Source organism: Pseudoroseomonas ludipueritiae, from assembly GCF_014490445.1.
Taxonomy (GTDB): domain Bacteria; phylum Pseudomonadota; class Alphaproteobacteria; order Acetobacterales; family Acetobacteraceae; genus Pseudoroseomonas; species Pseudoroseomonas ludipueritiae.
The window spans coordinates 1-44,461 of sequence record NZ_JACTUZ010000021.1; the positions used below are offsets into that span (position 1 = coordinate 1).

The 44,461-nt window shown below is 69.0% G+C and carries 43 protein-coding genes; 21 read left to right on the forward strand and 22 right to left on the reverse strand.

Translation table 11 applies throughout. The features are described 5' to 3' along the window. The 6 genes from IBL25_RS07725 to IBL25_RS07750 all read left to right on the forward strand — a co-directional run. Window positions 1-1,460, forward strand: a 1,460-nt coding sequence (locus IBL25_RS07725) for an ABC transporter substrate-binding protein (RefSeq protein ID WP_187777974.1), incomplete at its 5' end; no start/stop codon positions are given. A 5-nt stretch (window positions 1,461-1,465) separates the two neighbouring features. Continuing rightward, a complete protein-coding gene (locus tag IBL25_RS07730) occupies window positions 1,466-2,533 on the forward strand; it encodes an ABC transporter permease (RefSeq protein WP_187777975.1) in 1,068 nt (355 codons plus the stop codon). Window positions 2,534-2,535: 2 nt separating this feature from the next. Next, on the forward strand, window positions 2,536-3,441 hold the full coding sequence (nikC, locus tag IBL25_RS07735) for a nickel transporter permease (protein WP_187777976.1): 906 nt from the start codon (window positions 2,536-2,538) through the stop codon (window positions 3,439-3,441). Then, entirely contained in the window at window positions 3,434-4,303 is an 870-nt protein-coding gene (locus tag IBL25_RS07740; protein ID WP_187777977.1) for an ABC transporter ATP-binding protein, read from the forward strand. Before nikC ends, IBL25_RS07740 begins: the two co-directional genes overlap by 8 nt. Beyond that, entirely contained in the window at window positions 4,300-5,067 is a 768-nt protein-coding gene (locus IBL25_RS07745) for an ABC transporter ATP-binding protein (RefSeq protein ID WP_187777978.1), read from the forward strand. Before IBL25_RS07740 ends, IBL25_RS07745 begins: the two co-directional genes overlap by 4 nt. A 23-nt stretch (window positions 5,068-5,090) precedes the next feature. Further along, window positions 5,091-6,890: a S9 family peptidase gene (locus IBL25_RS07750; RefSeq protein WP_187777979.1), complete on the forward strand. Its 1,800-nt coding sequence runs from the start codon at window positions 5,091-5,093 to the stop codon at window positions 6,888-6,890. Window positions 6,891-6,936: 46 nt separating this feature from the next. On the opposite strand, the gene IBL25_RS07755 is transcribed toward IBL25_RS07750, so the two are convergent. The 6 genes from IBL25_RS07755 to IBL25_RS07780 form a co-directional block, all read right to left on the reverse strand. Continuing rightward, window positions 6,937-7,971: a LacI family DNA-binding transcriptional regulator gene (locus IBL25_RS07755; protein WP_187777980.1), complete on the reverse strand. Its 1,035-nt coding sequence runs from the start codon at window positions 7,969-7,971 to the stop codon at window positions 6,937-6,939. Between the two features lie 107 nt (window positions 7,972-8,078). After that, window positions 8,079-8,708, reverse strand: coding sequence for a Rossmann-fold NAD(P)-binding domain-containing protein (locus tag IBL25_RS07760; RefSeq protein ID WP_187777981.1), 630 nt, complete (start codon window positions 8,706-8,708; stop codon window positions 8,079-8,081). A 123-nt stretch (window positions 8,709-8,831) separates the two neighbouring features. Beyond that, on the reverse strand, window positions 8,832-9,365 hold the full coding sequence (locus IBL25_RS26860; protein ID WP_238940272.1) for a DUF2934 domain-containing protein: 534 nt from the start codon (window positions 9,363-9,365) through the stop codon (window positions 8,832-8,834). A 171-nt stretch (window positions 9,366-9,536) separates the two neighbouring features. Next, window positions 9,537-11,015 (reverse strand): M81 family metallopeptidase, encoded by a 1,479-nt coding sequence (locus IBL25_RS07770; protein ID WP_187777982.1) that lies wholly within the window; start codon window positions 11,013-11,015, stop codon window positions 9,537-9,539. Next, the gene (locus tag IBL25_RS07775) at window positions 11,012-12,361 is read right to left on the reverse strand and encodes an aspartate aminotransferase family protein (protein WP_187777983.1); all 1,350 of its coding nucleotides are present in this window, start codon (window positions 12,359-12,361) and stop codon (window positions 11,012-11,014) included. Before IBL25_RS07775 ends, IBL25_RS07770 begins: the two co-directional genes overlap by 4 nt. Next, window positions 12,358-13,233 carry a MurR/RpiR family transcriptional regulator gene (locus IBL25_RS07780; RefSeq protein ID WP_187777984.1) on the reverse strand — a complete coding sequence of 292 codons (876 nt, stop codon included), beginning with the start codon at window positions 13,231-13,233 and terminating at the stop codon, window positions 12,358-12,360. Before IBL25_RS07780 ends, IBL25_RS07775 begins: the two co-directional genes overlap by 4 nt. Before the next feature lie 76 nt (window positions 13,234-13,309). Between IBL25_RS07780 and IBL25_RS07785 the strand changes: the two genes are divergently transcribed. Both IBL25_RS07785 and IBL25_RS07790 read left to right on the forward strand, forming a co-directional pair. After that, window positions 13,310-14,311 (forward strand): Bug family tripartite tricarboxylate transporter substrate binding protein, encoded by a 1,002-nt coding sequence (locus IBL25_RS07785; protein ID WP_187777985.1) that lies wholly within the window; start codon window positions 13,310-13,312, stop codon window positions 14,309-14,311. Between the two features lie 141 nt (window positions 14,312-14,452). After that, window positions 14,453-15,520 (forward strand): phytanoyl-CoA dioxygenase family protein, encoded by a 1,068-nt coding sequence (locus IBL25_RS07790; RefSeq protein ID WP_187777986.1) that lies wholly within the window; start codon window positions 14,453-14,455, stop codon window positions 15,518-15,520. On the opposite strand, the gene IBL25_RS07795 is transcribed toward IBL25_RS07790, so the two are convergent. The 6 genes from IBL25_RS07795 to IBL25_RS07820 form a co-directional block, all read right to left on the reverse strand. After that, a complete protein-coding gene (locus tag IBL25_RS07795) occupies window positions 15,517-15,777 on the reverse strand; it encodes a hypothetical protein (RefSeq protein ID WP_187777987.1) in 261 nt (86 codons plus the stop codon). The genes IBL25_RS07790 and IBL25_RS07795 overlap by 4 nt on opposite strands. Window positions 15,778-15,840: 63 nt before the next feature. Next, window positions 15,841-16,626: a segregation and condensation protein A gene (locus IBL25_RS07800; protein ID WP_187777988.1), complete on the reverse strand. Its 786-nt coding sequence runs from the start codon at window positions 16,624-16,626 to the stop codon at window positions 15,841-15,843. Further along, window positions 16,619-17,290, reverse strand: coding sequence for a hypothetical protein (locus tag IBL25_RS07805; RefSeq protein WP_187777989.1), 672 nt, complete (start codon window positions 17,288-17,290; stop codon window positions 16,619-16,621). The genes IBL25_RS07800 and IBL25_RS07805 overlap by 8 nt, the downstream gene beginning before the upstream one ends. An 11-nt stretch (window positions 17,291-17,301) precedes the next feature. Further along, entirely contained in the window at window positions 17,302-18,336 is a 1,035-nt protein-coding gene (locus tag IBL25_RS07810; protein ID WP_187777990.1) for a site-specific integrase, read from the reverse strand. Window positions 18,337-18,425: 89 nt separating this feature from the next. Next, a complete protein-coding gene (locus IBL25_RS07815) occupies window positions 18,426-19,193 on the reverse strand; it encodes an SDR family oxidoreductase (RefSeq protein ID WP_187777991.1) in 768 nt (255 codons plus the stop codon). Window positions 19,194-19,217: 24 nt separating this feature from the next. After that, entirely contained in the window at window positions 19,218-19,937 is a 720-nt protein-coding gene (locus tag IBL25_RS07820) for a GntR family transcriptional regulator (RefSeq protein WP_238940273.1), read from the reverse strand. Between the two features lie 147 nt (window positions 19,938-20,084). Between IBL25_RS07820 and IBL25_RS07825 the strand changes: the two genes are divergently transcribed. The 5 genes from IBL25_RS07825 to IBL25_RS07845 all read left to right on the forward strand — a co-directional run bounded on the left by IBL25_RS07825 (window position 20,085) and on the right by IBL25_RS07845 (window position 26,742). Next, complete coding sequence (locus tag IBL25_RS07825; RefSeq protein ID WP_187777992.1) at window positions 20,085-21,338, forward strand: ABC transporter substrate-binding protein; 1,254 nt, start codon at window positions 20,085-20,087, stop codon at window positions 21,336-21,338. 87 nt (window positions 21,339-21,425) lie between these two features. After that, window positions 21,426-22,301, forward strand: coding sequence for a branched-chain amino acid ABC transporter permease (locus IBL25_RS07830; protein ID WP_187777993.1), 876 nt, complete (start codon window positions 21,426-21,428; stop codon window positions 22,299-22,301). A 50-nt stretch (window positions 22,302-22,351) separates the two neighbouring features. Continuing rightward, window positions 22,352-24,886 carry a branched-chain amino acid ABC transporter ATP-binding protein/permease gene (locus IBL25_RS07835; RefSeq protein WP_238940274.1) on the forward strand — a complete coding sequence of 845 codons (2,535 nt, stop codon included), beginning with the start codon at window positions 22,352-22,354 and terminating at the stop codon, window positions 24,884-24,886. Beyond that, complete coding sequence (locus IBL25_RS07840) at window positions 24,883-25,809, forward strand: 3-hydroxyacyl-CoA dehydrogenase (RefSeq protein WP_187777994.1); 927 nt, start codon at window positions 24,883-24,885, stop codon at window positions 25,807-25,809. The genes IBL25_RS07835 and IBL25_RS07840 overlap by 4 nt, the downstream gene beginning before the upstream one ends. A 3-nt stretch (window positions 25,810-25,812) precedes the next feature. Further along, the gene (locus IBL25_RS07845) at window positions 25,813-26,742 is read left to right on the forward strand and encodes a BKACE family enzyme (RefSeq protein ID WP_187777995.1); all 930 of its coding nucleotides are present in this window, start codon (window positions 25,813-25,815) and stop codon (window positions 26,740-26,742) included. Between the two features lie 48 nt (window positions 26,743-26,790). Here the strand turns inward: IBL25_RS07845 and IBL25_RS07850 are convergent, their stop codons facing one another. After that, window positions 26,791-27,768: a Bug family tripartite tricarboxylate transporter substrate binding protein gene (locus IBL25_RS07850; RefSeq protein WP_187777996.1), complete on the reverse strand. Its 978-nt coding sequence runs from the start codon at window positions 27,766-27,768 to the stop codon at window positions 26,791-26,793. A gap of 125 nt (window positions 27,769-27,893) precedes the next feature. On the opposite strand from IBL25_RS07850, the gene IBL25_RS07855 reads away from it, so the two are divergent. The 3 genes from IBL25_RS07855 to IBL25_RS07865 all read left to right on the forward strand — a co-directional run bounded on the left by IBL25_RS07855 (window position 27,894) and on the right by IBL25_RS07865 (window position 30,682). Further along, window positions 27,894-28,238 carry a hypothetical protein gene (locus tag IBL25_RS07855; protein WP_187777997.1) on the forward strand — a complete coding sequence of 115 codons (345 nt, stop codon included), beginning with the start codon at window positions 27,894-27,896 and terminating at the stop codon, window positions 28,236-28,238. Window positions 28,239-28,418: 180 nt separating this feature from the next. Next, the gene (locus IBL25_RS07860) at window positions 28,419-30,110 is read left to right on the forward strand and encodes a hypothetical protein (protein ID WP_187777998.1); all 1,692 of its coding nucleotides are present in this window, start codon (window positions 28,419-28,421) and stop codon (window positions 30,108-30,110) included. Beyond that, window positions 30,107-30,682 (forward strand): hypothetical protein, encoded by a 576-nt coding sequence (locus tag IBL25_RS07865; RefSeq protein WP_187777999.1) that lies wholly within the window; start codon window positions 30,107-30,109, stop codon window positions 30,680-30,682. The genes IBL25_RS07860 and IBL25_RS07865 overlap by 4 nt, the downstream gene beginning before the upstream one ends. On the opposite strand, the gene IBL25_RS07870 is transcribed toward IBL25_RS07865, so the two are convergent. Further along, window positions 30,679-31,635 (reverse strand): NAD(P)-dependent oxidoreductase, encoded by a 957-nt coding sequence (locus IBL25_RS07870; RefSeq protein WP_187778000.1) that lies wholly within the window; start codon window positions 31,633-31,635, stop codon window positions 30,679-30,681. The two genes, IBL25_RS07865 and IBL25_RS07870, sit on opposite strands and share 4 nt — an antisense overlap. Then, the gene (locus IBL25_RS07875; protein WP_187778001.1) at window positions 31,632-32,045 is read right to left on the reverse strand and encodes a carboxymuconolactone decarboxylase family protein; all 414 of its coding nucleotides are present in this window, start codon (window positions 32,043-32,045) and stop codon (window positions 31,632-31,634) included. The genes IBL25_RS07870 and IBL25_RS07875 overlap by 4 nt, the downstream gene beginning before the upstream one ends. A 254-nt stretch (window positions 32,046-32,299) precedes the next feature. Here IBL25_RS07875 and IBL25_RS07880 point away from each other — a divergent pair, with 254 nt between their 5' ends. Both IBL25_RS07880 and IBL25_RS07885 read left to right on the forward strand, forming a co-directional pair. Then, window positions 32,300-32,506: a hypothetical protein gene (locus tag IBL25_RS07880; RefSeq protein ID WP_187778002.1), complete on the forward strand. Its 207-nt coding sequence runs from the start codon at window positions 32,300-32,302 to the stop codon at window positions 32,504-32,506. A gap of 83 nt (window positions 32,507-32,589) precedes the next feature. Then, the gene (locus tag IBL25_RS07885) at window positions 32,590-33,300 is read left to right on the forward strand and encodes a metal-dependent hydrolase (protein ID WP_187778003.1); all 711 of its coding nucleotides are present in this window, start codon (window positions 32,590-32,592) and stop codon (window positions 33,298-33,300) included. Window positions 33,301-33,571: 271 nt separating this feature from the next. Here IBL25_RS07885 and IBL25_RS07890 read toward each other — a convergent pair whose 3' ends face one another. From IBL25_RS07890 to IBL25_RS07900, 3 genes are read right to left on the reverse strand one after another with little or no spacing between them, the layout of a single operon-like run. Next, a complete protein-coding gene (locus IBL25_RS07890) occupies window positions 33,572-34,627 on the reverse strand; it encodes an HlyD family secretion protein (RefSeq protein WP_187778004.1) in 1,056 nt (351 codons plus the stop codon). Window positions 34,628-34,648: 21 nt separating this feature from the next. After that, window positions 34,649-36,244, reverse strand: coding sequence for an MFS transporter (locus IBL25_RS07895; RefSeq protein ID WP_187778005.1), 1,596 nt, complete (start codon window positions 36,242-36,244; stop codon window positions 34,649-34,651). After that, on the reverse strand, window positions 36,241-36,681 hold the full coding sequence (locus IBL25_RS07900) for a MarR family winged helix-turn-helix transcriptional regulator (RefSeq protein ID WP_187778006.1): 441 nt from the start codon (window positions 36,679-36,681) through the stop codon (window positions 36,241-36,243). Before IBL25_RS07900 ends, IBL25_RS07895 begins: the two co-directional genes overlap by 4 nt. Before the next feature lie 199 nt (window positions 36,682-36,880). Here IBL25_RS07900 and hemA point away from each other — a divergent pair, with 199 nt between their 5' ends. Continuing rightward, complete coding sequence (hemA, locus tag IBL25_RS07905) at window positions 36,881-38,092, forward strand: 5-aminolevulinate synthase (RefSeq protein WP_255722348.1); 1,212 nt, start codon at window positions 36,881-36,883, stop codon at window positions 38,090-38,092. Between the two features lie 237 nt (window positions 38,093-38,329). Here the strand turns inward: hemA and IBL25_RS07910 are convergent, their stop codons facing one another. From IBL25_RS07910 to IBL25_RS07920, 3 genes are all read right to left on the reverse strand, one after another. After that, window positions 38,330-38,695 (reverse strand): response regulator, encoded by a 366-nt coding sequence (locus IBL25_RS07910; RefSeq protein WP_187778008.1) that lies wholly within the window; start codon window positions 38,693-38,695, stop codon window positions 38,330-38,332. Between the two features lie 30 nt (window positions 38,696-38,725). After that, complete coding sequence (locus IBL25_RS07915) at window positions 38,726-40,171, reverse strand: ATPase domain-containing protein (RefSeq protein WP_187778009.1); 1,446 nt, start codon at window positions 40,169-40,171, stop codon at window positions 38,726-38,728. 108 nt (window positions 40,172-40,279) lie between these two features. Further along, entirely contained in the window at window positions 40,280-42,778 is a 2,499-nt protein-coding gene (locus IBL25_RS07920; RefSeq protein ID WP_202986717.1) for a response regulator, read from the reverse strand. Window positions 42,779-42,903: 125 nt separating this feature from the next. Between IBL25_RS07920 and IBL25_RS07925 the strand changes: the two genes are divergently transcribed. After that, the gene (locus tag IBL25_RS07925; protein ID WP_187778011.1) at window positions 42,904-43,164 is read left to right on the forward strand and encodes a hypothetical protein; all 261 of its coding nucleotides are present in this window, start codon (window positions 42,904-42,906) and stop codon (window positions 43,162-43,164) included. A gap of 16 nt (window positions 43,165-43,180) precedes the next feature. After that, window positions 43,181-43,501 carry a hypothetical protein gene (locus IBL25_RS07930; RefSeq protein WP_187778012.1) on the forward strand — a complete coding sequence of 107 codons (321 nt, stop codon included), beginning with the start codon at window positions 43,181-43,183 and terminating at the stop codon, window positions 43,499-43,501. Window positions 43,502-43,527: 26 nt separating this feature from the next. Here IBL25_RS07930 and IBL25_RS07935 read toward each other — a convergent pair whose 3' ends face one another. After that, the gene (locus IBL25_RS07935) at window positions 43,528-44,178 is read right to left on the reverse strand and encodes a TetR/AcrR family transcriptional regulator (RefSeq protein WP_194433643.1); all 651 of its coding nucleotides are present in this window, start codon (window positions 44,176-44,178) and stop codon (window positions 43,528-43,530) included. Between the last annotated feature and the right edge of the window lie 283 nt (window positions 44,179-44,461).

Below are 44,461 nucleotides of genomic sequence, written 5' to 3' on the forward strand. Positions count from 1 at the left end.
TCGGCGAGGTGGTAACCAGCGAGCTGCTGCAGAATACCTGCGATTCGCTCGCAAGCTTCGATCCCAAGGACGAGAAGAACGTCATCCCGGGGCTGGCAGAAAGCTGGCAGGTCGCCGAGGACGGGCAGCAAATCACCTTCCGCTTGCGGGATAACCTTGTGTTTCCGTCCGGCAGCAAGGCGACGGCGCAGGACCTCGCCTGGTCCATGCACCGTGTGGTGAAGCTGGGCTTCGGCAATGCCGCCTCGCTCACCGAATACGGCTTCACCAAGGAAAACGTGGAGCAGATGATCACCGCGCCGGATGACCGGACGCTGGTGATGAAGCTGGACAAGCCCTATCCCACCGGGCTGATTCTGCAGGCCATCGCGGCCAACCGCGTGGCAACTGTTCTGGACCGCAAGACCATCATGGCCAATGAGGTCAATGGCGACCTCGGCAACAAGTATCTGGCCACGCGCACCGAGTGCGTCGGCCCCTATCGCCTGCGGCAGTGGAATGCCGGTGAGACGGTGGTGCTGGAGGCCAATGAGAAATACTGGGGCTCGGCGCCGAAGCTGCGCCGCGTCATTGTCCGCCATGTCGCCGAAGCCGGCACGCAACGCCTGCTGCTGGAGAAGGGCGATGTGGACATAGCGCGCGACCTGACGCCGGAGGACATGGCGGCGATTGAGAAAACCCAGGGTCTGGCGCTCTCCCGCACGCTGAAGCCGCAGCTCGTCTATTGGGGCTTCAACAACGCCAACCCGGTCTTCGCCAACGAGAAGGTGCGCCTCGCGATGCGCTACCTGATCGACTACGAAGGCCTCGGCAAGACGATCATGGCCTATAACGGCGTGCCCCGTGCCAGCTTCGCGCAGCTCGGCGCCTTCGGCGCGCTGGATGAGAAGGAAGGCCAGCCCTTCAAGCTCGACCTCGACCGCGCCAAGCAGTTGCTGACCGAGGCCGGCTACCCGGATGGCTTCGAGACCACGATGATCTTCGGCACCCTGCCCTATGCGCCGCCCATCGCGCAGCATATCCAGGCCAATGCCGCCAAGGTCGGCGTGCGCATCAAGCTGGAGCAGATGGCCAACGCGCAGCTCTTCGCGCGGCATCGCGGGCGGGAATTCCAGACGGCGATGCTGGCCTGGCAGACCGGCGTGCCGGATGCGCATGGCAATGCCTCGCGCCTCATCGCCAATCCGGATAACCGCCCGGAAGCCAAGCTGACGCAGTATCCCTCCTGGCGCCATGCCTTCCAGTCCGAGGCCGCCAACAAGCTGGCCGAGGCTGCCCTGCTGGAGCGTAACGAGGACAAGCGCGTCGAGATGTACCACCAGTTGCAGAAGGACATGATGCAGAGCGGGCCTTCCGCCATCATGTTCCAGAGCGTGATGCTGGCCGGCCTGCGCGGCAATGTGCGCAACTGGACCTGGCACGGCTTCCAGGCCTACTACGACCTCGTCTCGAAGGAATAAGGGCAATGGCTGAGGCGGCGGTTCCCGCCCGGCGTTCCGGGGGCGTCGTCGCCCCCGGCCTGCCTTCCTGGAGCGGCGCGGCACTGCGCGTCGTGGTCTCCATCGCCGTCACGCTCTTTGGCCTGATGGCGCTGACCTTCTTCATCGGCCGCATGCTGCCGCTGGACCCCGTGGCCGCCATCCTGGGCGACAATGCCACGCAGGAAGCCATCGATGCGATGCGCGCGCAGCTTGGCCTGGATCAGCCGATCTGGGTTCAGTTCGCGCGCTACGTCGGCGATGTGGTGCGGCTCGATCTCGGCACTGCGCTGACCACCGGCAAGCCGGTGCTGACGGATATCGCCCGCGTCTTCCCCGCCACCATCGAGCTTGCAACCGTCGGCATCATCATCGGCACCGGCCTCGGCATTCCGCTGGGCGTCATGGCGGCTGCCTATCGCGACACGCCGGTGGATTACTTCGTCCGCGTCTTCGGGTTGCTCGGCTATTCCACGCCGAATTTCTGGCTGGGGCTGATGGGGCTGGTGCTCTTCTATGCCACACTGGGCTGGGTCGGTGGCCCGGGACGGATCGATACCGCCTTCCAGTGGGACATCGAGCCGGTCACCGATCTGCTGCTGCTGGATACCGCCATGGCGGGGCAGTGGGAGATCTTCCGCGATGTTTTCGGCCATATCATCCTGCCGGCCTCCATCCTGGGCTTCGGTGCACTGGCCTATATCAGCCGCATGACCCGCTCCTTCATGCTGGAACAGTTGAGCCAGGAATACGTGGTGGCCGCGCGGGTGAAGGGCCTGTCCTGGATGCGCACGGTCTGGGTGCATGCCTTCCGCAACGTGGCGGTGCAGGTCGTGACCGTGGTGGCTCTGGCCTATGCCTTCCTGCTGGAAGGTGCCGTGCTGACCGAGACGGTCTTCGCCTGGCCCGGCTTCGGCCGCTACCTGACCAATGCCCTGCTGGCCGGCGACATGAATGCCGTGGTGGGCTGCACGCTGCTGATCGGCATCATCTTCGTCGCGCTCAACCTGCTGACCGACCTTCTCTACCGCCTCTTCGATCCCCGGACCCGCTGAGCATGAGTGCCTCCACTTCCCTTGGCGTCTGGCTGCGGGCGCCGGTTCCGGCCTCGCCCTTCCAGGCGCGCATGCAAGCGCTCTGGATGGCCTGGCGGCGGCTGCGGCGCAATCCACCGGCCCTGGCCGGCGCCATCATGCTGCTGTTGCTGCTGGCCGTCGCCGCCTTCGCGCCACTGATCGCGACGCATGACATCCTCGCGCAGGATCTCACGGCCCGGCTGCAAAAGCCTTCCGCCACGCATTGGCTGGGTACGGATGACCTGGGGCGCGATATCTTCAGCCGCGTCATCTACGGCTCCCGCATCACGCTCTACATCGCCTTCCTGGCGGCATTGATCGCGGCGCCGCTGGGGCTGATCATCGGCACCACGGCGGGCTATCTCGGCGGCTGGACGGACACCATCCTGATGCGGCTGGTGGATATCTTCCTCTCCTTCCCCAGCCTGATCCTGGCGCTGGCCTTCGTCGCGGCGCTTGGCCCGGGCATCGAGAATGCCATCATCGCCATCTCCCTCGCCGCCTGGCCCCCCATCGCGCGGCTGGCGCGGGCGGAGACGCTGACGGTGCGCAATTCCGACTACATCGCCGCCGTGCGGCTGCAGGGCGCCTCCCGCATGCGCATCATCGTGCATCACGTCATGCCGATGTGCATTCCCTCCGTCATCGTGCGCATCACGCTGAACATGGCGGCCATCATCCTCACCGCCGCGGGCCTGGGTTTCCTCGGCCTTGGCGCGCAGCCGCCCAGCCCGGAATGGGGCGCCATGCTCTCCACCGGCCGGCAGTTCGCCATGAATGCCTGGTGGATCGCCGCCATTCCCGGCTGCGCCATCCTGCTGACCAGCTTGGCCTTCAACCTCTTCGGCGACGGGCTGCGCGATATCCTGGACCCGCGCCATGGTTGAACCCCTTCTGCGACTGCGCGACCTGCGCGTCTCCTTTCCCTCCTCCAATGGCCCGGTGGAGGCGGTGCGCGGCGTCTCCTCCGATATCGGGCGGGAGAAGGTCGGCATTGTCGGTGAAAGCGGCTCCGGCAAATCCATGACCGGCCGCGCGCTGCTGCGTCTTTCCCCGCGCGCCGCCACGGTGCGGGCGGCGGAAATGCGCTTCGATGGCATCGACCTGATGGCGGCTTCCGAACGCCGGCTGCGGTCCATCCGCGGCGGCCGCATCTCCATGATCCTGCAGGACCCGAAATACTCGCTGAACCCGCTGATGCGGGTCGGCGCGCAGATCGCGGAATCCTGCCGGCTGCACCAGAACGTCTCCAAGCGCGCCGCGCGGGACAAGGCCATGGCGATGCTGGAGGCCGTGCATATCCGCGAGCCCGCCCGTGTCTATGACCTCTTCCCGCATGAGGTTTCCGGCGGCATGGGCCAGCGCATCATGATCGCCATGATGCTGGTCACGGAACCCGACCTGATCGTGGCGGACGAGCCGACCTCGGCGCTGGATGTCACGGTGCGGCGGCAGGTGCTCTCGGTGCTGGATGAACTGGTGACGCGGCGTGGTGCCGGCCTCGTCTTCATCAGCCACGACCTCAACCTTGTCGCGGAGTTCTGCGACCGCGTGCTGGTGATGTATGCCGGGCGCGTGGTGGAGGAACTGCACGCCGCCTCGCTGCACGAGGCGCGGCACCCCTATACCCAGGCCCTCTTGCGCAGCCTTCCGCGGCTGGAGGAACCGACAGAGGTTCTCGCCGTGCCGACGCGCGATCCCTCCTGGCGCGATGGTCCCACCTACCGCTTCGGGGAACTGGCGGCATGAGCAATCCTCCCGCGATCGAGGCCATCGGCCTCGACATCAGCTTCGGCCATGGCGCGCGCACCACCCGCGCCGTGCGCGATGTGTCCTTCCGGGTGCAGCAGGGCGAGGCTTTCGGGCTGATCGGTGAATCCGGCTCAGGCAAGTCCACGGTGCTGCGGGCGCTGTCCGGCCTCAATGAGCACTACGAGGGCTCGTTGCTGCTGCATGGCCGGGAATTGCCGCACCGGCGCGACAAGCCCTTCTTCCGCCAGACGCAGATGGTCTTCCAGGACCCCTACGGCTCCCTGCATCCGCGCAAGATGGTCAACAAGGTGCTGCTGGAGCCGCTGACCATCCATGGCCTGGACCGGCCGCAGCAGCGGGTGGACGAGGCCCTGGCGGCGGTGGGCCTCGGCCCCGCCTTCCGCTACCGCTATCCGCATGAACTCTCGGGCGGCCAGCGCCAGCGCGTCGCCATCGCCCGCTGCCTGATCCTGGAGCCGGAGATCCTGCTGCTGGACGAGCCGACCAGCGCGCTCGATGTCTCGGTGCAGGCGGAGATCCTGAACCTGCTCGCGCGGCTGCGGCAGGAGCGGAACCTCACTTACATCATGGTCAGCCATGACCTGGCGGTGGTGGCGCATCTCTGCGGCCGAGTCGCGATCATGAGCCAGGGCGAGATCGTCGAGGAACTTCCGGTGGCGGACCTGCGGGCCGGGCGTGCCGAGCACCCCTATAGCCAGACCCTGCTGGCAGCCAGCCGAAGCCAGCGCCCGGCGGCTTGATCCCATGCGCCATCGGCGCTGACATGAGCACCATGACCGACACCGAGACTCGCCTCGACGCCCTGCTGGCCGCGCCCGCGGCCAGCGGGCCCTCCTATGCCGCCGATGGCCGGCTGTATTTCCTCTCCGACGCGGGCGGCTCCGCCCAGGTCTGGGAGCTTCCGGCCGATGGCGGCCCGGCGCGCCCGCGCAGCGAGCATCGCGATGCCGTTTCCTTTGTGGCCGGCAGCCCGACCGATGGCGGCGCCGTCTTCGGCCGCGACCAGGCGGGCGACGAGCGCATCCAGTTCTACCACCTGCCAGCCGAAGGCGCGCCGCGCGCCCTGACGGCCGACCCGAAGACGATCCATACCTGGGGCGCCTTCTCCCCCGACGGCACGCGGCTGGCCTGCACCGCCAATAGCCGCAACCCCGCCCATGCCGACCCTTGCGTCATCGAGATCGCCACCGGTGCCGTTACCAGCCTGCTGGAGGTGGAAGGGCCGCATGAGCTGCCGGGCTGGTATCCGGATGGCAGCGCCGTCATCCTCTCCACCGCGCCGCGCACCTTCGAGAGCCACCTGATCGGCGTCGATGCCACCGGCCGCGCCACGGACCTGACGCCGCATGAGGGCGACTGGCGGCACATGAACCCGCGTTGGCGCCGCGATGGCCAGGGCTTCTGGCTGCTCTGCGACCAGGGCTCGGAATTCCTTGGCGTCGCCTTCCAGCAGCCGGGCGGCAAGCCGCGCTTCCTCTTCGCGCCGGATGCGGATGTGGAGAAGCTGGAAGTCTCGCCGGACCAGAAGCGGCTGGCCGTGGTGGTCAACCAGGACGGCTACTTCCGCCTGCACGTGCTGGATGCGGAAACCGGCGCCGTGCTGGACGCCCCGCAGCACCCGGCCGGCGTCATCACCAAGCTGACCTGGCACCCGGACGGCAAGGCCCTGGCCTTCGACCTCGCCTGCCCCACCCGCCCCTCCACTCTCTGGCGCTACCGGCCTGGGGAGGCCGCGGCGGAACTGCTCTTCGCCGCCAGCGAGCCTCCGGCGGCGCTGCGGGACTGGCAACTGGTCTCCTTCCCCACCTTCGACGGGCGCGACCTGCCCGGTTTCCTGGCCCTGCCGGAAGGCACGGCGCCGGCCGGCGGCTGGCCGGTGCTGGTCTGGGTGCATGGCGGCCCGGCGATGCAGGCGCTGCCGAACTGGCGGCCGGACCTGCAGATGGTGCTCTCCCTCGGCATTGCGGTGCTGGTGCCGAATGTGCGTGGCTCCACCGGCTATGGCCGCGCCTATGCGGCGCTGGATGACCGTGAGCTGCGGCTGGACAGCGTGCGGGACCTGGCGGCGGCGCATGCCTGGCTTTCGGGCCAGGAGCAGTTCGACAGCAAGCGCATCGGCATCATGGGCCAGAGCTATGGCGGCTGGATGGTGCTGGCCTCGGTGACGGAATATCCGGAGCTTTGGGCTGCTGGCGTGGACTACTACGGCATCGCGCGCTGGAAGACCTTCTTCGAGCGCACGGGCCCCTGGCGCGTCGGCCACCGCGCCGCCGAATACGGCGACCCGGTGCAGGACGTGGAACTGCTGGAGCGCCTGTCCCCGCTGCACAAGGCGGAGGACATCCGCTGCCCGATGCTGGTGGCGCAGGGCATGACCGACCCGCGCGTGCCGCCGCATGAAAGCGAGCAGATCGTACAGGCCCTGAAGCGCCGCAACGTGCCGGTGGAATACCTGACCTTCCCCGATGAAGGGCACGGCTTCCTGAAGCGCGACAACCGCCGCCGCGTTTATCTGGGCGTCGCCAGCTTCCTGGCGCAGCACCTGCGGCCGGCCCAGGCCTGACCGCGAGGCCCCGGGCGTGCATGAGCGGCGCCCGGGGCCGGTTCTGCTACCCCGCCCAGCCGGCAGGCCGGCGGGCGGAGCCGCGAACCACCAACTGCCCCTCCAGCACCACGCCCCGCATCGGGCGAGACGGGTCCTCCATGCATTCCATCAGCAGTGTCACGGTGGCTTCCACCATGGGCAGCAGAGGCTGGGAATAGGAGGTGAGATCGTAACCAGCCCAGCGCGCCGGCCCCACGTCGTCAAAGCCAATGACGGAAAGGTCTTCCGGCACCGAAAGGCCGAATTCATGGCGCGCCACATCCATGCAGGCGATGGCCATGTGGTCATTGGCGCAGAAGATCGCGTCCGGCCGGTTGGCGCGCCGCAGCAACTGGCGCGTCGCCTCGGCGGCGCCCTCGAAGGAATAATGGCCGACGGCGCGCAGCGGCGTGGCCAGCCCGGCCTCGGCCAGCCCACGGGTGAAGCCACGCTCCCGGTCCCGGTTGGTGGACGAAGCCTCCAGCCCCGCGATGAAGGCCGGCCGCCGGTGCCCGCCAGCCAGCAGGAAACGCGCGATGGTATGGCCGCCCCGCTCATTGTCGCCGGTGACGCTCAGCAGGCCGGGGTCATCGGTGGTGCGGTTGAACATCACCACCGGCACGCCGGCCTGCCGGCATTCCCGCGCGAAGGCGGAGGAAAGGCTGGTGGAGGCCAGCACAATCGCGTCCACCTGATAGCGCATCACCTGCTCCAGCACCGGGTCCGCGGCGGCATGGCGGTCGGCGGTGAAGAGCAGGATCTGATAGCCATGCGCCTGGAGGCGATCGGAAAGCGCCTCCAGCACATCGGGGTAGAACTGGTTGTTCAGATACGCCATCGCCACCGCGACGATGCGGGAGCGGCGGGTGATCAGGGAACGCGCGATGGCATTGGGCCGGTAGCCGAGCTGGCCGGCGGCGGCCATGACCTTCTCCCGCGTCTCGGCCGAGACGCTGGCACCCGGCGTGAAGACACGGCTGACGGCGGATTGCGACGTGCCCGCCAGCCGCGCCACGTCATTCGCCGTCACGCGCCGGAAGATCTCACGCCCCTTGCTCATCCCATCATCTGGCTGCCACGGGCTGATCCCGCAAGGCGGCCTACCCCTTCATGCATGCGTATGCAGAGGCTCTAGTGTCTCCGGCGGGGGAAGGTCAATCACAGCGCTCAGGCGAGTTCGGCGGAACCGATGATGCGCTTGCCAGGTGTGGCCGCGATGGCGGCATCGACCATGGCCCGGGCGATGCTGGCGGCAGGATTGATCCGGAGGCGCCGTGGCAGAACCGGCGCGAGCAGCCCCAGGACCATGCCGCCCAGCTGCTCCGCCGGGCGCCTCTCCTGGCGCCGCCCGCCGCTCAGGCCGGGGCGCAGGATGGTCAGGGACCGGAAGCCGAGCAAGGACAGCTCCCGCTCCACCTCGCCCTTCACCCGGTTGTAGAAGAAGCGGGACGAAGGGTCGGCCCCCATGGCTGAGTTCAGGACGTAGGCCGGCGTCCCATGCCGCCGGGCCAGGCGCGCCACGGCGAGCGGGTAGTGCTTGACCACCCGGCGGAACGCCTCCTGGGACCCGGCGGCGCGCATGGTGGTGCCGAGCGTGCAGATCACGGCATCGGCCCGCCACCAGCTTGCATCCTCGGGGAGGCGCTCGAAATCCACCAGCGGCGCCAGCAGCTTCGGTTGTTCCGGCAGGGCGCGGCGAGCCAGTGCCACCACTTCCGTCACGCGCGGGTCAGCGAGTGCAAGCCCGAGGACATGCTGCCCCACGAGCCCGGTCGAACCCACCAGCAGCAGCCTCATCTAGCGCGGCTCCCTCACTTGGCGGCTTCCGTCCTCATGGCCCTTCTCCTCCACGGCTGGAGCCCTGGCGGAAAGGACTGCCAGCGGAGGCAAGTCGCCATGCCTTCCCCCAGGCACCGGAGATCAATCGCGCTCAGGCAGCGGCGCGGCGCCGGTTTCTCCGGCGAATTCCTGCGGCGCCCTTGCCGCGGCTCCGTCCTCGGTGGCGCGGGCGCGGTACCAGAACTCAAGCTCACGGCCTTCCGGGCGCCCTTCCTGCTCCCACAGGTGATAAGCCCGGGTCCGGATCGCATGCTCCGGGTCACCCGCCTGCCCGGCACCCGCTGCCTCGCATGCCTCGGCGCTCGCGGCTCCATATTCCCGATAGGTAGCCAGGGCACGATCCAGGTGCCCGTCATCCACCCAGGCCACCAGGAGAACGCCGCCGCGGCGCATCCCTTCCTCATAGGCCCGGACAGCCGCGTGCGGCAGGCCCAGGTCCGGCAGCGCAGCCTCCTGGTCGTCGTCTTGCGGCGAGCGGGTTTCTTCTCCGCTCGCCGGGTCCGCCGCATGGACCTGGATCCGCTCCCTCGGCACGCCGAACTCCTGGACCAGGTGCTCGACCACCGTGTCAACCGAGCGGCGCCTGTCGAAAAGGCCGGTGACAAGATGTGTCATGGCTGGCTCTCCCTGTGCTGGCGCGGCTCTCCGGCCGCGGCTGCCCTGGGATATGGGAGGCCTGTCCACGTGCTGCGATAGCGCGCCCGGCGCATTTGGAACCTGCTGGCCTCCAAAGCGCCAGAAGCCGGGGCGCACAAAAGTGCCGAGGCCTGCCACCGCCTCCCGGCATCAGCCCAGAGGCGTGTCGAGCGGATAAAGGCTTGGCGGCGCATGACGGAAGCGGAAGGAGCGGATCTCCAATGCCGCCGGGCCGGGTGCGTCCACGTCGATCATACGCGGCAGCAGTGGCGCGAAGGCGGCGCGGAAGTGGTTCTTGGCCTTCACGCAAAGCAGGCCCGGCTGCGTCACATCCACCTGATGCAGATCGAAGAAGCCCGGGTCGCTGGGCGAGACGCAGCGGGAGGTGACGATCACCCGCACCTGGCCGATGCTGATCACCGCCGTCAGGCCCAGTTCCACCGCCATGCCGCCCAGCACGGGGCCGCGGTTGCGGAAGCGGCCGTCGGTCAGCAGGGAGACGGTGCCGGTGAAGGGCACCGGCTCGCCATAATCGCGCGTCAGCCGCCCGCCGAAGCTGCCGGACAGCGGCGCGCCGAGGCCGGCCGCGATGGCCCGCTGCACCAGCGCCGGGTCGCAATAGAAGGCCACCACCGTGGGCACCTCCGGCCGGCGGGCGAGCACGGCGCGGATCAGCTCCGGTGTGTCGCCGATGCCGCCGGAATAGGGGTTATCCCCGGCATCGACGATGGCCGTGGGCAGCGGGCCACCGGCCAGGGCCTGCCGCAGCCCCTCCTCAGGGCTGGGGAGGCGGATGAAGAAAGCATCGCGCCGGGCCGCGTAGTCCCGGATCAGGGACGCCGCCACCTCTTCGGCGACGGCGGCTTCCGCATCGGCGAAGACCATCACGCCGGCACCGGCGGAAGGCGTATCGCCATAGGTGAAGCCGCCGAAGATGCTGCAATCCAGCACGCCGGGCAGCGCCTCGGCGGCGCGGGCGGCGGCTTCCATCTCGGCCATCGGCCCGGCGGCGGTGCGCATGTTGATGCTGGGCAGGATGGCGCCGAGCTTCAGGATGGTGCCGACCGGCCGGATGCGGCCTTCCACCGCCTCCCGCAGCAGGTCCAGCGCGCGGCGGCCGGTGGGCCGCATGTCGATATGCGGGTAGCTGCGATAGGCGGTGCCGATGTCGATCAGCCGCGCGATCCCGGGGTGCATATTGGCATGGAGGTCGAAGCTGGCCGCCAGCTTCACATCGGGCCCGATGGCCGCGCGTACCTGGCGGATCAGTTCGAGATCGGCCAGCGGCAGATCCTCCACCACCATGGCGCCATGCAGGGAAAGATAGACGGCATCGAAGCCGCCGCCCTGCAATTGCTCCACAAGATCCTTGCAATATTGCTCAAAGAAGTCGCGCCGCAGGATGCCACTGGGCATGGCGGCGGCCTGGCGCAGGAAGGTAGCCTCCCAGTCCGGATGCGCCGCCAGGAAGTCCAGGGCGCCGCCGATCTCCGTCTCGGTATCGCAGTAGACCTCGCGCGCCGCCTCCCCGGTCACCCATTCGGATGCCAGGAAGTCCTCGATGCCGGTCGGGGCCGGGCTGAAGGAATTACCTTCGTGCCAGAGCCGGGCAATGGCCAGCCGCGTCATGCCCGCACCTCGCGCGGCAGGCTGGCCGTCACTGCCTCCACCGCGGTGGCCAGGCTTTCCACGATGAGGTCGATCTCGGCGGGGCTGGCGATATAGGGCGGGGCCAGCAGCACATGGTCGCCGTGCAGCCCATCGGCGGTGCCAGTGCCGGGGTAGCAGAGCATCCCGGCCTTCAGCGCCGCGTCGCGGATGCGGAGGTTGACCTGCAGCGCGGGGCCGAAGCAGGCCTTGCTGTCGCGGTCCGCCACCAGCTCGACCGCCTGGAAGAGCCCGCGCCCGCGGATGTCACCCACATGCGGGTGCTGGCCAAGTCGTGCTTCCAGCCCCTGCCGCAACCGTTCGCCCATGGACTGCACCTGCACCAGCAGCGCTTCTTCCTGGATGACGCGCTGCACCTCCAGCGCGGCCGCGCAGGCGATGGGATGCGCGCCATAGGTATGGCCATGCTTGAAGCTGCCGGAGCCGTCGCGAATGGCATCCAGGATACGGCCGGCGATCAGGAGGCCGCCGATGGGCTGGAAGCCGCCGCCCAGGCCCTTGGCGACCGTCTGGATATCCGGCGCGATGCCTTCCTGTTCCCAGGCATGCAGGGTGCCGGTGCGGCCCATGCCGCACATCACCTCATCCAGGATCAACAGGGCGCCGTGGCGGTCGCAGACCTCGCGCACCGCGCGGAAATAGCCGGCCGGGGCGGGCGCGCAGCCCAGCGTCGCGCCCACCACCGGCTCGGCGATGAAGGCGGCGACGGTATCGGGGCCCAGGCGCTGGAATTCCGCTTCCAGCTCGGCGGCCAGGCGGGTGGTGTAGTCGGCCTCGCTCTCCCCGTCCCGCCGATTGCGATAGGCATAGGCGGGCGAGACATGGCTGAAGGCATCGGCCAGCAGCGGTGCGTAAGGCTCCCGGCGCAGCGCATTGCCGCCCGCCGCCAGGGCGCCAAGGGTATTGCCGTGGTAGCTCTGCCGCCGCGCGATGAAGCGCTGCCGCTGCGGCTGCCCGTGCTCCAGGAAGAACTGCCGCGCCAGCTTCAGTGCCGCCTCCATGGCTTCCGAGCCACTGGAAACGAAATAGGCGCCGGTCAAACCACCCGGCTCATGCCCCACCAGCACCTCCGCCAGTTCCTCGGCGGCTTCGTTGGAGAAGGAGCCGGAATGCACGTAGTCCAGTTGCCCGACCTGTCGGCGGATGGCCTCCACCACGCGCGGATGCCCGTGCCCGAGGCAGGAGACGGCCGCGCCGCCGCAGGCATCCAGCAGGCGCCGTCCGTCCGCCTGGGTGATCCAGGGGCCCTGGGCGCTCACCGCCACGGGCGGTGCGCTGCGCGAGCTGCGGTGCAGGATGCGGGTCATGCCGGGAAGTCCTCGGTGGGAAGGTATTGGGACAAGGCGGCCAGCCGCTCCTCCGTCTCGCGTAGGCGCGCCAGGGCGGCACCGCCACCCAGCACGAAGGAGGCGGCGACCAGCGCCTGGGCGGTAGCCAGGGCGCCGGTCAGGCTGGGAAAGAAGCCGGGAGCGGAGGCGGCCTCGAAGAGCAGAAGATGGTCGGCGCCCTCGGCCATTGGCGTATCGGCACGGTCGGCCAGGGCGATCACCACGCAGCCGGCGGCGCGTGCCGCCTGCGCCGCCAGCAGGCTGGCATGGGTATAGGGAGCGAAGGTGACCAGCAGCACCGCATCGCCCGCCTGGAAGGCGCCGAGGTCCATATCCTCCGGCCGGTCGGTGCCCACCAGCCGCACCGCATGCGGCCGGAAGAGGCTGAGCTGGTAGTGCAGCAGTTGCGCCACGGCGCGGCAGGAGCGAAAGCCCACGGCCCAGAGGCGCGGCGCCTGGTGCAGCGCCTCCGCCGCCGGGCCGATCCGTCCCGCGTCGAGCCGCGACAGGCCGGCGGCATCGGCGGCAAGCATCTCCGCCGCCATGGCCGTGGCGGGGTCGGCGGCATCGGGTGTCGGCGGGCGGATGCGGGCGGAGAAGGGCCGGACGCCGGCCTGCCGGTGCGCCTCGATCAGCGCGGCGCGCAGTTCGTCCCAGCCGGCATAGCCCAGGGCCTGCGCCAGGCGGGTGAAGCTGGCCGGCTGCGCCCCGGCCGCCGCCGCCAGTTCCCGCATGGAGCGGGTGGCGGCGTCGAAGTCGTGCCTGGCGACGAAACGGGCAACTTCCTGCAGCCGTGGCGGCAGATCGGGCAGCGCGCGCCGCAGCAGGTCAAGGGGCGGTGTCGAAGGCATGAAATAAACGTTGCATGAAACATGCGTTACTGCAACGCTTGGATCATCGTGTAGTCACCGCTTCTGAGGACCTCGCATGACCAGCCGCCGCGCTCTCCTGGCCACGCCTTTCGCCGCCAGCCTCGCCACGGCCCTGCCCGCCCCCCTCCGCGCGCAGGAGAAGTTTCCGGACCATCCCCTGCGGCTGGTGGTGCCCTTCACCCCAGGCGGCGCCGTGGACCTGACCGGGCGCCTGCTGGCGGAGATGCTGCCGCCGATCCTGGGCCAGAGCCTGATTGTCGAGAACCGTGGCGGCGCCGGCGGCAACCTCGGCGGCGACAACGTGGCCAAGTCCCCCAAGGACGGCTATTCGCTGCTGCTGGGCACCGCGACCATCCTGGCCGCCAACAAGTTCCTGTTCCGCAAGTCGATGCCCTTCGACCCGGTCACGGACCTCGCGCCGGTCTGCCGCGTCGCCACCGGCACGGTGCTGCTGGTGGTCAATGCGAACCGCCCCTGGAAGAGCTTCGCCGAGTTGATCGCCGCCGCGAAGGAGAAGCCGGGGCGGATCACCATGGGTTCCTCGGGCACCGGTGCCGTCAGCCATCTTTCCCTGGCGGCGGTGAGCAAGGCGGCGGGTGTCGAGATCACTCATGTGCCCTATCGCGGCGGCGCACCGGCCATCCAGGACCTGCTGGCCGGCAATATCGACATGATGTTCGACGTGATCCCCGCCCTGATGCCGCATGTGCGCGAAGGACGGATGCGCGCCCTGGCCGTCGGCAGCGCCGAGCGCGTGACCTATGTGCCGGAACTGCGGGATGTGCCGGGCATGAAGGAACTGCTGCCGGGCTCCGGCATCGATGCGCAGTCCTGGTACGGGATCATGGCCCCGGCGGGCACGCCGGAGGACCGCATCGCGACCCTGCACCGTGCCTTGCGGCAGGTGGCGCAGTCCGATGCCTTCCGCGCCAAGATGGAGCCGCTTGGCTTCGCGCCTGTCTGGGACGAATCCCCCGCCGCCTTCGGCGCCTATCTGCGGGATCAGGAGAAGGTCTGGAAGGAACTGGTGGAGGTCTCCGGCGCCACGCTGGACTAAGCACCCGGCTCTCACACAGGCTAGGCAGCCAGCCTGCGTGACGTTGTTCGCCGGAATGTGTAACGCCTCTTTCGTGCCGAGCCCATAACGTTCCCCCCTCCGTGAGGAGGGCAGGTCCTTGGGGGCTGGCGAATGAGGAGCATGGCACGGGCGGCGCCGGCGCGCCGCGGCCTTGGCACAGGGTGGCGCTGGCTGCTGGCACCCTGGCACGCGGCGGAGATCCTGACGGGCGCGAAGTCCTTCCGCCACAATCCGCTGCTCGGCAGCGAGCGCCTGAACCGGCGCGGCCTGCATATCTGGCGGGTACGGCTGGCGCAGCGGATGGCCTGGCAGCGGCGTGGCAGGCTGGAGCATCTGGTCAGCGCGCAGGACCGGGCGGATTTCGCGCGGGACGGCTTTGTCCAGGCACCCGATTTCCTGCCCGCCGAAGCCTTCCAGGCCCTCACCGCCCGCCTGACCTCGTTGGTGGCCGAGGCGCGGGAGATGCGGGAAGGCGGCACCATCACCCGGCGCATTCCCATTACCCCAGCCCTGCTGCGGCGGGCGCCGGAACTGCGCCCGCTGCTAGAGCATCCGCGCTGGCAGGGGCTGACGCGCTATGTCGCCTCCTTCGACAGCGAGCCCGCCACCTTCATCCAGATCATCCTGGCCGGTGGCAGCCTGGCGGCAGAAGACCCGCAGACGCAACTGCACATGGATACTTTCCACCCCACCATGAAGGCCTGGTTCTTTCTGCATGGGGTCGAGGAAGCCGAGGGGCCGCTGACCTATGTTCCCGGCTCACATATCCAGGGGCCGCGGCGGCAGGCCTGGCAGCGGCGCCGCAGCGTCGTGGCGGCGCGGCTGCGGCAGAATGGCGGTGCCTTCCGCCTGCCGGAGACAAGCCTAGCGCGCCTTGGCTTCGGGGCGGCCCGCCGCTTCGCGGTGTCGGCCAATACGCTGGTGGTGGCTGATACCTGCGGCTTCCATGCCCGTGGCGCTTCCGAGGGCAGCAGCATCCGCGTGGAAATCTATGCTACCAGCCGGCCCAATCCCTTCTACCCGCTGCTGCGCCCGGTGCTGGATTGGGTGCCGCCCCTAGGGGCGCGGCGGGTGCCGTTGCAATACTGGCTTCAGGACCGGCTGGCGGCGCTGGGGCTGGCGCGGCAGGTCTGGCGCCCGGCCGGTGCCGTTCCGGCGGCCCCGCGTGGCATCCGGGAAAGCGGCTAGCCGGCCGAGAGCGTGCGCAGGATCGCCTCGCCTTCCTCCTGGGTATCGCCGTTGGCGGCCGGCCGGCCTGCGCGGCGATACCAGTAGTTCGCGTTGAATTCGTCACCCTCGATCCGGTGCAGCCAGGCATGGACCCAGGCGGCATCGGCGCCATCCTCGGCCTGGACGATGTCATGCGCCCGCGTCCATTCACCCCGCAACCCGTATTGCAGGGCGCGGAGCAACGGCGCGGCGGTCGGCTGCGCGGGTTGGGTCATGCCGTGGATAATGACAGCCTGGCGGCCAGGGTTCCACGCCGCCGTGGCGGCTTGCCACGCCCCTCAGGCCATTGATGGCTGTGGCCTGATGAAAACCTCGTGGAAAGGCGCCGCCTGCTCCAGTTGGGCATCGCCGTCCCGTGCCAGTTCCAGCCCCGCCAGAAAGGTACTGGCCAGGGCCGAGCGGCGCTTCAGCCGCGTCTGCGCCGCCGGCCCCGGAAGGCGCGGCAGGAAAGAATGAAGAGAGCCGCCCTCCGGCCGCAGGGGCAGCAGTTGCCGCAGCCTTGCCAGGGCCTCCGGGGCGCGGAAGAGGTCCGAAGCGGGTGGGCGGTAGGTGGCGGGCGGTTCGGCCTCCCGCCCTACCCGGCCTTCCAGCATCACCAGGGTCGCTTCCAGGAAGGCCAGGATTCGTTCTGCCCTGGGGCGGCCCTGCTGCTCTCGCTGACCGCGCGCATGCACCTCATGCCCCAGTTGCGGCCGGGCGGCGAGCCAGTTCGCCGCCGCGCGCATCGCGGCCAGTTCCTCCAGCCGGGCCAGCTGGCGCCGGGCGGCCTGCTCGGCCCCTTCCGCCTCGGCGGGGCTGGCAGGCGCCAGCATCTGGGATTTCAGCAGCACCAGCTGACTGGCCAGCACCACCCAGTTGCCGCGCTGTTCCAGGGGCACCCGCGCGGCACTTGCCTCCAGCGCGGTGACGAACTGGTCGATCAGCGCCAGGATGGATAACTGGCGGAGATCCACGCGCTCCCGCCGCACCATCTCCACCAGGAAGTCCAGCGGCCCCGCGAAGCCTTCCACCTCCAGCACCGGGGCAAGCGGCCGCGGGAGGTTGCCGGCCAGCGCCTCAGGCACGCCTGGGCCTCGCGCGCCGGGCGAACCTGGCATCCCCTTCTTCCTCCGGCGGCATGTCCGCGTACTGGGGCCGCAGGTCGAAGATCAATGTCGGCCACTGGCGCCGGAGCCGCGCCAGGGCCCGCCAGGGCGACCAGTCCGCCGACCAGAACTCGACGCCCAGCCGGTCCGTGCGGGTGCTGCGGCCATCGGTCATGCCCGGCAGTGCCCGCACCCGCCGCAGAGCCCGCGTGGTGCCCCAGTGCGACCAGAGCCATGCACGGGCGCCGGCATCCTCCGGCCCCAGCACCAGCACGGAAGGCGGCACCGGCACCAGGCGGTGCAGGTCGAAGGGGCAGTGCCGGTCGGTATCCAGGCGCGCCAGGGCGGCGGCATGGTTGGCCGCCACGGCATCGCGCAGGCGCCGCGCCAGGATGCGCGCGCCGGAAAGGCTGATGGCGGGCTTCTCATCCACGGGGGCGGCCAGTTGCAGCAGCCAATCCTCCTCCATGCCGGGCAGGTCCAGCACCCAGGGAATGATCCCTGGCCCCGCGGCCGCGGCGCGGAAGCGGCCCATGGGCTCCGCCGGGCCGCTGACCGTCAGCAGGTGGCGCAGCCAATCGGTGTGCGCCGGGGCCAGCACCTCGGGCGCGGCGTGCGGCGGGGCGGGCGGCGCCAGGTTCATCGACGGCGCTTCTACAGGTCCAGCAGCCGGGCCGGGCTGTCCTGGGTGATCTTGGCGCGGCGGCGGTAGCCCTGGGTGGTGGCGAAGTCGGATTGCCGGGCATGGTGCATCACCTGCTCGTCCCGGGCGCCGTTCAGATAGGCCTCGGTGATGAAGCCGGCGCGCAGGCCGTGGGGCGAGAGGCGCTCCCGCTCGTCCACCACCAGCCGCGCCACCTCCGCCCGTCGGCGCAGGATGCGCCAGACGCCCTGCGGGCTCAGCCGGTCCTCCAGCGTGCCGGCGGCGGTGACACGGCGGAAGACGGCACCGTATTCGATGCGGGTACGCTGCAGCCATTGCTCCACCGCGCGCACCGGGCAGGTCAGCGGGTTCAGGCCGCGCGGAATGCCGAGATCCGCGCCCTCCCCCTCCTGGTCGCGCTTGGAGCGGGGGATGTGGACCGTCATGCCTTCGGTGGTGAAGCGCAGATGCTCGCGGTCGATCGCCACCAGTTCCGAGCGCCGCAGGGCGCCGGCAAAGCCCACCAAGAAGATCGCGCGGTCCCGCAGCCCGGCGAGGTCGGTGCCGCAGGCGTTCAGCAGCTTCTTGACCTCGGTGGAGGTCAGGGCCGCCGCCGGGCGCACCGGCTTGGCATGGCTGGCCAGGATGCCGCGGAGGGTGGCGCGGATGGCGGGGTGTGCCGGCTCCCAGGGATGGCCGCCCTGCCGGTGCATATGGGAGATGGCGGCCAGCCGCCGCTTCAGGCCGGAGCGGCCGAGCGAGGTGGCGAGGCTGGCCAGATGCCCGGCGACCACGACCGGCTCCGCCGGCAGGGCCGAGACGCCGCCATCGCGGCACCAGGCCGTGAAGGCCTTCCAGTCGGAGGCATAGGCACGCCGGGTATTCTCGGACAGGGCCCGCCCGGCATAGCCGGCGGCCTGGGCCACCGCCTGCCCCACCGGGCCGGAGAGCAGCGCCAGGGTTTCCGCCGGCAGTTTCCCGGCGGCCAGCCGCAACACGGAGGACGGCAGGGCGGGTTGGGTTACGGGCTTGTCTTGATCGGCCATGGTGCCTGCTCCTCCGCCATGGGCCGGCGGCCCAGCAGGCTTCCTGTCCTAGCAGGCCGCCGCGCCCTGCGCAAAAACCGCCACGCTCATTACGACAGCATGCGCGTATCGCCATCGACGCTGATGGCCTGGCCGGAGATGGTGCGGCCGCGCGGGCTGCACAGGAACAGGATTTGGTCCGCCAATTGTTGCGGCGTCACGTATTCCTTGATGGAGGTGAAGGAGAAGGCCATGGCCTCCATCTCGGCGAAGCTGATGCCGCGCTGCTGCGCTTTCGCTTCCAGCACCCGCCGCTGCCGGTCGCCCGCCACCAGTCCAGGCAGGATGGCGTTCACGCGGATGCCGGCCTCGCCCAGCTCAATGGCCAGGGACTTGGTGAAGCCGATGACGCCCCATTTCGCCGCCGCATAGGGCGCGCGCATGGCGAAGCCGAACTTCCCCGCGGCCGAGGATAGATTGACGATCGAGGCATTGCCGCTGCTGCGAAGATGCGGAATGGCCAGCCGCGCGCAATTGAACTGGCTGGTGAGGCAGACATCGAGGCAACGGTCCCAGTCCTCGGCCGCGATCTCCTCCACCCGCCCGGTCGGACCTGCGATGCCGGCATTGTTCACCAGCACGTCCAGCCCGCCCATGCGCCCGGTGGCCTGGGCAAACAGCGCCGCCACCTGCGCGCGGTCCGCCACATCGGCCACCATGTGGCCGACCGCAGGGTCCAGCGTGCCCAGCCCTTCCGCGTCCAGGTCGCAGGTGAAGACCTGCGCGCCCTCGGCCAGGAAAGCCTCCACCACCGCGCGGCCGATGCCGTTGGCGCCGGCGGTGACCAGCACCCGCATTCCCTTGATGCCCAGATCCATTCCTGTCTCCTCCCAACTCGGCGGTTATTCCGGCGGCAAGCCGCCGCGCGCGAGGATGAAGTCCCGCGCATTGCCGATGTCTTCCGCGATGGCGGCCCGCGCCGCCGCGCCATCCCCCATCCGAACCGCACGCGCCGCACGGGCGTGGAAGCCGACTGCGCCGCCACTGGCCAGGCGCTCCGGATTGGCGCGCAGGTCGAGGTTCAGGACCGGGCCGACCTTGAGCCAAAGGCGGTCGATCAGCTCCTCCAGCACCGGCAGGCCGGCGGCGGCATAGATGGCGAAGTGCAGTTCCTGGTTCAGCGCCACGGCCTGCCCAGGGTCCGGAACGCGCCGCATCGCCTCGCCCCGGAAAGCGGCTTCGGCGGCCTCGATCCGTGCCAGATGCTCCGGCCCGCGCCGCTCCGCCGCGCATTGGGCGGCGAAGCCTTCCATCTCGATCCTCACCTCGGAAATCTGCCGGAACATGGGGGCCGTCATCACCGGCACCTGCACCACGCGATTCGGCGCCACTTCCAGCGCGCCATCGGCCACCAGCCGGTGCACCGCCTCCCGCACCGGCATCACGGAGACACCCAGCGCCTGCCCCACCGCGCGCAGCGACAGCCGCTCCCCCGGCGCGACGCGGCCGGAGACCAGCAGGCTGCGCAGATGCGCATGCACCGTCACCGCCAGGGTGCGGTGTTCCAGTTGGGGAAGATCGGCGAGGGCTGCGGTGCTGCGGGACATTTCGGGGCTGGACAAAGTCTTTCAGGCTGGGCCAGCATGGCTGTGATCACAGATTACGGCAAGCGCGAAGCGCGGCAGGAATCTGGATCAGGAAACTCAGAAGGAGCCGCCACAAGGCGGCCCAACGTCCGGATCGAACGCGAACAGGGAGGAATACCCTCGATGCCGCCTGCCATGCCCATGACCCGCCGCGGCCTGATGGCCGGCGGCGCCGCCCTGCTCGGCACTGCCAGCCTCGCCCGCCCCGCGCTCTCCCAGGGCCAGTCCGATGTGCTGCGCATCGGGCACCTGACGCCGCGCACCGGCTTCCTCGGCCCGCTCGGCGAATTCGCGGTGCAGGCCGCCACACTGGCGATGGAGGAGGTGAACGCCGCCGGCGGCATCGCCGGGCGCAAGCTGGAAATCCTGTTCGAGGACAGCGTCAATCCGCAGACGGCCTCGGCCAAGGCAGAGCGCTATATCCAGCGCGAAAAGGTCGCCTGCATCGTCGGCGAGATCAATTCCGCCTCGGCACTGGCCATCGGCCAGGTGGTGCAGCGGGAGAAGGTGCTCTTCATCAATACCGGCGCCAATTCGGATGCGCTGCGCGGCTCCGACTGCCGTCGCTACATGTTCCATACCGAGAGCCAGAACTCGATGATGGTGAAGACCGCCGGTCGCGCCATGCTCGACCAGGGTCTGGTGAAGGGCAAGAAATACTACGCGCTGAACGCCGACTATGCCTTTGGCCACGACCTCGCGCGCGTCGCCAAGGCCTATCTCGGCGCCAATGGCGGCACGCCGGCGGGCGAGGACCTGGTGCCCACCGAACTCACCGACTTCTCGCCCTTCCTGCTGAAGATCCGGCAGGCACGGCCGGATGTGGTGATCGGCAATCTCGCCGGCGCGCAGGTCACGAACTTCCTGAAGCAGTACAGCGAATTCGGCCTGCGCTTCCCTGTGGCCGGCTTCGGCTTCGACACCGCGCTGGCCTGGGGCGCGGGTCCCGGCAACTTCCTCGGCACCTGGCCGACGGTCTGGCACCATCTGGTCCAGACTCCCTCGGCGAAGAAGTTCGCCGATGCCTATCGCGCCCGCTGGAAGCGCCCGCCGGAGAACCAGGCCTGGAGCGACTACACGGCCGTCAAGGTCATCGCGCAGTCGATGAACGAGCTGAAGAGCACCGATGCCACCAAGGTGGTGGAGCATCTGGAGAAGGGTGCGAAGTTCGACATCTCCAAGTCCCGCGAAGGCTATTTCCGCGCCCGCGACCATCAGCTGATGATGGAGCTTTATGCCATCACCGCGCTGCCGGCCTCGCAGGTGAAGAACGAGTGGGACATCTTCTCCTCCTCCGCCGCCATTCCCGCCGCGGAGGAATCCCTGGAAGCCGTGGCCTCCACGCCGGAAGAGAATAGCTGCACCTTCCCGGCGTGATGCCAGCGGGCTGAGGCCCCTCGCCGAGCCAGCCCTTGCGCCCGCCCTTTCCCTGGGGCGGGCGCGCCGGATGCGGGAGCATGCATCGTGGAACTCGTCTTTATTCTGGAGCAGGTTCTGAATGGCCTGCTCATCGGCGCCTATTACCTGCTGATCGCGCTGGGCCTGTCGCTGATCTTCAGCCTCGGCGGCGTGGTCAATCTGGCGCATGGCGCCTTCTATGCCATCGGCGCCTATATCACCGTCGCGGTCTCGCCCTACATCGGCTTCGGCGGCGCGCTGATCGCTTCTCCCGTGCTGGTGGCGATGCTGGGGCTGCTGGTGGAGCGCTTCCTGCTCCGCCGCTTCTATCGTGGCGACCCGATCCTCAGCCTGCTGCTGACCTTCGGCCTGGCCATGGTGGCGGAACAGACGCTGCGCATGATCTTTGGCGCCGCGCCTGTGCCTTTCTCCATCCCGCTCTGGTTGCGCGGGCAGATCTTCCTGGGTGACTTCATCTATTCCCAGTACCGGCTGATCATCCTGGCGGTGGCCGTGCTCTGTGTCGCCGCGCTCTGGGTTCTGCTGCGCCGCACCGCCTTCGGGCGCGTGGTGCGCGCGGGTGTCCAGAACCCGGACATGGTCGCGGCGCTCGGCATCTCCCTGAAGCCCTACATGACGGCGGTGGTGATGATCGCGGTCGGCCTCGCCGCCCTGGCCGGCACCATGATGGCGCCCGTCACCGGCGTGCATCCGGCCATGGGCGCCGAGATCCTCACCTTTGCCTTCGTGGTTGTCGTGATTGGCGGGCTGGGCTCCTTCTGGGGCGTGGTGCTGGCCGCCGTGGTGGTGGGCGTGGTGCGCGGCCTCGCCGCCTATGCCTTCCCGCCCGCCACGGAAGCCGCCGTCTACCTGCTGATGGTCCTGGTGCTGCTGCTGCGCCCGCGCGGGCTGCTCGGCGAGCGTATCCAGAGGTTCGAGTGACGCCCATGCACCACGCCCCCCGTCCCCCCGGTCCCGCGGAGGATTCGCCGATGACCCCGGTGCCCCGGCCTTCCATGCTGCGCGAGATCCGCCCCCTGCTGGTGGTGCTCGCCTGCCTGGTGGCGCTGCCCTTCCTGATGGACCTGGTCGGCCTGACCATGACCACGGCCACCGATGTGGTGGTCTTCGCCCTGGCCGTGATGGGGCTGAACATCCTCGTCGGCTGGACCGGGCTGGTCTCCTTCGGCCATGGCGCCTGGTTCGGCATCGGCGCCTATGCGGCGGCGCTGCTCCAGCGCCACTTCCTGCCCAATGACATGCTGCTGCCGGCCATCGGCGCTGTGGTCATCGTGGCGGTGTTTTCCGCCCTCGCGGGGGCGCTGATCCTGCGGCGGCGCGGTGTGTATTTCTCGCTGCTGACGCTGGCCTTCACCGCCATGCTCTTCGCCATCGCCTTCCGCTGGACGGAGCTGACGGGTGGCGAGAACGGGCTGGGCAATGTCCGCCGCTGGGCGGTGCTGGACAATGCCAACCTCTACTACGCCGTTGTGGCCGCTTTGGCCTTCGTGGTGCTGCTGGGGCTATGGCGCTTCCACAATTCCCCTGCCGGCAGCGTGCTCGTCGCCATCCGGGAGAATGAGCAGCGCGCCGGCTTCCTGGGCTACCACACCAACCGCTATAAGCTGCTGGCCTTCACCATCTCCGCCAGCATCACCGGCTTCGCGGGCGTGCTGAGCGTCTTCAACCACCGCTTCGCCTCCGCCGACCCGATCGGCATCGCCTTCTCCGGCGAATTGCTGGCGATGGTGGTGATCGGCGGCATGCGCTCCTTCCTCGGGCCGGCCCTGGGCGCCCTCTTCTACATCATGTTCCGGGAGCTGCTCTCCACCTACACAGCCAACTGGTTGCTGGTTTTCGGCCTGCTCTTCGTCGGCTTCATCATCTTCTCGCCGGATGGGCTGGTGGGCGTGGCGAAGCGCGTGCTGGCGCCCTTCCGTCCCAAGCCTCCGGAGGAAGCCGCCGCCATGGCCGCGCGCCAGGCCGGCAGCAGCGGCCGCATCCCTCAGCGCTTCATCCGCGAGGGCAGCAGCAATGGCCCCGTGCTGGCGGCCGAGGGCATGGTCAAGAGCTTCGGCGCCGTCCGTGCCGTGCGCGATGTCTCCTTCGCCGTGGAGGACCGCCGGCTGCATGCGCTGATCGGCCCCAATGGCGCGGGCAAGACCACGGCCTTCAACCTGCTCTCCGGCATGTTCCCGCTCAACAGCGGGCGGGTGATGCTGGATGGCCAGCGGGTGGACGGCATGGAACCGCATGCCATTACCCAGGCCGGGCTCGGCCGCTCCTTCCAGATCACCAATCTCTTCGCTGGCCTTTCGGTGGAGGAGAATATCCGCCTGGCCGTCCAGGCCCGGCACCCGGCCCGCTTCAGCCTCTTCCGCGATGCCCGGCGCATCCAGGATCTACGTGCCGATACCGCCGAGCTGCTGCGCTGGACCGGCATGGCCGGGGTGGAACAGGCGGAGGCCGGCAGCCTCTCCTATGGCGGCCAGCGGTTGCTGGACATGGGGTTGGCGCTGGCGACGCGCCCGCGCATCCTGCTGCTGGACGAACCCCTGGCCGGCCTCGCCGCCGCCGAGCGGCAGCGGGTGGGCGACCTGATCAAGACGCTCTCCGCCGATATCCCGGTGCTGCTGGTGGAGCATGACATCGACCGCGTCTTCCGCATGGCCGACCGCGTGACGGTGATGGCGGATGGCGAGGTGCTGGTGGATGGCTCCGTGGACGAGGCGCGGCACGATGAGAAGGTGCAGGCCGTCTATCTCGGCTCCGGCTCTGAGGCCATCGCCGCCAAGCCGCGCCCCAGCGCCGCCACAGGCGAGCCGCTGCTGGCGATGGAGAAGGTCAATACCTTCTACGGCAAGTCGCATATCCTGAACGACGTGTCGCTCAAGGTGGACCGGGGCGAGATTGTCGCCCTGCTCGGCCGCAACGGTGCCGGCAAGTCCACGTTGCTCAAGACCTTGATGGGCACGCCGCGCCCGGCTTCTGGCAGCATCACGCTCGCCGGGCAGCAACTCGCCGGGCTCAGCACGGACCGCATCGCGCGCAGCGGCATCGGCTACGTGCCGCAGGGGCGTGCACTCTTCGCCGGCATGACGGTGGCGGAGAACCTGGGACTGGGGCGGCTCAAGCGCATCACCGGCGCCGGGATGCACTGGGAGGAAGAACGCATCCTCCAATTCTTCCCCCGGCTGCGGGAGCGGTGGAACGTAGCCGCCGACCGCCTTTCCGGCGGCGAGCAGCAGATGGTCGCGGTGGCCCGCGCCCTGTCCGGCGACACCCGCCTGCTGTTGCTGGACGAACCTTTCGAGGGCCTCTCCCCCGCCGTGACAGAGGAGCTGTTCGAAACCTTCGACCAGCTGCGCCAGGAAGTCTCGATCATCATCGTTGACCATCATCTCGACCTCGCCCTCGCGCTCTCCGACCGCACGGTGGCGCTGGAGCGCGGCACGGTGCAGTGGACGGGCGCGAGCCGCCTGCTGCGCGAGGACCAGGAACTGCGGCGAAAGGTGCTTTGGCTTTGACGGAAACGGTTGCCATCATCGGCACGGGCCTGATTGGCCGTGCCTGGGCGATGATCTTTGCCCGCGCCGGCTGGCAGGTGCGGCTATGGGACCCGGTGGAAGGCGTGGCGGCGGGTGCCGTCGGCCTCTGCGCCACCGGGCTTCAGGATCTGGCCGAGGCCGGGCTCTGCCCTGCACCGGCGGAGGCCGCCATCCGCATCACGGCGGCGGCGAGCCTGGAAGAAGCCGTGGCGGAAGCCAGCTTCGTGCAGGAGAACGGCCCGGAAGCCCTGGAGGTGAAACAGGCGCTCTTCGCAGCGCTCGACGCCGCTGCGCCGCCGGAAGCGATCCTGGCTTCCTCCTCCTCCGCCATCCGCTGCTCCCTCTTCACCGAGGCATTGTCGGGGCGGGCGCGGTGCCTGATCGGGCATCCGGTCAATCCGCCGCATCTGATCCCTCTGGTGGAACTCTCCGGCGCGGAATGGACGGCGCCGGAAACCATCGCGCGTGCCCGCGCCATCTATGCCGCCATCGGTCAGGTGCCCATCGCGGTGCTGAAGGAAGTGGAAGGCTTCATCCTCAACCGCCTTCAGGGCGCGCTGCTGGCGGAGGCCTTCCGGCTGGTGTCGGAAGGCTATGTCACGCCGCAGGACCTGGACCATACGGTGAAGGACGGGCTCGGCCTGCGCTGGTCCTTTATGGGGCCTTTCGAGACCATCGAGCTGAATGCGCCCGGTGGCATCCCCGATTACTGCGCGCGCTACACCGGCTTCTACAAGCGCCTGGCCGCCGAGCCAGCCCCGCCCAGCGTCTATGGCGAGGCAGCGACGGCGGCCATCCTGGCGCAATGGCAACCGGCCGCCGACCCGGCCACCAAGATGCGCTGGCGCGACCGCCGTCTGGCCGCCCTACGCGCCCATAAACAGCAAGAGAACGAGGACTGATCCATGGCCGCGAAGCGGAAGGTCATCATCACCTGCGCCGTGACGGGTGCGATTCACACGCCCAGCATGTCGCCCTACCTGCCGATCACGGCGGAGCAGATCGCCGATGCCGCCGTGGGCGCGGCGGAGGCCGGCGCGGCCATCGTCCACCTGCATGCGCGCAACCCGCAGAACGGGCAGCCGGACCAATCCCCCGAAGCCTTCGCGCCCTTCCTGAAGGTGATCAAGCAGCGTTCCGACTGCGTGGTGAACCTGACCACCGGCGGCGCGCCCACCATGACGATCGAGGAGCGCGTGCGCCCGGCCGCCACCTACAAGCCGGAAGTCGCCAGCCTGAACATGGGCAGCATGAACTTCGGCCTCTTCGGCATGCTGGACCGCTTCAAGGAATTCCAGCACCAGTGGGAGAAGGATTACCTCTCCGAAAAGGGCATCATCTTCCGCAACAGCTTCGCGGATATCGAGTATATCCTGACCACCTGCGCCGCCAATGGCACGCGCTTCGAGTTCGAGTGCTACGACACCGCCCACCTGCACAACCTGAAGTATTTCTTCGACCAGGGCATCGTGAAGGGGCCGCTCTTCATCCAGACGGTCTTCGGCCTGCGCGGCGGTATCGGTGCGCATCCGGACGAGGTGATGCACATGAAGCGCACCGCCGACCGGCTCTTCGGCGATAATTACCGCTGGTCCGTGCTGGGCGCCGGGCGCAACCAGCTGCCTATCGCGGCCATGGCGGCGGCCATGGGCGGGCATATCCGCGTGGGCCTGGAAGACAGCCTCTGGGCCGGCGCCGGGCGGCTGGCGGAAACAAACGCGGAGCAGGTGCGTCTTGCTTGCAAGATCGTCGAGGGCCTGGGCCTCGAGGTCGCCCGGCCGGATGAGGCGCGCGAGATGCTGGCACTCAAGGGCGCCCATGACGTGAACTTCTGAGACACCCTGCCCGGCTCCGCGCCTGCTGTGGAGCCGGGCCGCACTGCCTCAGTCGGAACTCATGGAGATGTTCTTCTCCCGCACCACCCGGCTGGAGATCGCTTCCTGCTGCTCCAGGAAGGAGGCGAATTCCTCGCCGGTGGAGCCCACGACATCCACCCCCTGATCCTCGAGCGGCTTCCGCACGGCCGGTAACTGCAAAGCCTGCCGCAGGGCTTCTTCCATGCGCTGCATCACCGGCTCCGGCACGCCCGCCGGGCCGAGGATGCCCCAGAAGGCCTTGGCCGCCACGCCCGGCACGCCGCTCTCGATCAATGTCGGGATGTCGGGACGCAGGGGCGAGCGTTTCTCACCGGTCTGCGCCAGGGCCCGCAGAGTGGTGCCCACCTGCCCCCCCAGCCCCACGACGCTGGCCACCGCCAGGTCGATCTCGCCGGCTGAGGCCGCGGCGCTCATCGGCCCGCCGCCACGATAGGGCACGTGCACCATCTTGCAGCCCACCGCATCCTGCAGCCGCTCCATGGTCAGGTGCGCCAGGCTGCCGACGCCGATGGTGCCATAGGTGACGGTATCCGGCTGTTTCTTCGCCTGGGCGATCACCTCTTCCATCCTGGTCCAGGGGCGCTTCACCGGCGTGGTTACCAGCATGGGCGCCGAGGCCAGCAGGCAAACCGGCTTCAGGTCCTTCTCCTCATAGCCCAAGGGCTTGATCAGCAGCGGGTTCACGACATGCGTGTCGAAGACCACCACGAAGGTCTGCCCATCCGGTGCCGCGCGGGCCACGGTGGCGGTGCCCATGGCGCCGCTGGCGCCTGGCCGGTTCTCGATCACGACCGGCACGCCAAGGGACTGGGACAAGGGGTTCTGCAACAGGCGGCAGAGCAGATCGGCACTGCCGCCAGGCGGAAATGGCACGACGATGCGGATCGGGCCATCAGGCCAGGCACGCTGCGCCCGCAGGGCGGCTGGCGCGGTGAACGACAATCCGGCCGCAGTCAGCACCGTGCGGCGCGCGAAGGTTTTCATACCGGCTTCCTCCTGTGCTGCTTGGAAGCCCGCCGGCAAGCGGCGCCGCTTCAAGGCAGGAAGTAGCGGCATTCTCGCGGGCAGAACAGCCGCATCTGCACCGGGTGCATCATGGCCAGGGCCCGGTGTCAGCCGCGCGCCGCCGGGAGCATGCCGCACCGGACGATGGTGGCCATCTCCGGCACCCCGAACTCAACAGCATGATGGCCCAGCGAGTTGTAGAAGATCCGGCCAGCGTTCCGGTGGCGTGCGGCGCGGGGAACAATGCCGCCAGTGCGGTGGGCGTCGGCTGCATCTCGCGCGGCGATGCGTTTGCCTCCCTTGGTACCTCCGGCGTTGTCTTTGTCAGCGGCTCTGGCTTCCTGCCGGACCCGCCACGGGCGGTGCATGCCTTCTGCCACCGCCTGCCGGACACCTGGCCCTGCATGTCGGTCATCCTCTCGGCGGCGGCGTCGCTGAGGCGCCGCTAGCGAGGCCGCGCAGCGGCCGCCAGGAGGCGATGGGAAAATCTCGCCGCCCGCTTCGCCTGAGGGAATCGGCTGTCACGAAGCCCGGCGGACTGGCGGCGGGGGCAGTAATCCAGGCCCTGGCCATTGCGGCGGGCCCGGCCTTCGGCCACATAGGGCGGGATGGTAGCTGGGTCCATCTCCATGTCCCAATTCGTCGGCAACGCGACCGCCGTGCCGCATCACGCCTGGATGGAGGCGCGGCGCGACATCCTCGGCGCCTTCGGGGCTGGTGAGCCCCTGCTCCTGCTCATCGGCCCGCCCGGTGTCGGCAAAAGCCGGTTGCTGCGCGAGATCGAGGAAAGCCTCCGCACCCTCGACCCCCAGGTGCTGCGGCTCGGGAGCGGCGAATGGGTGGAGCTGGAAACGGCGCCGCGCACGCTGCTGGTGGACGAGGCCAGCCGGATGGACGATGCCACGCTGGAGCAACTGGCGCGGCGCCAGGAGGGCTTCACCCTGCTCGTTGGCCTGCCCGCCTTCGCCGCGCGGCTGGAGGCCCTGCCGCATCGTGTCGTGCAGCTTGGCCCGCTGCGGGCGGAGGATGTGCCGGCCTATGTCCATGCGCGGCTCGACGCCACGGGGCTGGACAAGTCGCGCCTCGCGGATGGCACCGTCGCCGCCCTGGCGGAGGCGACGGAGGGCCTGCCGAGCCTGCTGAACCTGCTGCTGGGCACCAGCTTCCTGATGGCCGATATGATGGCCTCCCCTCAGGTGACGCCTGAGCATGTGCGCGAGGCCGCCGCGCTGCGCGACGATGTGGCGCCTTTCGGGGACAGCCCTCCGGCGGAACCCGCACCTGGAACCGCCGTGGCGGCGCCACCTGACGAGGAAGCGGCCCCCGCCCCGGTGGAGCCGGTGGCGCCCCAGCCGGCTCCTCCTCCTCCCCCTCCTCCGGTTCCACTGGCCGCGCCCGCCGCCACAGCCGCAAAGCCCGCGGCGAAGGGCCGTGCGCTTCTTGTCGCGGCGGTGCTGGTGGCTGGCGGCGGCCTGGCCTGGGTGATGGCGCAGAAGGCGCGGAATCCGGAAAGCGCCTCGGCCTCCCCGGCGGTAACGGTGGCCTCCACGGCACAGCCGGGCGCCGCCGAGAACCCTGCCGCGCCAATCCAGGAGGCCACCCCGGCGCCCACCGTGACGGAAGCACCGGCCGAACCCACCGCCGGCCTGCCTTCGGGCGCCATGGTGCGGGTGGTCATCACCTACCCACGCAGCGGCGCGGGCGCGGCGGATCGCGCGGCGGCACTGAGCGGGGAGCTGGAGCGGGCGGGACTTTCCGCCGGCGCACCCTTCCCGCTCTCCCGCCCCATCGCGGCCTCCGGCCTCAGCTACTTCTTCCGGGAGGACCGGGCGGCGGCGGAGCGGGTGCAGGAACTGGCCGGCGCCCGCCTCAGCCAGGCGGCACCCCGGCTCGGCGCCATCGAAGGCGCCATGCCGCGCCCCGGAGCCATCGAGGTGGAGCTTTCCGCCACCGATGCGAGCACCGGCGCCCCACCCCCGGTTGCCGAGGAAACAGAGGCACCGGGCCCACAGGCCGCGGAGCTGGCCGAGCCGGCGAATGGCGCCACGCTGGCGCTGGAAGCGGCGCAGCGCGGCGTCGTGCTGTCCTGGCGCGCGGCGGAAGCGCAGCCGGGCTGTTGTTTTGTCGAGGTCGTGCCGCTGGGGGATGGCGGCGGCAGCCGCGCGGTTTTCGCGGCCTATGCGGAGGCGGCGGACCAGCAGGCCGTGCGCCTGAGCCGCCCCGGCCGCTATGCCTGGCGTATCCTGACCGTCTCGCGTGCCGCCCAGCGCTATACGGCAAGCCCTTGGCGGCACTTGGTGGTAGGGGATAACGCACCATGACCCGGATTGCCTCTCCCCTCCTGCTGCTGCTCGCCCTCGGCCTCGCTGCCTGCCAGTCGGAACCGCCCCCATCACGCCCGGTCTCCCGCGCGCCCGCGCGGCCTGCCCCGCCGGTGCCCAGCGAGGTGGAGGGCGCCTGGTCCTTCAGTGTGCTGGGCGACCGTTGCAGTGCCCGGGTCGCGCACCGGCAGATGACACTGGCCGTATCGGCCGGGCCGGCTGAGAAGGCCAGCTTCTCGCTCACCGCCCCGGGCCGCGGCCTGCCCGTCAACCGGCCGGTTCGGATCGACTTCCGGGGCGATGGCGGCAACTGGCAGCTTCCTGGCCGCACCAACGGCAGCCGCGTGGCCTCGGCCTCCACCCCGCTCAACGAGGCCGGGGAAGCGCGAATCCGGGACCTGCTAGGCGGCGGGACAGTGAGGGCCAGTGGTTCCGGCGTCTCCGCCCCGGCCCTGAGCGTGCCGGATGCCGGCGTCTCCGGCCGCGACTGGTATGGCTGCCTCGCGCGGCTGGCCCAGGGCGCCGCCACCAAGCCCGATGGCGGCGACGCCGCGCCGGACAAGTCTCCCTAAGCGCCCTGATTACCCTGGGCCGGGGTGCCGGCAGCATGATGCCGCATCCCCAGTGCTTCCCCGGCGAGTTGCTCGGAGAAGCGGGCGAAGGCCGTGTGGTCCTCGCCCGGCCCCAGCATGGCGCCGGCGCTGGCCGCCATTTCACGGCAGAGCGCGGCAAAGGGCGTCGGGGTGCCGCCTTCCCGCCCCACCTCCAGCGCGATGGTCAGGTCCTTGACCATGAGGTCCAGGCCGAAGCCTGAATCGAAGCGGCGGGACAGCACGAACTGCTTGAACTTCTTCTGGGTGCTGTTGTTCATGCCGGTGGAGGCATTCAGCACATCCACCATCAGCGCCGGGTCCAGCCCGAAGCGCTGGCCGATCAGCAGCGCCTCGATGCCGATCAGGAAACCGCCGGCACTGGCCAGGTTGTTCAGCGCCTTCATCGCCTGGCCCGCGCCGACGCCGCCGCAGCGGTGGATGCTGGTGCTCATGGCGCGCAGCACGGGCTCTGCCCGGTCCAGCGCCGCCGCCTCGCCCCCCGCCATGATCGCCAGTTCACCCGTCCTGGCGCGCGGCACGCCGCCGGAGACCGGCGCATCCACCAGCGTGACGCCCTTCCCCGCCAGTTCCTCCGCCAGCCGCCGGGTGACGCCGGGCGCGCCGGAGCTCATCTCAATGAAGAGCGTGTCCGGCGCCAGCACCTCGCGGATCTCCGCCACCACCTCAGCCACCTGCTTGCTGGTCGGCAGGATGGTGATCACCGCATCGGCGCCCCGTGCCGCCGCCACGCCATGATCGGCGGCGATGCCGCCGATCTCGCTAGCGAAGCGCGCCGCGCGGCCTGGCACCGCATCGCAGACGGTGAGTTCGAAGCCCGCCGCATGCAGCCGTGCCGCCATGGGCCAGCCCATATTCCCGATGCCGATGAAGCCGATGCGGCGAACCGGTGCGTCAGGAGCGGAGGCGCTCATTCCACTGCCCCTCCCTGCTTCTTTGGCAAGGCACCCTCCGCCACCAGCACCTCATGCGCCGCCTTGAAAGCATCCAGGCCGGCGGGGATGCCGCAATAGGCCGTGGCATGCAGCAGCACCGCCCTGATCTGCTCCACCGTCAGGCCGTTGTGCAGTGCGCCCTTCACATGCAGCTTGATCTCCGGCGTGCGGCCAAGCGCCGTCAGCATCGCGAGGTTCAGCATGGAACGCGTCTGCCGGTCCAGCGTTGGATCGCCCCAGGCCCAGCCCCAGGCCCAGGCCGTGGTGGCGCGCTGGAAGGCCATCATGAAATCATCGGCCTTGGCCATGGAGGAATCGACATAATCGGCGCCAAGAACCTCACGGCGGATAGGCAGGCCTTTGTCGAAGAGCGCTTGATCGTCGGACATTCCGTTTCCCTTATTTCCTTGGTGATCTGAACCCGCCACGCCTACTGCGGCAGCGGAAACTGTAGCAGATGGAAATCGATAACGAAGCCGCGCATCTTCTGCCCTGCCCACAGCCTGCACCTTTCGCGGCGCGGGCTCTGGGCTTCCCCGTCCAGGTCATCGCATGGGATGCCGCAGGAAGAGGATGGCGCTTGGCGGGGGAGCCGACCTATTCTGGGAACCAAGCAGGGCAATGCCTGGCGTGCCTGCTACTGTTGCGCTTCCAAAGCCTGCGCACGGCGGATGCCGGCGCCGTGGTGGCGGCGATGCGCTCGGGCTTCGAAACCCGCCCCGAGGTACGGGAGGTGCGCGTGCTGGCACATGCAACCGAAAGGGAAGGCACGAACTTCCTGGGCCTCGTAGCATCCCGGGTGCCGCCGCCCGCGCATCTCGATCTCATCGGCGCATACACGCCCTTCTGACCCGATGCCTGCCCAACACCCGTAGCCATAGGCCCGATTTGGCATTACAGCCGCCGCGAACACGACTCGGCGAGGAGACAAGCATGAAGATCACCTGGTTCGGTCACTCCGCTTATCGGCTGGACTTCGGCAGCGCTGTGGTGCTGATCGACCCTTTCCTGACCGGCAACGGCAGCTTCAAGGGCGATGCGCAAGCCGTCACCGCCGGCGCCACCCACATCGTGCTGACCCATGGCCATGGGGACCATGTGGGCGACACCGTCGCCATCGCACAGCGCACGGGCGCCAAACTGGTGGCCACCTTCGAGCTGTGCCAGTTTCTCGGCGCCAAGGGTGTCGCGGCCACCGACCCCATGAATACCGGCGGCACCACCGACCAGGGCGAATTCACCGTCTCGCTCACCACCGCCTTCCATTCCTCCTCGGAACTCGATGAGAATGGCGTGCTGCACAACCTGGGCCTGCCCAATGGCGTGGTGATCAGCCCCAAGGCATCGGGCGAGCCGGTGGTCTACCACACCGGCGACACCGACATCTTCTCGGACATGGCGCTGATCGCGGAACTCTACCGGCCCGAGGTGGTGATGGTGCCGATCGGCGACCGCTTCACCATGGGCCCGCGCAGCGCCGCCCTGGCCATGCGCCGCTTCCTGCCCGAGGCCAAGACGGTGCTGCCCTGCCACTACGGCACCTTCCCGCCCCTGGTGCAGTCGCCCGAGCCTTTCTTGCGGGAGATGGGCGACCAGGCCGGGCGCGTGCGCGTGCTGGCGGTTGGCGAAGCCTGCACCGTGTGAGCCGCCCGGCCGGGGGCGGCGCCCGCCGCTCCCGTGCCATCGCCTCAGGATCGAGAAGTGCGCCGCGCCGGCGTCCAGCCACCCCGGTGCCGGCAAATGTCATGGGCGCCTTACAAACAGTTGGTGGTCCTGATGGCGACCGGCGCGGCGAAGTGCCACGCGATGTTCCGCAGGGAGCTTCACGGCCAGACAGCCAGCCCTGCGGCGCATCCTCGGCTGGCACAATGCGCCGGCCCTGCCGCAAGGGCGCCAGCAGCGGCCGGCGCCGTGGTCAGTTGGCCGGCTCGGCAGCCGTGTCGATCCGCACCACCACGGACAGGCCTGGGCGCAGCCTCTGCGCCAGCGGCTGGTTCTCGTCCACCGCGATCCGCACCGGCATGCGCTGCGCCACCTTCGTGAAGTTGCCTGTGGCATTGTCCGCGCGGATGACACTGAACTCGGAGCCTGTCGCGGGGGAGAAGCGTTCGATCCTCCCCGTCAGCTCCGCACCGTCCAGGGCATCCACGGCAAGGCGAACAGGCTGGCCAACCTTCATGCCAGCCACCTGCGTTTCCTTGTAATTGGCCACAACCCAACGGCGCGGCGGCACCAGCGCCGTGAGCTGTGTGCCAGCCTGGACATATTGGCCAACCCGGGCGCCGACCTCGCCCAGCCGCCCGTCCTCGGGGGCGTGGATCTCGGTATTCTGCAGGTCGATCTCAGCCAGCCGCACCGCGGCTTCAGCGCTGTGCACTGAGGCTTCCAGCACCGGGCGGGTGGCCAGCGTCTCCGCCAGGTTCTGCTCAGCCACCGTGACGGAGGCACGCGCCTGTGCCAGCGCCGCCCGCGCCTGGCGCAGCGCCGCCTCGGTCGTGACCAGCGTGGCGCGCGACTGGATGTTGGAGGCCACCAGCGGCGAGATGCGCTCGTAATCCGCCTCTGCCTTGGCCAGGACGGCCTCGGCATTCTGCACCTGCGCGCGCGATACGGCGATGCTGGCCTCCCGCGTCTCCCGCGTCACCGCGAGATTGGCGAGATTGGCCTGCGCGGTGGCAAGGTTGGCGCGCGCCTGCTCCAATCGCTGCCGGTAGATGCGGTCATCGATCTTCACCAATACGGCGCCTGCCTGCACATCCATGTAGTCCTGCACCGAGATCTCGGTGATGTATCCGGCCACCTGCGGGCTGATGGTGGTGATGGGGCCGCGCACATAGGCATTGTCCGTCACCTGCTCCGTGGTGGTGAAGGGCGGCAGGCGCCAGGCATAGAGCACCAGCAGCACACCGGCAGCGCCAAGAGCCAGCACGGGAATGGTGGCGCCTGATTTGAGGAAGGAGGGCAAAGGCATGGTGGTCCTGTGTCGGCCGGGTCAGGCGGCCAATGGCTGGCGGCTGCGCAGCCGCTTGTAGGTCATGTGGCAGAGCAAGATCACGGCGGTGGCGGCGGTGGCCACCGCGACGGCGAAAAAGACATCGTTGTAGGCAAGCACATAGGATTCCCTGCTGGCGACCTGCGCGAGCATCACCGTTCCCTCGGCTCCGCGCAGCGCCGGGTCTCCCAGCGTGCCGGCATAGGCGCCGCTGTATTGCTGCACGCGCTGCGCCACCATGGGGTTCTGCAGCGTCAAGGACTGCACCACATGGCTGGAATGGAACTTCTCCCGGTAGACCAGCAGCGTGCCCAGCCCGGCCGAGCCCAGCAGGCCACCGAAGGTCTGCGAAGCCAGGAAGACCGCGAGATAGCTGGAGATGAAGTTCAGCCCGGTGCGGACCAGATGCGCGAAGCTCCAGGACATGGCAGCGGGCAGGAAGATCGCGCCGCCGAAGGCCACCATGGCCTGCGAGAGATACATGTCATGCGGCCGCGTCAGGCTGGTGGACTGGCTGTCCATCCAGGCGCCCACGGCGATCAGCAAGAGTGCGACCAGATGGATGCCTTCTGCCTTCTGCGGTTCGTTGATGAAGGCCACAAGCAGATAACCGGCCAGCGTCGCCGCCGTGATGACCCAGAACAGCCCGGTCAGCTGGTCGTTCAGAAAGCCGAGGTTCTGGAAGAAGCTGACGACGCCGGTTGCCTGCTCCGCCAGGATGAAGCGCAGGATCAGCATGGAGCCGCCGAAGCCGATCATGGCGCCGGAAGAAAGGAAGCGCATATGCAGCAGCGGCTGCGAGCGGTTCAGCTCAATGGCCAGCAACAAGACCAGAGCCGCGACGCCGCCGGCCAGGGTCAGCCCCAGCCAGGGCACTTCGGTCCACCAGTAGTAACGGCCCAGCGTCAGCGCCACCGAGACCATCCCGCAGCCCAGCGCCAGCAATGGCAGGCTGATGATGTCCACGCGGTCGAAAACCCTGGCGCGCGGAGGCGGGGTGATGGGCACCAGATGCACCACCGCGAAGCTCATCAGCGCCAACCCCATCTCCACCACGTTCAGCCCGTGCCAGAGCCCCAGTTGCAGGAGGTGGGGCGATATGGCACGCGCCAGGGGCGTCGCGACCTGGCTGCCCATCAGCCCGAAGCAGACGCCCATTGTCAGCCGCTTGGCCGGAGGCAGGGGTTCCAGAACATAAAGGAAGGCCAGGGTACTCAGCGGCGCTGTGGCGAAGCCAGCCACCGCGCGCAGCACCACCGCCTGATTGAGGTCATCGGTGAAGAGATGCGCCAGCGAGACCAGCGCGAAAAACCCGAGCCCCAGCTTGGCAAAAATGCGGATGCCATACTGCGTGCGGAATTTCCACAGCAGCAGCGTGGCCGTGGCACTGGTGGCGCTATAGGCCGCCATCAGCCACAGCGCCTCATTCGTGGTGGCGGCGAACTGTGCCTGCGCCGCCTGGGTATTCACCGCCACGAGGTTGTTGCTGAGCCCGGAGGTCAGGCCGAAGAGCATCGAGGCCAGAAAGTAGCCGAAGGTCCGCAGGAAGCCGGCCGGCGGCGGCGCTGGCGGAGCGGGAGGGGCGGTGTCGCTCATTGTCCTCCCTCCCCCGCCACGGCATCCAGGTTGGCGCTGATGGCCCGCAGGACCCGCAGCGCGGTGGCCAGGTCCGCCTCGTCCACGCCCTGAAGCACACGGTCGCGCAACCGGCTGGAGATGCCTGTGACCTCTGCCGCAACCGGGGCGGCCTCACTGGTCAGCGCCACGCGTTTGGCCCGGCGGTCATCGGCAACCGGGATGCGGGCAACAAGGCCCTGGCGCTCCAAGCCATCGAGCAGGCGGACCAGGGTCGGGTTCTCGATGGAGAGCTGCGAGGCCAGCTCCCGCTGCGGCAGCCCCTCCTGTTCCTGGGCCAGCAGGGCCAGCACGCGCGCACGGGCCAGCGTCTGGCCGGAAGCACGCAATTCAGCATCGAAGCAGCTGCGCCAGCGGAAGAAGACGCGCCGCAACTCGGCCCCAAAGGGTTCACGCACACGCAATGCCAGTTCCTGTAGGAAGCTAAATGTTAGCTTGCTAATTAAAGGCCGCCGCTTCTGTTCGCAAGCAGCCCAGACCTGCCCTGAAGAGGTGGCAGCCCCGCATCTGCCGCGCCGTTAAGCCAGTTGCGGGATGACAGGGCTGGTCCAGGTGCCTATCTACCGGCGATTCGTTAGCAAATGCCGGAGGCCCGCCTTGCACCCGTTCCAGCAACACTGCCGAGACGAGCTGGACCGCATGAAGGCGGAAGGCCGCTATCGCAGCTTCGCCGCCCTCACCAAGTCCCGCCGCGACTTCCCCCGCTACACCGACGCGCGGGGCCGGGAGATCACCGTCTGGTCTTCCAACGACTACCTGGGCCTTGGTGGCTCCGATGTGCTGGCCGAGGCGGCGATGCAGGCCATCGAGGCGCATGGCGTGGGCTCCGGCGGCACGCGCAACATCTCCGGCAATACCCCGGCGCATGAGGCACTGGAGCGGGAGCTGGCCTCGCTGCACGGCAAGGAAGCGGCGCTGGTCTTCACCTCCGGCTATGTCGCCAACCAGGCGGCCCTGGGCACCATCCTGGCCAGCATGGGCGGCAACTGGCACGTCTTCTCGGACGAGAAGAACCACAACTCCATGATCGCCGGCATGAAGAATGCCCGCTCCAGGAGCATCTTCCGCCACAATGACGTGGCGCATCTGGAAGAGCTGCTGGCTGCCACCGACCCGGGCGTGAACAAGCTCGTGGCCTTCGAATCCGTCTATTCCATGGATGGCGACATCGGCCCCCTGGCGGAGCTGGCGGCGGTCTGTCGCAAATACGGCGCGCTGAGCTACCTGGACGAGGTGCATGCCGTCGGCATGTATGGCGCGACCGGCGCGGGCGTGGCTGAGCGGGATGGCGTCTCGGACCAGATCGACATCATCCAGGGCACCCTGGCCAAGGCCTTCGGCTGCCATGGCGGCTATGTCGCCGGCACGGCGGAGGTGATCGACTATCTCCGCTCCGCCGCCGCGGGCTTCATCTTCACCACCTCCCTGCCGCCAGCGCTGGCAGCGGCGGCGCTGGCCAGCGTGCGGCATGTGAAGGGCGCCACGGACCTGCGCGCCCGCCATGCCGAGCGCGCGGCACGGCTGAAGGCGGCCTTCCGGGCGGTGGGCGTGGAGCCCATGCCCTCCGTCAGCCATATCGTGCCGGTTCCGGTGGGTGATGCCGCCTTGTGCCGTGAGGTCAGCCGGCTGCTGCTGGAGCAGCACGGCCTCTATGTCACGCCCATCAACTACCCCACCGTGCCGCGCGGCACGGAGCGGCTGCGCTTCACCCCCACCCCGCGCCATGGGGACGCCGATATCGAGCGTGTAGCCCAGGCCGTGGCGGATGTGCTGCGCCAGGTGGGCCTCCTGCGCGCGGATGCGGCCTGACGGTTTCCTCTTGGTAGCGCGACAGCTACGCCATCAAATGCAGGTGGCGCTTGCCGCGCGCTCTCCGCTTAAGCCGCGAGCATGATCGCGATGTGGAAGGACGAGATGGACCACCCCTCTCTAGTGGTGGAAGACTCGGCCGCCGGCTGAGGCGGCCAGCGTGGCGCGTCGCCGCGCCATGCCAGGGATCACATCCCCGGCTGGCTCACCCGCCATGGCGCCGGCATCCGGCCGCCCCTACTCGGGCCGTCCCACCAGATCCACAACAGCCTGCACGATCTCCGTGACACGGAAGGGCTTGTCGAAGACGGCAGCGAAAAGGTCGCCGTTCCGGCGGGCGATCTCGGCCTGCGCGCCACTCATCAGGATGATGGGCAGGGAAAGGCCATCCGTCCGCTCCCGGATGGCACGCGCGAATTCCAGACCATTCATCACCGGCATCATGAAATCCGTGATGACCAGCGCCGGCCGGTCGCGCTGGAAGACATCCAGGCCCTTCCGTCCGTTGCTGGCACGCACAACCATATACCCTTCGTCTTCCAGCGCGAAGGCGAGCACGTCGGCAATCAGGAACTCATCATCGACCACAAGGATCGTCGTCATCTGCCGGCCTGCCCCCAAACGCTGCCGCGATCAATTTCCTGATCTGGTCGCCGTGCCGCCAATGCTGACCGTTTGCGGCACGTCTTCGAAAGCCTTGGCCAGACGGATGCCATCCTGCGTTATCAGAAGCTCCCGGAAAGAAGCATCGAAGGCGCTGTCCCTGATCTTGAGGATCATCAAGATGCGCCGGAGCGTGTCGCCGACCTCGGCAAACCGCATCATCAGGATATTGTCGAAGAGGCTGGACAGTTCCATCGCCGGCATATAGGCGCTGCTGTCGAAGACATTCCGGATCTCCCACGTCGCCATCACCGTAACTCCCATGGCGCGTAGTTCGTTGATCAGCGCCGTGAAGAACTCGAGCTGACGCGCCGGCTCAGCGGAAGCGCGCGCGATGGCGCCGAGGCTGTCGATGAACACGCGGCGGTAGCCGCCCTCGCGCACCGCATCCAGCAACCGGTAGGCGAGCATGTCCATGAACTGCTCGGTCGTGGGCTGCCAGATCAGCCGCACCGCACCGCTTCGTATCTGCTCGCGCAGCCCCAGGCCGAGGGCATCGGCCTTTCGCACCATGCGCCCCTCGGTTTCGTAGAAGCCGAAGATCAGGCCTGGTTCCTCCGGCGTGCAGCAGGACAGGAAGCTCAGCCCCAGGCTGGTCTTGCCGGTGCCGGAAGCGCCGGTCACCAGCGTGGCGGATCTGCGCTGCAGCCCGCCGCCAGTCATGGCGTCCAGGTCCGGCACACCACTTGGGACGGCTTCCTCAACCGGGTCGTCGGCACTGCCCCGGCCGCCCAGCACCGCCTCCAGCCGCGGATAAACCACGACGCCCTGGGAGGTGATCTGGAACTCATGCAGGCCCGGCACGGCGCCGCTGCCGCGCGTCTTGCGCAGGTGCAACCGCCGGATCGCGCGGTTGGCGAGCAGTTCCTCCCCCAGCTCGATCACGCCGTCGACCATGGTGTGCTCGGGGCTGGAATCATCCAGCCGGGCGCTGGTCAGGAACAGCGTGGTGCAGCCGGCGAAGGCGGCGTGGCCCTGCAGCTCCGCGATGAACTTCTTGGTATCGATCGTATGCTCGGCGCGGGAGCGGGCATTCAGCACGCCATCCACCACCAGCACCGTCGCCTTCTGCCGCGTGATCTCACGCCGCAGCAGCTTCACCACCTCTTCCAGCCCCTCGCTCTCCAGCGTGTCGAAGGCGCTGACGAACTGGATCTCGTCACCAACCCGCTGCCGGTCGAAGAAGCTGAGCGTGGACAGGAACTGGAACAGCCGCTCGTGCGATTCGGAGAGCAGCGTCGCAAAGAGCACGCGGCCGCCGTTCCGGGCATGGTGGAAGGCGATCTGGTTGGCGAAGATGGTCTTGCCCGAGCCTGGGCGCCCCTGGACGATATAGGACGCACCCGCCACCAAGCCGCCCTGCAGCAGCGTATCGAGGCCCTGGATCCCACTTTCCAGCCTTGCGAGATATTCCAAGATCCGTAGCCCCGGCAAAAAAGACGATCCCCGGGCAGCGGTTGCCGCCCGTCATGACCTCGCCCATTCCTGCACTGAACGGGCGGCCAGGTCAAAGGGTCCGGCGCCTCAGCCGCCGCTGAGGAGCACCGCCCGCTCCAGGCAATTCAACAACTGCGCGCTGTCATAGGGCTTGTGCAGCATAACCGCGCGCCGCGCCAGGGCCTCCGGCAGATCCGGCGCATGGTGGTAGCCGGAGGCGAAGACCAGCGCGATGTCCGGCACCATGGCATGGACCCGCGCCGCCAACTCCGCGCCCGTCATGCCGGGCAGGCCGATATCGGTGATCAGCACGTCGCAGGGCTCCCGCTCCAGCAACGCCAGTGCTCCCTGGGCATCGGCCGCCATGCGCACGCGGTGCCCGGCCTTGGCCAGCAGGTCGCGCGTGCCTTCGCGGATCAGCGGGTCATCCTCCACCAGCAGCACGGAGCGCATCGCCGGCGCGGCAAGGGCTGGCGGGGCGGCGGGAGGCAGCGCGGCATTGCGCTGCGCTTGGTTGGCCAGCACGTGGCGCAGCTTCCGCGCCAGCGCCTTCTGCGAATAGGGCTTGGTCAGCAACTCCACCCCGGCATCCACGCGGCCGCCATGCACGATGGTGTTTTCCGCGTAGCCCGAGGTGAAGAGCACTGCCATGCGCGGCTGCATGCTCCTGGCGCGCTCCACCAGCTCGGTGCTGCGCATGGGGCCGGGCATGACCACATCGGTGAAGAGCAGGTCCACCGTCATGCCGCTCTCGATGATGGCCATGGCGCCCTCGGCATCGCGGGCGCGCAGCACGGTATAGCCGAGGCTGGTCAGGGTATCGACCACCACCTCCCGCACCGCCAGGTCATCCTCCACCACCAGCACGGTTTCCTTGCCGCCCAGCGCGGGACCGCCGCCCCGCCGGTCGTCCCGCTCCTCCGCCCTCTCGCAACGCGGCAGGTAGAGGCGGATGGTGGTGCCGTGGCCCGGCTCGCTCTCGATCCGCACATGGCCGCCGGACTGACGCACGAAGCCATAGACCATGGAGAGCCCGAGGCCCGTCCCCTTCCCTTCCGGCTTGGTGGTGAAGAAAGGCTCGAAGACCTTCTCCATCACCTCGGCCGACATGCCGGAGCCGGTGTCGGTGACGGCCAGCATCACGTATTCACCGGGTTCGGCCTCCGGGTGCATCCGGGCATAGGCGGCATCCAGCGTCACGTTGCTGGCCTCGATGGTCAGGCGGCCATGGCCTTCCATCGCATCGCGGGCATTGATGGCCAGGTTCAGCAGCGCGTTCTCGACCTGCCCCGGGTCCACCAGCGTGTTCCAGAGGCCGGAGGCGATCATGGTTTCGATCTCGACCTGCTCGCCCAGGCTGCGGCTGAGCATGTCGTCCAGCCCGTGCAGAAAGCGGGCGATGTTCACCACGCGGGGCTGCAAGGGCTGGCGCCGCGCGAAGGCCAGCAGCTGCGCGGCCAAGCGGGCGCCGCGGTCCACGGCACCCAGCGCATGCTCCACCCGCCGCGCCGCTTCCGGCTGCCCGGAAAGGTCGCGCGCCAGCAGCTCCAGGTTGCCATGGATGACCTGCAGCAGGTTGTTGAAGTCATGCGCCACGCCACCGGTCAGGTTGCCCAGCGCCTCCATCTTCTGCGCCTGCCGCAACTGGGTCTCGGCGCGCTGGCGTTCCCGCTGCTCCGCCTCCAGCTCCCGCGTGCGCTCCCGCACCCGCGCTTCCAGGTCGATGGCGCTCTGCCGCAGCATGTCTCGCGCGCGCACCGTATGCTCGATATCGGTGCAGGTGCCGAGCCAGCGGATCACCTCGCCCGTCACCTCGTCCCGCACCGGCAGGGCGCGGCGGAGGAACCAGCGCCAGGTGCCATCGGCGCGCCGGAGCCGGTACTCGGTCTGGTAGCCCTGGCCGGTCTCCACCGCATGGCGCCAGCTCAGGTCCGCCACCTCCCGGTCTTCGGGATGCACCACGCCCAGCCAGGCGGCGACATCCGTCGTCTCCGCCTGCAGGCCGGTGAACTCGCGCCAGCGCTCGTTGAAGTAGTCGTAACGGCCGGTCGCATCGGCGGTCCAGATCAGCTGCGGCAGCGCCGCCGTCAGGGCCTGGAGCTGCGCCTCGCTGTCGCGCAGCGCGCGGTCGGCCGATTGCCGCTGGCGCTCCAACTGCAGCCGCTCCGTGGTGTCGAGCAAGACCTCCAGGATGCCCACCACCTCGTTCCGCCGGTTGCGCACCGGGCTGAAATGCAGGTCCAGCCAGATCTGCTCCACGGTGCCCCCGCGCTTCAGCATGAAGGGCTGCTCGGCATAGGACAGGTGGCCGCCGTCCCGGCAGCGGCGCAGAACCTCACCGATGAAGGCCGCCGCCTCGGGCCAGGCCTCGGCGACAGGGCGGCCCAGGATGCCCGGGTGCCGGTCGGCCGCGAAGCGGGCATAGGCTTCGTTGTAGATCAGGATGCCCTGCTCGCCCCAGAGCAGCGCCAGCGGCAGCGGCGCCTGGATCATGAAGCTGACAGTGGACCTGAGCGTGCCGGACCAGTCCTCGATCGGCCCCAGCGGCGTGGCCGACCAGTCGAAGTCGCGGATCAGGTCAACCATCTCGCCTTCTCCATGGGCGAAGATAGCTTTGGGTTCAGGACTGGCGACCACTGCGGCGAAAGTCATTTGTCAGGTCCCGGCCATACAGATCCATGCGACGGTTCACGACCGGAGGCATGGCAGTAATGATGAAGGCAGCGCTGTGCTGCGCTTCAATCCTGTTTCGTAATACGAAAATCAATATCCTGTTACGGCAAACTGCTGCATTCCTCGCAAGCAAGCCACAGGATCTTACAAAACCGTCATCTCACGGCCTGACTCCGTCACTCCTCTTCCTCCTGCCGCGGGCCCCTGCCTCGCCGCGCGTCTTGAAGCCTTTCCTGACAAGAGAAACCACCCGGGCCATCTTGCTGTTCTTCCAGCAAGAGCGCGCCATCGGCGCCTGACCTGAAGGAATTCATCATGCGGCAGTTCTTGCTGTCTATGGCAACCGCGGGCGGTCTGCTGGTGCTGGCCGGTCCTATCCTGGCTCAGGGCGAGCCGAACCGCTTCATCACCCAGCCGCCCACCGCCACCGTGCCCAACCCGTCCAGCGGCACGCCCAACAGCAGTTCCGGCGTTACCCGGCCTGGTGGCAATGCCGGCAACACCGCCTCCCGCCCGGAGCCGCAGCAGGGGCTGAAGACCGGCCCCGAGGGCACCACCACCGAGGCACCTTCGCTGGAGACGCGGGAAGTCAATCCCAGCGCCCGACCTGACCGTGCGGGCGGCGGCGGCGGCTGAGACGGGCGGCACCGCGCCGCGCGCCCTCAGCATTCCAGCGCGCGCAAGGCGAGGTGGAGATGCGCCTCCCGCATTGCCGGCAGGTCGGGGGCATCGCGCGCCTCCAGCATCATGCGCCAGATGGAGCCCATGAGGATCGGCGCCAGCAGCACATGCGCCAGTCCCGGCTGGCGCACCGCCTCGACCCGGAATTCCCCACTCTCGACCCCCGCCTCCAGCACGCTGTCGGTCAGCCGCAGTGCCGGTTGCAGCACCCGGTCGCGGTAGAACCGGGCGAGTTCCGGAAAGCGGTCGGCCTCCGTCAGCAGCAGCTTCATCAGCACCTGCTCGCGCGGCGGCGCCGCTTCCAGGCGTGCATAGCCCAGTTCGATCAGCGCCTGCAGCAAGGCCCGGGCCGAGCCCTTGAAGCTGCCGGCCACCTGCCGCGCCTCGGTCAGCACAGGTTCCACGCAGGCGGTGACAACGGCTTCGAACAGGTCGGTCTTGCCGCCTGGGAAGTAATGGTACAGCAAGCCCTTCGTCACTCCGGCGCGGGTGGCTACGGCCGCCATGCGGGCGCCGGCGAAGCCGCGGCCGGCGAACTCCTCCATGGCCGCGTCCAGGATCTGCGCATGCCGCTCGGCCGATGGCAGGCGGGCAGCGCGGGGTGAGGTGTCTTCGGGTTCGGTATCGGTCATCGGGTCCGCCAGGTTCATCTATGCGGCCTTGTTGACCATTTGGTCAATAGCATCATATAGGAACGGCCGCCGGCCCTTCCGCCGGCACGGCAGGAAGGCCCCATCGCGTTCATGCTCGACCACCCCGCTCCTCACGTCACCGCCTCCTCCGGGGCCTCCGTGCCACCGCGCCGCCGTGGCTGGGTCTGGCCGCTGGTGGTGCTGGCGCTGCTGGCCATGGGCGGCGCGGTGGCTTGGCGCCTGCTGGCCGACCGCCCCGCGACCCCGCCCTCCGCCGCTGCCG

Bases quoted from the DNA above. Each gene is read 5' to 3' on its own strand.
- IBL25_RS07730 (WP_187777975.1), top strand. From the start codon at position 1,466: ATGGCTGAGGCGGCGGTTCCCGCCCGGCGTTCCGGGGGCGTCGTCGCC.
- nikC (WP_187777976.1), top strand. From the start codon at position 2,536: ATGAGTGCCTCCACTTCCCTTGGCGTCTGGCTGCGGGCGCCGGTTCCG.
- IBL25_RS07740 (WP_187777977.1), top strand. From the start codon at position 3,434: ATGGTTGAACCCCTTCTGCGACTGCGCGACCTGCGCGTCTCCTTTCCC.
- IBL25_RS07745 (WP_187777978.1), top strand. From the start codon at position 4,300: ATGAGCAATCCTCCCGCGATCGAGGCCATCGGCCTCGACATCAGCTTC.
- IBL25_RS07750 (WP_187777979.1), top strand. From the start codon at position 5,091: ATGAGCACCATGACCGACACCGAGACTCGCCTCGACGCCCTGCTGGCC.
- IBL25_RS07755 (WP_187777980.1), bottom strand. From the start codon at position 7,971: ATGAGCAAGGGGCGTGAGATCTTCCGGCGCGTGACGGCGAATGACGTG.
- IBL25_RS07760 (WP_187777981.1), bottom strand. From the start codon at position 8,708: ATGAGGCTGCTGCTGGTGGGTTCGACCGGGCTCGTGGGGCAGCATGTC.
- IBL25_RS26860 (WP_238940272.1), bottom strand. From the start codon at position 9,365: ATGACACATCTTGTCACCGGCCTTTTCGACAGGCGCCGCTCGGTTGAC.
- IBL25_RS07770 (WP_187777982.1), bottom strand. From the start codon at position 11,015: ATGACGCGGCTGGCCATTGCCCGGCTCTGGCACGAAGGTAATTCCTTC.
- IBL25_RS07775 (WP_187777983.1), bottom strand. From the start codon at position 12,361: ATGACCCGCATCCTGCACCGCAGCTCGCGCAGCGCACCGCCCGTGGCG.
- IBL25_RS07780 (WP_187777984.1), bottom strand. From the start codon at position 13,233: ATGCCTTCGACACCGCCCCTTGACCTGCTGCGGCGCGCGCTGCCCGAT.
- IBL25_RS07785 (WP_187777985.1), top strand. From the start codon at position 13,310: ATGACCAGCCGCCGCGCTCTCCTGGCCACGCCTTTCGCCGCCAGCCTC.
- IBL25_RS07790 (WP_187777986.1), top strand. From the start codon at position 14,453: ATGGCACGGGCGGCGCCGGCGCGCCGCGGCCTTGGCACAGGGTGGCGC.
- IBL25_RS07795 (WP_187777987.1), bottom strand. From the start codon at position 15,777: ATGACCCAACCCGCGCAGCCGACCGCCGCGCCGTTGCTCCGCGCCCTG.
- IBL25_RS07805 (WP_187777989.1), bottom strand. From the start codon at position 17,290: ATGAACCTGGCGCCGCCCGCCCCGCCGCACGCCGCGCCCGAGGTGCTG.
- IBL25_RS07810 (WP_187777990.1), bottom strand. From the start codon at position 18,336: ATGGCCGATCAAGACAAGCCCGTAACCCAACCCGCCCTGCCGTCCTCC.
- IBL25_RS07815 (WP_187777991.1), bottom strand. From the start codon at position 19,193: ATGGATCTGGGCATCAAGGGAATGCGGGTGCTGGTCACCGCCGGCGCC.
- IBL25_RS07825 (WP_187777992.1), top strand. From the start codon at position 20,085: ATGCCGCCTGCCATGCCCATGACCCGCCGCGGCCTGATGGCCGGCGGC.
- IBL25_RS07835 (WP_238940274.1), top strand. From the start codon at position 22,352: ATGACCCCGGTGCCCCGGCCTTCCATGCTGCGCGAGATCCGCCCCCTG.
- IBL25_RS07845 (WP_187777995.1), top strand. From the start codon at position 25,813: ATGGCCGCGAAGCGGAAGGTCATCATCACCTGCGCCGTGACGGGTGCG.
- IBL25_RS07850 (WP_187777996.1), bottom strand. From the start codon at position 27,768: ATGAAAACCTTCGCGCGCCGCACGGTGCTGACTGCGGCCGGATTGTCG.
- IBL25_RS07860 (WP_187777998.1), top strand. From the start codon at position 28,419: ATGTCCCAATTCGTCGGCAACGCGACCGCCGTGCCGCATCACGCCTGG.
- IBL25_RS07865 (WP_187777999.1), top strand. From the start codon at position 30,107: ATGACCCGGATTGCCTCTCCCCTCCTGCTGCTGCTCGCCCTCGGCCTC.
- IBL25_RS07870 (WP_187778000.1), bottom strand. From the start codon at position 31,635: ATGAGCGCCTCCGCTCCTGACGCACCGGTTCGCCGCATCGGCTTCATC.
- IBL25_RS07875 (WP_187778001.1), bottom strand. From the start codon at position 32,045: ATGTCCGACGATCAAGCGCTCTTCGACAAAGGCCTGCCTATCCGCCGT.
- IBL25_RS07885 (WP_187778003.1), top strand. From the start codon at position 32,590: ATGAAGATCACCTGGTTCGGTCACTCCGCTTATCGGCTGGACTTCGGC.
- IBL25_RS07890 (WP_187778004.1), bottom strand. From the start codon at position 34,627: ATGCCTTTGCCCTCCTTCCTCAAATCAGGCGCCACCATTCCCGTGCTG.
- IBL25_RS07895 (WP_187778005.1), bottom strand. From the start codon at position 36,244: ATGAGCGACACCGCCCCTCCCGCTCCGCCAGCGCCGCCGCCGGCCGGC.
- IBL25_RS07910 (WP_187778008.1), bottom strand. From the start codon at position 38,695: ATGACGACGATCCTTGTGGTCGATGATGAGTTCCTGATTGCCGACGTG.
- IBL25_RS07920 (WP_202986717.1), bottom strand. From the start codon at position 42,778: ATGGTTGACCTGATCCGCGACTTCGACTGGTCGGCCACGCCGCTGGGG.
- IBL25_RS07925 (WP_187778011.1), top strand. From the start codon at position 42,904: ATGATGAAGGCAGCGCTGTGCTGCGCTTCAATCCTGTTTCGTAATACG.
- IBL25_RS07930 (WP_187778012.1), top strand. From the start codon at position 43,181: ATGCGGCAGTTCTTGCTGTCTATGGCAACCGCGGGCGGTCTGCTGGTG.
- IBL25_RS07935 (WP_194433643.1), bottom strand. From the start codon at position 44,178: ATGACCGATACCGAACCCGAAGACACCTCACCCCGCGCTGCCCGCCTG.